Below are 55,984 nucleotides of genomic sequence, written 5' to 3' on the forward strand. Positions count from 1 at the left end.
CCTCCACACGCCCGGCCCCGGCCCACGGCTACCGTCGGCGCGGGCTCGACCGGTGCCCGCTGTGCGAGCAGCCGGTGGAGGTCTTCCCGCTGGCCCTCGGCTCCGGCTTCGACGCGGTCGTGCCGGGCGAGTACCCGACCGCACGGGTGCCGGAGGACGCGGCCAGGCACATCGTGCGCGGGCGGCTGTGGCCCGGGCGCGACCCCGGCGGCTGGAGCCGGATCTGGCACCGGGCCGTGTGCCCCGAGGAGGCGACGCCGGAGGACACCGAACTGCTCGCGATGTGGCGGGCGCTGCGGGTGCGGCGGCGGGCCAGGGCCGAGGCCGCCCGCCCACCGGCGCCGCGGCCACCGGTGCCCTAGCCAAGCCGGTCGGGACGGCGACCGCCGGAACAGGACCTCGGCCCGCATCCGCGCGATCTCTGCATGTGAGATCCACGGCGCCCGCGTTGGCGCCGACGTGCGCGCCCGTGCCAGGCTCGGCCCATGCCCACGGGTAAGCCCGGCAACGCCGATTCGGACCTGGCATCGGAACTCCGCCGCGTCTCTGACCCGACCGCCGCCTCCGCCGAGACGCCGCCGCTCGGGCGGCCGACGGTGCTGTTGCTGGCCGCCGCCGTCGGGTCGAGTGCGGCGAGCCTGTACTACGCCCAACCGCTGCTCGCCTCGATCCGGCACGACCTCTCGCTCGGATCCGCCGCGGCGGGGCTGACGGTGACGGTCACCCAGCTCGGCTACGCGCTCGGGCTGATGTTGGCGGTGCCGCTCGGCGACCTGCTCGAGCGGCGGCGGCTGGTCATGGTCATGTGCTGCGTCAACGCGGCCGCGCTGGCACTGTGCGGCGCGAGTCCGGACGCCGCGGTCTTCTTCGTCTCCAGCGCGCTGATCGGGGTGTTCGCGGCGACCGCGCAGATCCTGGTGGCGTTCTCGGCGAACCTGGCGGCGCCGCAGGAACGCGGCCGGGTCGTGGGCACCGTGATGAGCGGGCTGCTGCTCGGCATCCTGGCCGCTCGCACCGTCGCCGGATATCTCGCGCAGGCGGGCGGATGGCGCACGGTGTATGCGTGCGCGGCCGGCCTGATGCTGCTGTTCGCCCTCGCGCTCCGGCTGAGACTGCCTCAGGCGCCGCGGATGACCGAGCTGCGTTACGGCGCACTGCTGCGTTCGACGCTCGCGCTGATGGCCGAGGAGCCGGTGCTGCGCATCAGGGCCCTGTACGGCGCGCTCGCGTTCGCCGGCTTCAGCGCGCTGTGGGCGCCGCTCGGGCTGATGCTCGCCGGGCCGCCGCACTACCTGTCCACCGGGCTGATCGGCCTGTTCGGACTGGCCGGTCTGGCCGGGGCACTCGGCGCGCCGCTGGCCGGGCGGATCGCGGACCGCGGCGGCGCCGCGCGCACCACGCTGCTGGCGGCCGTGCTGCTCACGCTCTCCTGGCTGCCGACCGCGTTCGGCCGCAGCTCGGTGCCGCTGCTGGTGCTCGGCATCGTCGTGTTCGACTTCGCCTGCCAGTCGCTGCACATCACCAACCAGTCCGAGGTCTACCGGCTGCGGCCGGATGCCCGCAGCAGGCTGACCTCGGCGTACATGACCTGCTACTTCATCGGCGGCGTGGTCGGCTCGGCACTGGCCAGCGTGATCTACGCCGAGCACGGCTGGGCCGGCTCCAGCCTGCTCGGCGCCGGATTCGGCGCCTGCACGGTGCTGGTCTGGGCCGGGCAGACGCTGCGCCGCCGCCGAGCCGCCACCGCCGACAGCCAAATCGACGGCAGCAGCGGCAGCGGCGACGGCTTGGCCGCGCGGTCCTAATATCTAGACCTGCGGCATGACCTCTTCGGCCACCAGAGCCATGTGCTCGAGGTCGGTCAAGTCGAGCACCTGCAGGTAGGCGCGCTCGGCGCCGACCTCGGCGAAGCGGCCGAGCTGGTCCACGATCTCGGCCGGGCTGCCGGTCAGGCCGTTCTCGCGCAGGTCCTCGAGCCCGCGGCCCATCGCCTCGGCCCGGCGGGCCACCTCGGCGTCGGTGCGGCCGCAGCACACCGGCTGGGCGATCGAGTGCGTCAGGGTCTTGGGATCGCGGCCGATCTTGGCGCAGGCGGCGTCGACGATCGCGAACTTCTCCCCGGTCTCCTTCACGTGGGTGAAGCCGACGTTGAAGTCCGCGGCGTAGGTGGCGGCCAGGCGCGGGGTGCGCTTGAGGCCGCCGCCGCCGACGACGATCGGCAGCGCGCCGCCCTGGGCCGGCTTGGGCAGCGCCGGGCTGTCGGTGAGCGTGTAGTGCTTGCCGGTGAAGGAGAAGGTGTCGCCGAGCTCGGTCGACCACAGGCCGGTGACGATCTGCAGCTGCTCCTCGAGGTGCGACATCCGGTCGGCCGGGAACGGGATGCCGTAGGCGGTGTGCTCGGCCTCGAACCAGCCGGCGCCCAGGCCCAGCTCGACCCGGCCACCCGACATCGCGTCCACCTGCGCGACCTGGATGGCCAGCACCCCGGGCAGCCGGAAGGTGACCGGGGACACCAGCGTGCCCAGGCGGATCCGCTTGGTCTCGCGGGCCAGGCCGGCCAGGGTGATCCACGCGTCGCTCGGACCGGGCAGGCCGTCGACCTCACCCATCTTCAGGTAGTGGTCCGAGCGGAAGAACCCGTCGAAGCCCAGGTCCTCGGCCGCCTTGGCCACCGCGAGCAGCGTCTCGTAGTCGGCGCCCTGCTGCGGTTCGGTGAAAATTCGAAGATCCATGGCCCCTATCCTCGCACCGTCCCCGGACCCGGCGGGACCAGGCCGCCGGTCGCGACGGACCTGGGCCGCGGCCACGGCCGAGGGCTCAGCGGGCGGGGGTGGCGAACTCGGGGTCGATCTGCGCCGTGACGTCGGTGCCCGCGGCGCGGTTGGCCCAGGCCAGCGCGTTCTTGGTGTGGAAGAGGTGGGCCAGCGAGGTCATCCGGGCGTCGTCGCGCACGGTGGCGTCGACCTCGGCCAGCATCCGGCCGAGCAGGGCCCGGCCGGCCGGTTCGAAGCCCTCGAAGCCGGGGCGGCGGCCGCGGTCCAGGGCCCTGATATAGCGCGAGTCGCCCATCCAGCCGACCAGCGCGTCCCCGATCTCGGCGCGCAGGAACGCCTCGTCGTCGGCGTCCGCGACCTTGTTGCCCACCACACGCACCGGGATGCCGTATTCGGAGGCGTATTCGGTGTACTGCCGGTAGACGGCGACGGACTTGCAGGTCGGCTCGACCACCAGGAAGGTGACGTCGAACCGGGTGAACAGGCCGGAGGCGAAGGCGTCCGCGCCCGCGGTCATGTCGAGCACGACATACTCGCCGCGGCCGTCGAGCAGGTGGTTGAGGTAGAGCTCGGCCGCGCCGACCTTGGAGTGGTAGCAGGCGACGCCCAGGTCCTGCTCGGCGAAGGCCCCGGTGACCATCAGCCGCACGCCGGCGAGTTCGCCGTGCAGGGCGAGGGTGCACCAGTCCTCGAGCGGCGAGGCTTCGGCGAAGCGGATCAGCCGCGATCCGGCGCCGGGCGGGGTCGTCTTGACCATCTGCGCGGCCGAGGCGATGCGCGGGTTCTCCCCGCGCAGGTACTCCTTGATCTCCGGCAGCACGGCGCTCATCGGGGCGAGGTCGTCGAGCTGATGCGCGGTCAGGCCGAGGGCGTTGCCGAGGTGCTGGTTGATGTCGGCGTCGACGGCCACCACCGGCCGCCCGAGCCGGGCCAGCTCCCGGATGAAGAGCGCGGAGAACGTCGTCTTGCCGCTGCCGCCCTTGCCCACGAACGCGATCCGCACGGTCCTCAGCCTCCTGAATCCACACCATGATTGAATATGGTTGTCGTTTTCACGAGTCTGACACGGCTCCCTGACACCCTGTCAACGAACGCTGGGCCGAACGGGTGTGCGCGTGGGACTCGCGCACCCCGTCGTTCCCTCGTTCAGCCCAGCCACAGCCGACGGGTGCTCAATTCAGCAGCGCGCACACCCGCGCGATGGCGAAGGCGTAGCCCTGCACCCCGCAGCCCGCGATCACGCCGTCCGCGACCGAGGAGACGTAGGAGTGGTGGCGGTAGGCCTCGCGCTTGTGGATGTTCGAGATGTGCACCTCGACCACCGGTTTGCCGTCCAGGGCGGCGAGCGCGTCGTGCAGGGCGACCGAGGTGTGGCTGTAGCCGGCCGGGTTGATCACGATGCCCACGTGCGCTTCGCGGGCCTCCTGGATCCAGTCGATCAGCACGCCCTCGTGGTTGGACTGGCGGAAGTCGACCGCGCGGCCGTACCCGTGGGCCGTCTTCACGCACAGCGCCTCGACGTCGGCGAGGGTGTCGCGGCCGTAGATCTCCGGTTCGCGCACGCCGAGCAGGTTGAGGTTGGGGCCGTTGAGCACCAGGATCGGCGCGGACGGCGTGGGGATTCGGGATGCAGAGGTCACGATTCATCATCTTGCCCCAGCCGCACACCCGTCGGCGCCACTAGACTGCGCCGCCGACGGGAAAACATCCATCGCGGAGGACAGCCGGTATGAGCAGCCTTTACGAGCACATCGCCCACCCCCATGTCTCGGCTCGCAAGGCGGCCGGCCCGGTGAAGGTGGCCGAGCAGCACAAGACCGGAAACGCAGCCGCGCGGTTCAACACCAAGCTGGCCATCTGGATCACCACGGTCGTCGGCAGCATGTGGTGCGCCTACGTCTTCGCCCTGATGGACCTGTTCAGCCTGCCCTCCGCCATCCGCGGCGGCTCCGGCACGCTCATCGCCTGGATCGCGCAGACCTTCCTGCAGCTGGTCCTGCTCTCGATCATCATGGTGGGCCAGAACGTGCAGGCGGACGCGGCGGACAAGCGGGCCGAGGCGACCTATCACGACGTCACCGCCGTGCTGCACGAGAACGCCCAGCTCCAGGCGCACCTCGCGGCCCAGGACCAGCTGCTGACGAAGATAGCGGCGAAGCTCGGCCTCGACCCGGTGCCGGTGATCGACCTGCCCGAGGGCACCGACCCGGTGTCGGCCGACGAGGCGCCCGCCACGGAATAATCCTGCCGCCGCCAGCGAGGGTGAACGGCTAGGGTCTCACTCTATGAACACCCTCAACGAAATCGCCGACGACTACGTCGAGCGTGTTGCCGTCCTCGAACCGATCCTCGCCACCTACACGGGTATCGCCGGGCACGATGACCGTCTGCCCGACCTGACCGTCGAGGGCTACGACGAACGGGCCGAGCTCGACCGGGCGACCCTGGCCGCGGTCACCGCGTACGCCGCCGGATCGGCGGACGAGAAGGTGGCCAGGCTCGCCATGATCGAGCGGCTCGGTCTGGCCGTGGAGGCGCACGACGCGGGTGACGACACCCGCCAGCTCGACGTGATCGCCAGTCAGGTCCAGGGCGTACGCCAGGCTTTCGACCTCATGCCGACCGAGGGCGAGGCGGCGGTGGTGAACATCGCCAAGCGGATGGCCGCGGTGCCCACGGCCTACCGGCAGCTCGGGCAGACGCTGCTGGCCTCGGCCCGGGACGGACGCGCCCCGGCCGAGCGCCAGGTGCTCGAGGTGGCGAAGCAGTGTGAGAACTGGGCGAAGCCGGAGGGCGGCTTCTACCAGTCGCTGATCGCGGGCCTCGAGGCCGCGGGCGGCCTGCGCACCGACCTCGAGCGGGCCGCCGAGGAGGCGTCGCAGGCCACCGCGGAACTCGGCGCGTTCCTCAAGTCCGAACTGCTCCCCCTCGCGGTGCGCGAGGACGCGGTGGGCCGCGAGCGTTACGCGCGCGCGTCGCGGGAGTTCCTCGGCGCGACGGTGGACCTGGACGAGGCGTACGAGTGGGGTTGGGCCGAGGTGGCCCGGCTGGAGGCCGAGCAGCGCCGGGTGGCCGGGCTGATCAAGGCGGACGCCACCGCGCTCGAGGCCATGGAGCTGCTCGACGCCGACCCGGCCCGCCGGATCGCCGGCCGGGAGAACTTCCGGGCCTGGATGCAGGATCTGGCCACCCGCACCATCGACGAGCTGCACGGGGTGCACTTCGACATCCCCGAGCCGGCCCGGCGGATCGAGGCCTGCCTCGCCCCGACCGGTGACGGCGGGGTCTACTACACCGGGCCGAGCGAGGACTGGAGCCGGCCCGGCCGGATGTGGTGGTCGGTGCCGGACGGCGTGGAGGAGTTCTCCACCTGGCAGGAGGTCACCACCGTCTACCACGAGGGCGTGCCGGGCCACCACCTGCAGGTCTCCGCGGCGGTGTACCAGCAGGAGAAGCTCAACCGCTGGCAGCGGCTGCTGTGCTGGGTCTCCGGGCACGGCGAGGGCTGGGCCCTGTACTCGGAGCGGCTGATGGAAGAGCTCGGATACCTCCAGGATCCGGGCGCGCACCTGGGCATGCTGGACATGCAGATGCTGCGGGCCGCGCGCGTCGTGGTCGACCTCGGCGTGCACCTGCGGCTGCCGATCCCGGCGGGCACCGGCTGGCGCGAGGGCGAGGTGTGGAACCCCGAGCTGGCCTGGGAGTTCCTGCGCGCGCACTCGCGGATGGAGGAGCCCAACCTGCGCTTCGAGCTCAACCGCTACCTCGGCTGGCCGGGCCAGGCGCCGTCGTACAAGCTGGGCGAGAAGATCTGGCTGGAGGCCAGGGACCAGGCGAAGGCGCGCAAGGGCGCCGCGTTCAGCCTCAAGGAGTTCCACGACCAGGCTCTGGCCCTCGGCTCACTCGGCCTCGACCCGCTGCAGAAGGTGCTGGCCGAGCTCTGAGACCCGCGGCGGTCCCGCGCGCTCGCCGCCGAAGTCGGGCAGGCCGGCGGCGAGCGCGCGGGCCGCGGGGGTCACAGGACCGAGGCGAGCCAGCGTTCGACGTTCGCGATGTGCACGGTGGACCAGGAGCGCGCGGCCTCGGCGTCGCCGGCCTCGAGCGCGTCGAGGATCGCGGCGTGCTCGGCCAGGGTGCGCTCCATCGCCGAGGGCTCGGTCAGGCCGCGCCAGATGCGGGCGCGCATGGTCGGGGTGGAGAGGGTCTCGAGCAGCGAGCACAGCACCTGGTTGCCGGTGGTGGCGGCGATCCTGCGGTGGAACTCGAGGTCGGCCGCGATGAGCTTGTCGATGCCCTCGGCGGGGCCGGCCGAGCCGAGCAGTTCGCGCAGCGCGGCGACCTCCTCGGCACCGATGCGGTGCGCGGCCAGCGCGGTGGCGGCGGGCTCGAGGATGCGGCGCACGGCCAGGAACTCGAGCACCTGGTCGTCCCGGTGGAAGTCCACGATGAAGTTCAGCGCCTCGAGCAGCAGCGGGGATTCGAGGCTGGTGACGTAGGTGCCGTCGCCCTGGCGCACGTCCAGGATGTTCATCAGGCTCAGAGCCTTGACGGCCTCGCGCAGCGAGTTGCGCGACAGGCCGAGATCGGTGGCCAGATCGGCCTCCTTGGGCAGGCGCTGGCCGGGCCGCAGCGCCCCGGAGACGATCATCTCCTTGATCTTCTCGATCGCCTCGTCGGTGACCGCCATGATTCGTGCCCCCTTCGCCGAGGCTCCCGAAAGCCGAGCTCCGGCGTTGATCGTGCCGTGCGGAGCCTGAGCGCACACAGTAGGCGAAGCCCGACCGGGTGTCCACTCGCGGCCCAGGCCGTCGGACGTGCGGCGTCGGACGTCCGGCGGCCCCGTCAGGACACTTCCGGTTCCGCGCGCAGATCCTCGGGGCGCACCGCGGGCGCGGGCGGGACGGTGGCGGTGAGCGCGACGCGGGCGGCCGCTTCGTCGAGCAGGTCCACGGCCGCGCCGGGCAGCACCCGGGCGCCGTCGGCCGCGGCGCGGAGCCCGCCGAGCTCGATCGCGGCGGCCAGGGTCTCGTCCGCGATCGCGACGCCGTGGTGCCGGTCGAGCTCCGGCCGCAGCACGCGCAGGATCTCGGCGCTCAGCACGGCGTCCGCGGCGGGCACCGGGATGAGCGTGAAACGTTCGGCGAGAGCGGGGGCTTCCTCGGCCAGCCGGGCGTTAGCGTCCGCGGTGCCGGTGAGGATCAGCGGGGTGTCGGAGTCGGCCAGTTCGCTCAGTGTCGCGGCCAGTCCGGCCACACCGACGGCCGCGAACGCGGCGAACAGCGCGTCCAGATCCTCGACCACCACCACCAGGTGCCGGTGCGGCTGGATCAGCCGGCCCGGGCCGAGCCGCAGCGCGGACGGGCGCAGTTCGATCAGCGTGGCGTGGCCGGCGGTGCCGGGCCGCAGGCCGCGGACCTCCACCGTCTGGCGCGCCCAGCGCACGAGGGCGGATTTGCCGGCCCCGCTCGGACCGATCACCAGGGCGTTGTTGCGCTCGCGGCGGCCGAGCGCGGCCAGCAGCGGCCCGGTCAGTTCGGGCCTCGGCACGACCGGGTCGTCCGGCCGGCGCGGCGTTCGGATCAGGCCCCTGAGCTCCTCGGGGACGGACTCGCCGTCCCGGCGCCGGAGGAATCCGCGCAGCCGTGCGGAGGAGCGGGGCGGGAGTGGGGCGCCGCCGGAGCGGGCGTGCGTCATCGAGGTGCTCATCGCCTCCTGCGCCTCCTCGGGGGTGCCGGCGCGCTGCCTGATCAGGGCCATGGTCTCGCCGCGCACCTGGTCGACGCCGCCGGGCACCGTCGCGTCGAGGATGCGCGAGCCGGCGCAGTCCTCCCGCAGCAGGCCGAGCAGCAGCGACTCGGTGGAGATGTAGGCGACGCCGCGGGTGAGTGAGTCCTCGAACGCGTAGGTGAGGACGGTCTTGGCGCCGACGGTGAAGGGTATGTGCCCGGTCGGATCCGTGGAGCCCGGCCCGTCGATCTCGAGGACCTGCCGGCGCACCGCGTCCCTCGTCACCCCGCACCGGCCGAGTGCGAGCGCTGCGATCCCCTCCGACTCGGCGAGCAACCCGAGCAGCAGGTGAGCGGAGTCGATCACCGGATGCCGCAGCAGCCGTGCCTCCTCCTGCGCGAGTACCAGGACTCTGCGGGCGCTATGCGTGAAACGCTCGAACATGATTCCAACGTACTGCGCGGGCGTGGCGCGTGCCCGCGCGGAACCGCAGGGTGCTGCGTCGCCCGGTGTCAGGGCCCGGTGTTCAGGGCCCGGTGTCAGAGACCCGGTGTCAGTGCTCGACGGAACGCAGCTCGCCGAGCGGGCGCACCCAGCGGCGCCACTGGTCCTCGCGGGCGTACCCGGCCGCGGCCCAGGCCAGCTGTCCGGTCTCGTTGCGCTCGAGCACCATGGCGTCGGTGCGGCGCCCACCGAGGGCGGCGAAACGGTCGTGGGCGGCTTCCAGCAGCGCGGAGCCGATGCCCTCGCGGCGGCGGTCCGGGGAGACGGCCAGCCGGTAGAGATGGCAGCGCCAGCCGTCGAATCCGGCGATCACGCTGCCGACGATGCGGGTGTCGTCGAGGGCGAGCAGCAGCGCGCCGGGGTCGCGCTCGATCAGGATGCGTACACCGTCCACGTCGTCCGTGATGGACGTGCCCTCGGCCGCGTCACGCCAGAACTCGAGCACCTCGGCCGCCTGTCCGGACTCGGCCGGACGGATCGCGATCTTGTCCATGCCGCCATCCCAGCACATCGCGCGCAGCGCGAGAACCCCGTGCCCACCAGGCGAGACGGCCGGGGCACGGGGTTCGGGCGGCGCGGGCCGCGGAGACTACAGTCCGAGCGACTTCGCGATGATCGTGCGCATGATCTCGCTGGTGCCGCCGTAGAGCCGGGAGACCCGGGTGTCGGCGTACAGGCGGGCGATCGGGTACTCGTTGATGTAGCCGTAGCCGCCGTGCAGCTGCAGGCACTTGTCGATGATGCGCCCGGCCGCCTCGGTGGTGAACAGCTTGCAGGCCGCGGCGTCGGCCGCGGTGAGCTTGCCCTGGTCGAACAGCTCCACCGCGCGGTCGGTCATCGCCTGCGCGGCCTGGTACTCCGCCTCGCAGTCGGCGAGCACGAACTTCGTGTTCTGGAACGCGGCGACCGGCTGGCCGAAGGCCTTGCGCTCCTTGACGTACGCGGTCGCGAAGCCGATCGCAGCCGCGGCCTGGGCGGTGGAGCCGACCACGATGGCCAGCCGCTCCTCGACCAGGTTGTGCGTCAGGTACTTGAAGGCCTGGCCCTCCTCGCCGAGCAGGTCCTCCACCGGGACCCGCACGTCCTGGAACGCGAGCTCGGCGGTGTCCGAGGTCTTCAGGCCGATCTTGTCGAGCTTCTTGCCGACCGAGTAGCCCGGGGACTTGGTGTCCACGAACAGGATGGAAAGGCCGCCGCGGCGGTCCTCCGGGGTGGCCGGGGAGGTGCGCGCGACCACGAGCACGCGGTCGGCCAGCACGCCGCCGGAGATGAAGGTCTTGGCTCCGTTGAGGACGTAGTGCGTGCCGTCCTCGGAGAGCTTGGCCGTGGTGGCAATGCCGGCCAGGTCGGAGCCGGTGCCCGGCTCGGTCATGGCCAGGGCGCCCATCATCTCGCCGGAGACGAACGGGGGCATCCAGCGCTGCTTCTGCTCCTCGGTGGCGAAGGCGAGCAGGTAGGGGCGCACCAGGTTCACGTGGATGCCCTCGGCGCCGAAGGTGACGCCCGCGCGGGCGGTCTCCTCCATGATGACGGCCTCGAACTTGTACGAGGTCTCCCCCGCGCCGCCGTATTCCTCGGGCACGTGTATGCCGTGCACTCCGAGCTCGCCGAGCCGGAGGTAGAACTCGCGCGGCGGGTGGCCCGCCTTCTCCCACTCCGAGTACACCGGCACGACCTCGGACTCGATGAAGTCCCTGATCATGGCACGGAAGGCCTCGTGGTCCTCGTCGTAGATGCTCCGAAGCACCTTCGTACCCCTATCCTGTGTCTCGCCTACTCATCGAACGCTCGTTAAGCTACTCGTGAGTAGCCCATGCTGTCCAGACCGGAGGTCCCCGTGGCCGCACGTCCCGCAGGCCACCAGTCCCTGCTCGCCGCCGCCTCGGCGCAGTTCGCCGAGCGGGGCTTCCACGCGGTCTCCATTCGGGAGATCGCGGCCGCCGCCGGGGTGAGCCTGTCCGCTCTGTACCACTATTACCCGGGCAAGCACGCGCTGCTCGCGGCGTTGCTGCACGAGGGGATGGACGACTACCAGGCCCGCTGCGACGAGGCGGTGGCCGAGGCCGGGCACGACCCGGCCCGGCGGCTCGCGGCCGTGGTGGGCGCGACGGTGCGGTACCGGGCCGAGCGCTCGGAGGCCAGCCTGCTGCTGATGAACGAGGCCAGGGCGCTGGAACCGGCCGAGCGCGAGCGCTACCGGACCCGGCAGCGTGAGGCGAGCAACCGGTTCCGCGAACCGATCGACGCCGGGGTGGCCGCCGGCATCTTCACCACGCCCTACCCCGACGACGTGCGGCGCACCATCATCGCCGCGTCCAACGCGGTGGCGCAGTGGTACCGCCCGGACGGCCCCGACTCGCTCGACGACCTGGTGGAGCGGCAGGTGTTCCTGGCCTACCGGATGCTCGGGTACGAGCCGCGCAACCCCAACGCGCGCGGCGCACACACGGCGACTGCCGCCGGCCGGAGCCGGCGGCGGTCGCCGTGACGGTGCGGGTGCAGCGGGAGACTCAGACCTTGAAGAACTCGCTGGTGCGCGCGTCCTTCATCGGCCCGCCCTCGCGCCGGACCCGGCGCAGCTCCTCGAGGTTCTCGAGACTCAGCGTACTGCCGGGCTCGGTGGAGACCTCGGTGAGCGTGCGCTCCTCGCCGCTGCGCCCGCCGCGCTCGGCCTCGGCCGGCTCGGCGCGCTTGACCGCGTAGGCGATGGCCGCCGCGCAGCCCGGCAGCCAGCCGATCAGCGCGCCGACCAGGGCCATGGTGGCGGCCTGGAGGGTGAGGATGTCGCCGGGGCGGGTCTGCGCGGTGACCGTGACGAAGGCCTCGCGCAGTTGGGCTCCCGCGCCGACGTGGTGGTCGACGAGGCCCGCGATCAGTCCGGCGAACGCCCCGGTGAGCGTCGCCACGGCCCAGACCCCGACGATCAGGGAGAGCTTGGCGCGACGCAGCGCGAGTCCGCCGGCCAGGGCGCGGGCGCCGGCCAGGATGAGCAGGGGCCAGACGGCGTCGAGCACGAGGGCGGCCGTCCAGGCGGACGAGCCTCCCAGCGCGTTCGCGCCGGTGGTCCAGTGGAACACCTGCAGGGTGCCGGCCAGCAGCGGTACCTTGTTCGCCCCGGCGTCCTTCGGCAGTGCACTGATCGTGGAGTAGCTCCACGGGTTGCCGAGCCCGGCGGTGAGCGCGAGGGCGGTTCCGGCCGCCGCCGAGGCGATGCCCCAGCGGCGGCGCGGGGAGAGCGTGGACAGGTAGGTGCGTGCCATGGCCGGTGAGCCTGGCACGCACCCACCTGCCGGACAAGGCAGCCGGTCTACTCTTTACCAAAGTATTGAGTAGCCTCGCGGTCACCCTGCGGCGCCGGTCAGGACATCGCGGCCAGGTGGGCGCCGACGGTGTTCAGGAAGGCGTAGCCGTTGGACGCGTCCCAGTTGATCGACCAGTCCATCGCTCCGCCGATGCCGGGCCACTTGGCCGTCGGGACGAAGCTGCCGCAGTTGGTGCCCGAGGCCAGGCAGTCGAGCGCGTTGTCCACCACGCTCGGCGCCACGTAGCCGCTGCCCGCCGCGGAGCTCGAGGCCGGCAGGCCGAGGCCCACCTGGGACGGGTTCAGCCCGCCCTGCAGTTCGGTGCAGGCCAGCGCGGTCATGAAGTTCTCGGTGGACTCGCTGTAGACGTTGCCGTCACAGCCGTTCATCGAACCGCTGTTGTAGTACTGGGTGTAGGAGATCGTCAGGATCGACTTGATGTCCAGGGCCAGCTGGAAGTAGTCCCCGGAGGTCGTGTAGACGTCGATGGTCTGCGGCGCCAGGGTGATGATCAGCGAGGAGCCGGCCAGCGCGGAGAGGTCTTGCAGCGCCTGGGCCGTGTACGTCACGTTGACGCCGTTCTCCAGGTCGATGTCCACGCCGTCGAAGCCGTACTGCTTCATCAGGGCATAGACACTGTTGGCGAAGTTGGTCGCCGCGGTGGAGGAGCCGATGGTGATGGTGCCGTTCTGCCCGCCGACCGAGAGGATCACCTTCTGGCCGCGCGAGTGCAGCGTGGCCACGTCGGAGGTGAACTGGGCCGCCGTGTAGCCGCCGAGGGCGGTGGACAGGCCGGAGTCGATGGAGAAGGTGACGCCGCCGTCGTTGGCCGAGTCGGCGCTGGCGAAGGCCACGTCGACCAGGTTGTAGCCCTGCGGCACCTGAGCGAGCGTCAGGGCCTCGGCGCCGTTGGTGAAGTCCTGCCAGTACCCGGCCAGCACGTGCTTGGGCAGGCCGGAGCTGGAGGTGCCGGTGGAGGTGGAGGTGGGCGAGGCCGAGGGGCTGGCCGACTTGGACGCGGAGGCCGACGGGCTGGCCGAGGCGGACGCGGACGCGCTGGCCGAGGCCGAGGGGCTGGCCGAGGCCGTGGTGGGCGAGGCCGAGGCGCTCGAGCCGGCGCCGGCCGGGCCGGTGAGCGCGAGGTTGTCGGCGTAGTACGTGCCCTGCGCGTACCAGCCGTGGGTGTAGACCGTGACAGAGGTCTGGGACGCGCCGGTGGTGAAGCTGGTGGACAGCGCGGTCCAGGTGGAGGCGGACGGGGTCCAGGTGTCGGCGCCGCCGGTGATGCCGAGGTAGACGTAGTTGCCCTCGAACTCGCCGGACAGGGTGTAGGCGGTGTTCGGCTGGACCGAGACGGTCTGGGTGCACTGGGCGTCGTCCGAGTTGTTCGCGGCGCCCGCCAGCGCGTAGGTGTCACCGGTATAGACCGGACTGGTGACCACCGAGCCGGTGCCCGCGTCACAGGTCCAGCCGGACAGGGTGCCGGTACCGAAACTGGGGTTCGCCAGGAGGTTGGTGCTCGCCGCTTGTGCTTGCGCGGCGAAGATCGCACCGCCGACGGCGAGTGCCGCGGCCGTGGTGGCGGCGATGGCGATGCGCATGCGCCGGGGGTGGGAAGCGTGCTGTGGTGCCATGGGTACGGGTGGGTCCCTTCACGCTGTCGGCCCCCCGCCGCCCAGCGCGCCGAGGGATCCGTGGGGAGAATGATTGGACTAGACCAATGCACTCGTCAAGACCCCGAAGCCTAAGAGAAGGTCAAGACCGGCTTGTGCGAAGTGAAACCCTGATCAACGATCAGGCGATAGACTCGGCCTTCGTGGAGATCGAGTCGCTGGGCCAGTTCGACGCGTACGTCGCGGCACACTCCGGAAGCCTGGCCGGCTGCCGGATCCAGGGCGTGGATCTCAGAGATCGTGGTTGGGAGCTGCGGGCGGGCGACGTCGCGGACTCGGCCTTCCTCGGCTGCCTGCTGAGCGACTCGGTGGCCGGCGACCTGCGCCTGCGCGGCGCGCTGGTCTTCCCGCCCAGCCCGCACCTGCCGTTCGACCCGTACCGGATAGCGCTCTACACGGCCGAGGAGCTCTACGACGGGATCGCGGACAAGCCCTACGAGCAGACCACCGACGCGCTCGCCTACCACTGGGACCAGCTGCCGCTCGGGCGCGAGGACGTGCTCGGCCTGGTCCTGCGCTCGCTGCACGACGACTCGATCTCGGACGCGCTGGACGAGTGGGCCGCGGGCCACCGGATCGTCGGGGTGATGGGCGGGCACTCGCTCGAGCGCGGCACGGACGGCTACCGGCAGGCGGCGCTGCTCGGCCGGAGCCTGTCGCGCAACGGATTCACCGTCGCCACCGGCGGCGGCCCCGGCGCGATGGAGGCGGCGAACCTGGGCGCGTACCTGGCGCCGCATCCGGACGCGGCCCTGGCCGAGGCGCTCGACCTGCTCGCCGCCGTCCCCGGGTACGCGGACGTGACCGCGTGGGCCCGGGCCGCCTTCACCGTGCGCGAGCGCTTTCCGGTGGCCGACTCCGGCGTCTCGCTCTCGGTCCCGACCTGGTTCTACGGCCACGAACCGCCGAACCCGTTCGCCACGGCCGTCGCGAAGTACTTCTCCAACGCGCTGCGCGAGGACGTGCTGCTGGCGCACGCGGACTCGGCGCTGGTCTACCTGCCCGGGGCGGCCGGGACGGTGCAGGAGGTCTTCCAGGCCGCGACGCCCGCGTACTACGGCAGCGCGCTCGCCCGCCGGATGATCCTGGTCGGCGTGTCCTACTGGACCAAGGTGATCCCGGCCTGGCCGCTGCTGCGCAAGCTGGCCGAGGGACGGCCGATGGAGTCGGGGCTGCACCTGGTGGACACGGTCGCGGAGGCCGGGATCCTCCTGTCCCGGCCCTGAGGGCGGGCCGGATTCCGCCGCGGCGTCGGCGGTGCGTGGGCGCGGACGGGGCCGCGTCAGCTCGCGGCGCGCACCAGCGCGGCGAACAGGGCCGGGTCGTCGCGGATCTCGGGGTGCCACTGCACGCCGAGCAGAAACCGGCGGTCCGGGTTCCACACCGCCTCCACCGTCTCGTCCAGCGCCCAGCCGGTGGCCTTGAGCCCCTCGCCGAGCGCGTCCACGGCCTGATGGTGGTAGCAGGGCACGTCGATGGTGGGCCCGAGCAGGGATCCGGGCATGGCCGCGGTGTCCAGGCGCACCCGGACCGTGCCGAACACGCCGGGGGCGGGCCGGTGGCGCTGGCCGCCGGCGAGTTCCGGCAGGTGCTGCACGAGCGTGCCGCCGCAGTGCACGTTGATCAGCTGCATGCCGCGGCAGATCCCGAACACCGGCCGGTCCCGGTCCAGCGCCGCGGTCAGCAGCGCGGACTCCCAGGTGTCGCGGTCGGACTGGAAGCGCTCTGCGTACGGGTCGGGCGCGGCGCCGTAGCGCACCGGCTCGATGTCCGGGCCGCCGGTCAGGATCAGCCCGTCGAGCGTGTCCATCACCTGCGGGGCCGCGTCGTCGGAGCTGAGCGGCAGCAGCACCGGCAGGCCGCCGGCCTGGGTGAGTAAGTCCACGTAGTTGTGGGGCAGCAGCGCCGCCTGTGTGTGCCACACGCCCCAGGAAGCGTGCTCGCGGTAGGCGGTCAGGCCTATCAACGGACGCCGAGAGCGAGGCGAAAGTGTGTTCACGGGGTTGGTCTTTCCCTCTCCGGCACCGGTTTAGGCCCCGTATGCGACCAGCGCGAAGAGTGCGGCGGTGAGCGGAGTATCGCAGGGATCGGACAGATTCGGCGCCCGCGCGGGGGCTCCGGCGCCGGGCGCCCCGGACGGCCGCCGCACACAACCGTCGGGCCGCGTACGATACTGCTTTCAGTCGAGTGGGAAAGCGGTCCGGATGCAGCAGCAGGTAGAAGCGAGACGATCGGCCAGTTGGGCGGCGATACTGCTGCCCCTGCTCGCGGTGGGCGCAGCCGCGGCCTGTTTCGCCGACGGGCTGGTGGTCGGCGGTACCGGCCACGCGCCGATCCTGACGTACCTGCTGCCGCTCGTGATCTCCCCCGTGCTCGCCGCGCTCTTCGCGGTGGCCGCCGCCCTGGTGCGCCGGGGCCGGGTCTACTGGCTCTCGACCGGATACCTGCTCGTCGCGGGCAGCCTGGCCACCGGCCTGGTCGCGGCGAACGCGGCCAAGCACGGCAGCGGGCTATAGGTCGCGGGCGCCGGTCGCTCAGTCCGCCCGCGCCCGCTGCGTCACCACGATGCAGCCCAGCACGACGAGCGCGGTCAGCGGCACGGTGGCGCCGACGTGTTCGCCGAGCAGGAGCACCGCCCATGCCAGGGTCAGCAACGGCTGCGCGAGTTGCAGTTGGCTGGCCCGAGCCACCCCGATCTCGCCCATACCGCGATACCAGAGCACGAATCCGCCGAACTGGGAGACCGCGGCCAGATAGGCCAGTCCGGCCACGGCCTTCGCAGTGACGTGCACCGGTTCGACGGCCAGCGCCACGGCGGTCACGGCCAGGTTGACCGGTGCGGCGAACACGACGCCCCAGGCGATCACGCGCCAGCCGGGCATGCGGGCGGAGAGCCGGCCGCCCTCGGCGTATCCGGCGGCGCACAGCAGCAGGGCCAGGAACAGGTAGAGGTCCGCGACCGTCGGCCGACCGCGGTTCTGGGCGAGGGTGAACGCGATGACGGCGGCCGCGCCGGTCCCGGCCGCCGCCCAGAAGACCCGGGACGGATGGCGTCCGGTGCGCAGCGCGGCGATCGCGGCCGTGGCCATGGGAAGCGCGCCGATGACCACCGCCGAGTGCGCGGTGGAGGCCGTCTGCAACGCGAAGGTCGTGAGCAGCGGGAACCCGATCGCGCAGCCCGCTGCGACGACGAGGAGCGCGCCCACGTCGCGGCGGGCGGGAAACGTCAGACGCGAGTACACGGCCGTGCGCGCGTCCGCCGGATGCGGCCCCGGTGTGGGAATCCGGAGCAGGGCGACAAGCGCGAGTATCGCGGCCAGACTCCCGCGTGCCCCGGCGACGAGCCAGGGGCCGAAGCCCTCGAGCGCCCACTGCGTGGCCGGGAAGCTCAGCGAGAAGGCCAGTACCCCGAGCGCGGCGAACAGCGTCCCGTTCGGCAGTGGCGATACTCGCCGGATGACAATAGCGCTATCCTGTATCTCCATGAACAAGGATAGCAGTCGGGTCGAGATCGCGGACACGCTCGCGCGCGAGATCGAGCCGCTGGCAGCGGGATCGCGAATCGCGACGCACCGTGAGCTGGTCCGCCGCTTCACGGCGAGCGGTACTACGATCTCGCAAGCGCTATCCGTGCTGACGCAACGTGGGCTCATCGCGTCCCGGCCGGGCGCGGGCACGTTCCGTACCGAGGCGCGGTCCGTGGCGCCGGCCGGGGACACCTCCTGGCAGGAGTCGGTACTCGACCGGGCGGATCAGGACCTCGCGGGCGGGCTGCTGCCCCGCAGCTTCCGGGCACCCGCGCTGCTCGGCACTCTCGCGACCTCGGGTCCTGACATCGTGGATCTCAACGGCGGCTACCTCCATCCGGATCTGCAGCCGCTGGCCGCCCTGACCGCCGCGTCGGCGCGGGCGGCGAAGCGGTCAGGGGCCTGGGACCGGCCGCCGGTGAGCGGAATCCCGGAGCTGCGCGACTGGTTCGCCGCGGACATCGGCGGCGGACTCGGCCGCCAGGACATCCTGGTGTGCGGCGCCGGGCAGAGCGCCCTGTCGACCGCACTGCGCGCGCTGTGCCAGCCCGGGGACGCGGTGGCCATCGAGTCGCCGACGTATCCGGGCACGATCGCGGCCGCGCACGCGGCGGGCCTGCGCACGGTGCCGGTCCCACTCGACCACGAGGGCATGCGCCCGGACGAGCTCGAGCAGGCGCTCGGCCGTACCCGAGCCCGCCTCGTCGTGCTCCAGCCGCTGTTCCAGAACCCGACCGGCACGAGCCTGACGGCGGACCGGGCGCGGCGGATCCTGGAGATCGCGCGCAGCCACGGGGCGTTCGTGATCGAGGACGACTTCGCCCGATACATGACCCACGCCGACGCCGGCCCCGTTCCGCCGCCGATGATCGCGGACGACCCGCACGGCACCGTGATCCACATGAGATCCCTGACGAAGGTGACCTCGCCGAACCTGCGCGTCGGCGCGCTCGCGGCGCGCGGCCCGGTGCTCGCGCGGCTGCGCGCGGCGCTGGTGATCGACTCGATGTTCGTCCCGGCTCCGCTGCAGCTGACCGCGCTCGAGGTGGTGACGGCTGCGAGCTGGAAGCGGGGCCTGCGCACGCTCGCCACCGCCCTGCTGCGCCGCCGCGAGGTGGCCGTGGCGGCGGTGGACTCGACCTTCGGCGCGCACGCACTGGCCCTGCGCCCCCGCGGCGGCTACCACCTGTGGGTATCGCTGCCCGCACACCTCGACGACGCCGGTTTCGTCGCCGTCGCACTCGCCCACGACGTCTCGCTCACGCCCGGCGCGTACTACCACGCCGCCGAGACGAGCGCGCTGCACGTGCGGATCACCTACGTCGCGGCGCCCTCGACCGCGGACGTGGACGAGGGAATCCGCAGACTGGCACCGCTCCTGGCGCAGCCGTAGCGGGCCGGGTTGGCGCCAGGCCTGGCACGCGGGACAGCGTTCAGCAGGCCTTTGACAGCGCGCACGGGCCGGCGGAGAGCGCCGCGAGCACCGTGCCGGACGAGGCCCCGTTCCACGCCGCGCTGGGCTTGTCCCCGGCGTAGGGCGCGACCCAGACCGACAGCTCCACCAGATAGCCGTAGGGCGCGGCGAGGTATTCGTGCACGGTCAGCGTCGTGCCGGTGGAGGTCGGGATGGTGAGGGTCGCGGCGTACCCGGCCGAGGAGGACGAGACGTTCGTCAGCTTCGCGCCGGAGGCGGACGCCGCGCACTTGCCCACCGAGGCGACCAGATCGCCGTAGAGCATGTAAATGCCCTGGATATCGCCGCTGCTGGTGTCGCCGGTGGCCAGGACCGTCTCCTGTGCGCTCCAGTCGTCCCGTCCACCGGTGCCGCCGGAGGTCGGGGTCAGGTCGGCCTGCGCGGCCGGGAATGCGGCGAGTTCGGACCGGTCGCCGGTGCTGAGGGCGAGTTGGCAGTCCTGTACCGCGGTGAGGATCGGCGCGCTCGCCTTCTTGTCCACGGCGGCCGGGGAACGCCAGTGGTAGGCGGCGTCGAGCGGGATCGCGGAGGGGTTCGTCCAGACCGACGCGGGCAACGCCGAGGAGGCGTAGCCGCCGCCCACCGAGACGCTCGTGGTGCGCCCGGCCGCCGTGCTCGAGGCGAGTGCGGTCGGACTCGCCTCGACCGACGCGGCCGAGGCGCCGGCATCCGCGCCGGATCCCGTGGCGGACGCGGTGGATGGTGTGGACGGGGTGGTGGTGGCGCCCGCGCCGCCGGCCTCGGTCGGCCCGAAACTCAGCAGCGAGGACGGGTGGCCGCTACCGCCGGAGCAGCCCGCGACGGCGAGCGCCATCGCCGCGACCGCGCCGAGGAACAGGGAACGGCCGACGTGCTCAGTACCCAATGTACGATCCTCCGTGATCGACGCTCTTGACTCCCGGCACGTTCTGAATCGAGCCGTAGCGGCTGAGCGCGTATCTGACTCCTGCGATGATGTTGTCGACCGGATTGTAGATGTCGTCGTGTCCCGGGAGTTTGTAGGCGTCGAAGGTGGTTCCGATCGTCTGCATGAGCCCGCGGGAGGGATCTCCGGCCTGTGCGTTGCTGTCCCAGTTGTTGACGGCGTTGGGATTTCCGCTGGATTCATGTTCGATGATGAGCAGTACCCCGGCCTTGTCGAGCTCGCTCGCCGGCACCCCGTTCGCCTCGAGCAGCGCGAAGGCCTGATCGATCCACTGGCCCACCTGCTCCTGGTTGGCGTAGTGCGCCGGCCCGGGCGGCTGGACCGAGCCGCCGCCGGAACCCCCGGACCCGCCGGAGCCGGAGTGACCGCCGCCGGAGCTGCCCGAACTCCCCGAACTACCCGAACCGCCGCCCGAGCCCGCGTGCCGACCCCTGCCGCCGGAGGTGGCGGTGGAGCCGCCGTGCGGGCTGTGCGCCTTCTTGGCCTTCGCCTGCTGCTCCTGCTCGGCCTTGAGCCTGGCCGTGACCTCGGCCTCGGCCTTCTCGTAGTTGGCCCGGTTCTGCGCGAGCGAGGCGACGTCCTGGGCCAGGCCCTGGGCGAGCGCGCTCGCGTCCTTGGTCGCGGCGGCCAGGGCGGCGAACGCGGCGAGCAGCGGCACCTCGCCGAGCAGGCCGTCGATCAGGCTGCCGGGTATGGCCTGCTCGAGCCGCTCGTGCACGGTGGCGAGCTGCCGGCTGATCGCGGTCACGCTCTGCGCCGCGGACTCCCAGGTCTTCGTCAGGGCGCTGACGGAATCGAGGTCGACCCGGTACTGGTCGCTGGGCATCGTCGCACCCCGCCTAGGCGATCCCGGCGACGGCGTACGCGGCCTCGACGGTCGCGTGCGCCGTGTCGATCGCGCCGACCAGGGCACTGATCTGCCCGGCGCGCTGGCGCGCCCGCTGGGTGAAGGCGTCCGCGGCGGCCCCGGCCCAGTGGGTCGAGTCCGCCGCGGCGGCCAACCGCCCGCGCAGCGCGTTCGCCTCCTCGGCGAGCTGCGCCAGTTCCTGCACGGCCGAGCCCAGGCCCGCGCCGGTGATCGCCTCGCGCAGCGTGCCCAACATCGCGGTGATCTCGTCCAGCGCCGATTCCCCGGCGTGTACGACATCGTCGAATCCCTGTTCCACGCCCTGTCCGATATCCCCGAACATTCCCATGCCGATACCCCCTTGGTCGGTGGAAACCGAGCCTAGTGCACCGGTCCCGAGGCGAGCCAGCATTCGCGGGGGTGGAGGTACCGAATACGCAGGAATATGCGTGGATCTCAGAGAAGCAGAAGATTGACGTCACCGAATTCGTGCCACAGATAGCGTCCGGAGATCGCTTCGGCGTAGCACAGGTCGAGCAGCGGGCGCCCGGCCACAGCCTGGAGCATGAGCAGGTGCGAGGCACGCGGTTCGTGCCACCCGGTGAGCAGTCCGTCCACCACGCGCACGCCGCGCTCCGGGGTGATGACCAGGTCGGTCCAGCCGTCCGCGGCCCGCATCCGGCCGTCGCGCCCGACCGCGGACTCCAGCGCGCGCACCACGGTGGTGCCCACGGCCACGACCCGGCCGCCCGCCGCGCGGGTGCGCTCGACCAGGCGCGCGGTCGCCTCGGGCACGGTGAACCGCTCGGCGTACGGGGCCTCGTGCGCCTCCGGGGAGGCGACGCCGGTGTGCAGCGTGATCGGCGCGATCGCGGTGCCGCGCCGCTCGATCGCGGCCACCACCTCGGCGGTGAACGGCCGGGCCGCGCTGGGCATCTCGCTGCTGCCCGGCTCGGTGGCGAACACGGTCTGATACGCCTCGATCGGCCACTGCCGGTCCACGTAGCCGTAGCGGATCGCCGTGCCGTGCCAGGCCAGGTACGCCACCAGCGAGAGCCCGCGCGGCAGGGTCAGCCGGGCGAACCAGAGCCGTGCGGTGAACGACGCGGTCAGCCGGGCGTGGGCGTGGCCGGGCAGAGTGACCGTCAGGCCGGGCGCGGCGGGCGAGTCGGCCGGTGCGTAGTACCGCGCGGCGCCGCCGTCGGGGGCGGGTTCGCGCAACTCGACCAGGTACGCGCCGCGCTCGTCCGGCTCGGCCGAGGAGATGTGCAGCGCGACCCTGCGGCCGTCGGCGAGCCGGCCGGTCAGCGCGGCCGGCAGGGTGCCGGAGTTGTTGGCCACGAGCAGGTCACGCGGCGTCAGAAGCGAGGGCAGGTCGGTGAAGGCGTGGTGCTCGGTGGCCATCCGGCCGCGATAGCCGACCACCATCCGCACCCCGTCCCTGGCCAGCCCGCGGGCCTCGGCCGGCGCGTGCGCGGCGAGTTCCTGCGGGACGTCGAAGTCGAAGCCGGTCTCCAGAACGATGGTCATCTCAGTCCTCCTCCTTGAGCAGGTCCGCGGCGCGGTAGCGGCCGGACGCGGGCGATTCGTCGAGCAGGCGGGTGAAGGCGGGCACGACCGCGGCGGGACGGCGCAGGGAGCTGAGATCCACCCCCGGCTCGGCCTCGGCGTGCATCCGGGTGTTCATGTCGCCCGGGTCCACGGCCCATACGGTGACGTTCGGCTCCTCCTGGGCCAGGATCGCCGAGGCGTGGTCCAGCGCCGCCTTGCTCGCGCCGTACCCGCCCCAGCCCGGGTACGCCTCGACGGCGGCGTCGGAGGAGACGTTGATGATCCGCCCGCGCTTGCGCCGCAGCTGAGGCAGCACCAGCTGGGTCAGCGCGAGCGGCCCGAGCACGTTGACCTCGAAGGTCTCGAGCAGCCCGACCAGCGGGAACTGCGCCAGGCTCGGCATCGGCGCGCCCTCGAGGTCGAAGCCGGCCAGCGTGGAGGCGTTGTTGACCAGCAGGTCGGCGCCGCCGAACTCGGCCGCGGCGTGGGCGAGTTCGGCCCGGTGGTCGTCGTCCACGACACTCCCGGGCCGGGAGGCGACCTCGGTCAGTTCGCCGAGCTCGGCGGCGGCGCGGGCCAGCCGGTCCGGGCCGCGTGCGGTCAGCACCAGCCGCCAGCCGCGCCGGGCGAGTTCGCGGGAGAGTTCGAGGCCGAGTCCGGCCGAGGCGCCGGTGATCACGGCCACCGGCTTGGTCGTGGCGGGCGGGTTGACGCGGTGAAGGCTCTGGTTCGTCATGCCCCGAGACTCCCGCCGCGCCGGGCGGGCGGTGATCGGGCCGGGGGCGGGTACGGCCAGGGACCTTGGACCTAGGACCAACGCCCGTATACGGTCCGATGCCCTCCTACCTGCCCGGGCGGTACGGTGAACACATGCCTCCCAACCAAGGTCGAGCAGCCGGGCTGGCCGCGATGAGCGAACTGAGCGAGGCCGTGCTCGCGGTGGCCAGGCACCTGGACACCTCGACGGTGCTGCGCACCATCCTGCGCAGCGCCCGGGAGCTCGTCGGGGCCGAGTACGCGGCGCTCGGCGTGCCGGACGGCGCCGGGTCCTTCGCCCGGTTCCTGGTGGAGGGCGTCTCGGACGAGCAGTGGCGCCGGATCGGGCCGCTGCCGCGCCAGCACGGCATGCTCGGCGTGATGATGCAGGACCCTCATCCGCAGCGGCTCGCGGACATCACCGCGGATCCCCGGTTCAACTGGTGGCCGGCCGCGCATCCGCAGCTGCGCGGATTCCTCGGCGTGCCGATCCGGGACGGCCAGGAGATCCTCGGCGCGCTGTTCCTCGGCAACACCGACCCGGACGGCGTGGGCGAGGGCGAGTGCTTCACGCAGGAGGACGAGGCCGTCCTCGAGATCCTGGCCGCGCACGCCGCGATCGCGCTCACCCACGCCCGCCTCTACGAACGCGAACGCGAGCTGGCGATCACCACCGAGCGGGCCAGGCTGGCCCGGGAGCTGCACGACGCGGTGGCGCAGAAGCTGTTCGCGCTGCGGCTGACGGTGCAGGCGGCGCAGTCGCTGATCGAGACCGAGCCGACCCGGGCGCGCGAGCAGCTGGCGCAGGTGGGCGCGCTGGCCACCGAGGCCGCGACCGAGCTGTCCACGGCGGTGGGCGAGCTGCGCGCGCCGGATCTGGCCGGGGACGGGCTGGCCGAGACGCTGCGCAAGCAGGTCGCGGTCGTCGACCGGGCGCACGCCGCGCACGGTGGCCCGAGGGTGGCGTTTCGCTGCTGTCCGCCGCCGCACCTGCCGCCGACGCATGATCAGGTCGTGCTGCGGGTAGCGCAAGAGGCACTGCACAACGCGCTGCGGCACGCCCACGCACAGCGGATCGACCTGTCGTTGTGCGCGATCTCCGAGCAGGATGCCGAGGCCGAGCACTTCCCGGGCGGCGCGCGGCTGGTCGTGCGCGACGACGGGGTCGGCTTCGACGCGGGCACGAGCGGCCGGGGTCTGGGCCTGGTGTCGATGCGCGAACGGGCGGATTCGGTGGGCGGACGGCTGACGGTGCGCGCGAAGCCGGGCGAGGGCACCGTGATCGAGTTGGAGGTGCCGGGTGGCCGGGGATGACGGCGTGGGCAGGCGTATCCGTGTGCTGATCGCGGACGACCACCCGATGGTGCGTCAGGGCCTGCGCGTCTTCCTGGAACTGGAACCGGACATCGAGGTGGTCGGCGAGGCGGCGGACGGCGCGCAGGCGGTGCGCCTGGCCGGGGAGCTGGACCCGGACGTGGTGCTGCTGGACCTGGTCATGCCGGTGCTCGACGGCCTCGCAGCGCTCGAGCAGCTGGCCGAGCGGGGGCTGGCCGAACGGGTGCTGATGGTCACCAGCTTCGGCGAGTATCGCAGCGCCCTACCGGCGCTGCGGGCCGGGGCGCGCGGCTACATCTCGAAGGAGGTGGACCCGGCGGCGCTGGCCACGGCGGTGCGGGCGGTGGCGGCCGGGCACGTGCTGCTCGGTCCGCAGGTCGCCCAGCAGCTGCTGGCGCAGGCCGGTGCGGCCGGGTCGGGTCCCGGCGCGTCGGCGGGCCGGGACCGGATGGCTCCGCAGCTGACCGCGCGCGAGCACGAGGTGCTCGACCTGATCGCGGCGGGGCGCTCGAACCGGGAGATCGCGCGGGCGCTGACCCTGGCCGAGAAGACGGTCAAGACGCACGTGTCCAACATCCTGATGAAGCTGGGCGTCGCGGACCGGACCCAGGCCGCGCTGTGGGCCGTGCGGCACGAGGAGTGATCCGCCGCGCGGGTTCCTACTGCGCGTCGGTCAGGTCCAGGTAGCGGTCGGGGCCGAGGCTGAGGAAGATCCAGGTGAAGTGCTCGTCCTGGGTGTCCTGCGGGCACTGGAACCCGCTCGGCACGAACATCTGCCACTGGCCGAACAGGCCCGTGCCGCCGCGCGCGACCAGCGACGTGCTGCCGGAGATGGCCAGGGCCTGGGCCTTGGTGACCACCACGCCGTCTCCGTACGTCCCCGCGTTCGGTGTGCTGTGATCGCGGTAGAAGTGCGCGCCGCAGTATTCGAACCGTTCCGGCGCGCTCCACGGATTGACGCCGCCGTACTCGACCCGGTTGAACAGCGTCGTACCCGCCGCCACCGCGAGCACGACCGCCACGGCTATGCCCGCCCACAGCGGCTTGGAACGCACCCAGGTGCCCACGACAGCCCTCCCCCGTCCCCCGACCTGCTTCTCAGTGCCCGAGTGTACTCCGGATGTGCTGGAGTAAGCCGGTTCCCGCGTCGGTGGCGAACCAGGCCGTATGATCCACCAGGTAGCGGTAGGCGAGTTCCGCGTTCGGCGCGGAGCGGGTGACGCCGGCGAAGTAGTCCAGCTCGCTGAGCGCGAAGTCGACGTGGCACAGCGGCAGCAGTTCGGGCAGCGCGGCACGCTCGGCGTCGGTCAGCTTCCTGATCTCCTCGTAGCCCTCGATCAGCGCCTGGGCCGCGTCCGCGTGCACGGCCGCCTCGCCGGTCTCGCTCAGCCGCACCCACTCGATCGCGTTGCGCTCGATGGCGAGGGCGAGATCGTGCACGGCGAACGCGCGGTCCGCCAGGTTGAAGTCGATCACGGTCGCGGCTTCGTCGCCGTGCCAGAGCAGGTTCGAGGCGTGCAGATCGTTGTGCGTCCACAGCGGTTCGAGTACGTCGAGCTGCGGACGCAGACGCTGCCAGTAGGGCAGGTGCAGACGCTCGAGCTGCTCGGTCCAGTCCGGCCAGCGACGCATCTCCGCTTCGAGGGCCGGGCGGCACGCGACATACCGGCGGGCCGCGGCGATCGGGTCGGTACGGCCGCCGAAGATCGAGAGGCCGCCGACCAGTGGGGCCGGGCGGCGTTCCGGCGCGTCGTATCCGGCGGCGGCTTCGTGCAGCGTCGCGAGTGTGCGGCCGGCCGAACGGGCGTGGGCCAGGGACAGGAACGGGGACCACGAGATCGCGTCGCGGTAGAGATCTTCGCCGTCGCCGACCGAGTGCACCTCGTAGATCCACTCGCCGCGGTCGCCGCCGACCCCCACCGTCCGGCCGTGCACGTCCGCGAGCACGCGCACGACCGGGGCGCCGTTCGCGACGAGGTGCTCCAGGAACCGGTGCTCCTCTCCCAGGCTCGCGGGAGTCCGCACGCTGATGTGGTGCCGCTTGACGAACACCTGCGTGCCGAGGCCGGTACGCACGAGCGCGGCCGCCGAGAGCGGACGCGGTGAGTGCCACTCCACCCGGCTCGCGCCGGCGGCCTCGGGATAACCCCGCAGCAGCAGATCGAGTTCGACCGGGTTGAGCGGCGGCCAGTCCGTCTCGGCCGGCTCCGAGCCCATGCCGTGCACCAGGTGCGGCGTGCTCATATCAGGAGGCTAACCCGCCCGGCCCGCCGCCGGCCGTGAGCGCGCCGAGCAGGTCGCGCTCGAGCCGGGCGAAGGCCGGCAGGCCGAAGGTGTCCGCGGTACGCGGCCGCGGCAGGTCCACCTCGACCCGGCGGGCCACCCGCGCGGGCCGCGAGGTGAGCACGTGGACGCTGTCGGCGAGGAACACCGCCTCCCGGATGTCGTGCGTGACCAGCACGATCGTCCAGCCGTGCCGCTGCCAGGTCTCGGCCAGCCACAGCTGCATCTGGGTACGGGTGAGCGAGTCGAGGGCGCCGAAGGGCTCGTCGAGCAGCAGCACCGGCCGCTCCATCGCGACCGTGCGCAGCAGGGCCGCGCGCTGGCGCATGCCGCCGGACAGCTGCGCCGGGTAGGCGTATTCGAACCCGGACAGGCCGAACTCGGCGAACAGCGGCGCGACCCGCTCGCGGGCCTGCTTCTTCTTCAGCCCGCCGACCTCGAGCCCGAGGATCGTGTTGTCCTCGACGGTGCGCCAGGGGAAGAGCAGGTCCTTCTGCGGCATGTAGCCGACCCCGCCCCCGCCGCCGACGTGCACGCGCCCGCCGGTCGGCCGGTCGAGCCCGGCCAGGATGTTGAGCAGGGTGGACTTGCCGCTGCCGCTGGGCCCGATCACCGCGGCGATCTCGCCGGCGCGCACCTGCAGGGACAGCCCGTCGAGCACCTGAAGCGGCTCCTGGCCGTGCCGGGCGAAGGAGTGGCTCAGGTCGGTGGCGTCGAGCAGGTAATCGGACTGGGCGTTCGGCCCGGTCGGCCCGCTCGGCTCGGCGGGCTCGGTGGGCTCGGCGGGTTCGGCGGGCTCGGCGGGTTCGATCGGCGTCATCGCTGCGCCTCCTGTGCGCGCTCGTGCTTGCGCCACGGGGTGAGCCAGGCCTGGAGCACGTACGTCAGCGCGAACAGGATCACGCTGAACAGCGCGATCACCGCGACCGTGGCGAAGACCAGGTCCGTGCGGAAGACCTGCTGCATCTGCTGCAGGTAGATGCCGAGGCCGCTCTCCGCGCCCTGATACTCGGCGAAGACCGCGCCGCCGATGGCGTAGGTGATGGCCACCCGCAGGCCGGAGAAGAAGAACGGCAGCGCGCCGGGCACCCGGACCGTCCAGAAGATCCGCCACCGGCTCGCGCCCATCGAGCGCAGCAGCCGGTCGGCGTCCCCGTCGGCGGTGGCGAAGCCGGAGGCCAGCGACACGGTCAGCGGGAAGAACGTGGCCAGCGCGACCAGCAGCACCTTCGGCATGATGCCGAACCCGAACATCACCACGAACAGCGGCGCGATGGCCACGATCGGAAGGGTCTGCGAAGCCACCAGTATCGGATAGACCGCGCGGCGCACCGGCGGGGTGAAGTCCATGGCGGTGGCCAGGATCCAGGACAGCGCGAAGGACAGGGCGAAGCCGAGCTCCGTCTCGCGCAGCGTGGGCACGGCGTTGTGCCAGATGGTGGCGCGCTCGTGCCAGCCGGCCGAGACGACCTGGCTGAGCGAGGGCAGCACCTGCGGGTTGCGGATGCCGTGGTCGGCCAGCAGCTGCCAGCCGACCAGCAGCACGAGCGCGAGCAGGACCGGGGGCCACAGCAGGCGCAGGACGCGGCTCGGGCTCATGCGGTCACGCTCGCCGGGAGGTATGCGTTGGTGAACAGCGTGGACACCTTCGGTTCGGTGGTGATCGGCTTGCCCGACGCGTCGGTGAGGATGCCGTTGCGGAACATGAAGTCGGTCAGCGCCTGCCAGCGGTCCTGGCTCTGGTACCCGATCTGGCCGGCCGTGTCCTTGTAGTACTCGCTCGCCTCGAGCTGCGCGCTCTTGAGCACGAGCGCGCGCTGGGTGCCGAGCACCGACTCGTTGGCCTGGATGAGCAGGTTCGCGGCCTCGGTCGGATGGGCGGTCGCGTAGGCGTAGCCCTCCTCGATCGCGGCCAGGAAGCGCCGGGCGAGGTCGCCGTTGCCCACCAGGTAGCGGTTGGACGAGGCGATGATCGCCGAGTAGATGGCCGGGAAGCCGTACGCGGTGACGTCGAAGGTGCGCAGCGGCTTGCCCACCATCGCGGCCTGGATCACCTCCCAGGTCGGCTCGGGCATCGCGAAGTCGGCCTGGCCGGCGTAGAGCGCCTGGTAGGCGTCGGTGTTGAGGGTGACGTTCTTGAACTGCCCGGTGCCGCCCGCGGCCTTGATCACGTACTGCAGCATCGGGACCTCCATCGGACCGCCGTATCCGGCGTAGGTCTTCCCGTCCAGCTGCGCCGGGCTGGTGATGGAGGAGTCCGCCCGCACGCCGATGCACACGTCGGTCTTCTGCGTGATCGCGAAGACCGAGACGATGTCCCCGCCGGAGACCGCGGCCTCGGTGAGCCCGTCCTGGTAGGAGATGCCGAAGTCGGCCTTGTGCGTGGAGACCAGCACCTCGGGCGCGGTCGAGCCGTAGGGCACGATCCGCAGGTCGAGCCCGCGCTGGGCGAAGTAGCCGAGCTGCTGGGCGACGTAGATCCCGGTGTGGTTGGTGTTGGGCGTCCAGTCCAGGGCGAGGCTGACCTGGGTCAGTCCGCTCGCACCGGTGCCCGCGCCGCCCAAGTTCCGGCCGGAACCGCCGCCCCAGGCCGTGAGCGCGGTCACCCCGGCGCCGAGGCCGAGGGCGACCAGCGAGCGCCGGGTGAGGTTGGGCGGGCGTACGCCCTTGTCCGGAGGTGGAATCACGGATGATGATCCTACCTGCCCGACCTGTCCGCCCCGTCCGGCCGACTGCGCGCCCGGTCCGTCCCGCCGTCCGCCCCGTCCGGCGCCGCTGCCCTAAGATCGCCGGTATGTCCAGGGTCAGGGACGTGGCCGGTCTGGAACCCGACCTGCGCGCCGCGGTGCGCGGGGACGTGGAGTTCGACTCGGGCACGCGCGCGGCGTATGCGACCGATTCGTCCAACTATCGCCAGATTCCGATCGGGGTCGTGTTCCCCGCGTCCGCCGAGGACGTGGCGGCGGCGCTGCGGGTCTGCGCGCGCCACGACGTGCCGGTGCTCGGCCGCGGCGCGGGCACCTCGCTGGCCGGGCAGACCTGCAACGAGGCGGTGGTCTTCGACTTCAGCCGGCACATGAACCGCATCCTGGAGATCGACCCGCTGGCCCGCACCGCCCGGGTGCAGCCGGGCGTCGTGCTCGACGACCTGCGGGCGGCCGCCGGACAGTACGGGCTGACCTTCGGCCCCGACCCGGCCACGCACGCCTGGTGCACGCTCGGCGGCATGATCGGCAACAACTCCTGCGGCACGCACGCGCTCTACGCCGGCAAGACCGTGGACAACGTGCTGCGGCTGCGGGTGGCGTGCTACGGCGGCGCGGAGTTCGAGTTCGGCGCGTACGACGAGGCCGCGTACGCCGCGCTGGTGCGCTCGGGTGCGCCGGAGGCCGGGCCGCTCGGCTCGCTGCGGGAGATCGGGCGCCGCCACGCCGACCTCATCCGGGAGCGCTACCCGGACATCCCGCGCCGCGTGTCCGGCTACAACCTCGACCAACTGCTGCCGGAGCAGCCGACGCACGTCGCCCGGCTGCTCGTGGGCACCGAGTCGACGTGCGCGCTGGTGACCGAGGCCGTGCTCGTCCTCGCGCCGAGTCCGGCCGCGCGCCGGCTCGTGCTGCTGGCCTACCCGAGCGTGTTCGATGCCGCCGACGCGGTGCCCTCGATCCTCGCGACCGAGCTGCCGCATCCGCTGCTCGGCTTGGAAGGGTTCGATGTCACGCTGGTGCGCCAGATGCGGGCGCGCGAGCTGAACGCGGCGCACCTGCCGCTGCTGCCGGGTCTCGAGCAGGCGCTGGAGGCGGATTCCGGCGGCTGGCTGCTGGCCGAGGTCGGCGGCGCGGACGAGGGCGAGGCGGACGCGGCGGCGCACGCGCTGATCGACGCGCTGCCGCCGGAGGTCGGACGTCGGCTGCTCACCGCCCCCGAAGAGCAGCGCGGGGCCTGGGCGATCCGCGAATCCGGGCTCGGCGCCACCGCGTTGCGCGAGGACGGCGGGCACAACGTGGAGGGCTGGGAGGACGGGGCCGTTCCCCCCGAGCGCCTCGGCGCGTACCTGCGCGCGATCACCGAGCTCTGGCACGAGTACGGCTATTCCGGCGCCTGGTACGGACACTTCGGCCAGGGCTGCGTGCACACGCGCAACAACTTCGACCTGCACACGCCCGAGGGCCTGCGCGCGTACCGGGCGTACGTGGAACGGGCGGCCGACCTCGTGGTCTCGCTCGGCGGCTCGCTCTCCGGCGAACACGGCGACGGCCAGGCCCGCGGCGAGCTGCTCGAGCGTATGTACGGACCCGAACTCGTCGACGCGTTCCGACAGGTCAAGGCGGTGTTCGACCCGCGCGGCCGGATGAACCCGGGCAAGGTGGTGGACCCGTACCGGCTGGACCGGAACCTGCGCTACGGCCCCGGCTACCGGCCGTCGCGGCTGGGCGAGAGCCTGTTCGCCCTCGCCGAGGACGGGGGCTCGCTCCAGCACGCGGCGGAACGCTGCGTCGGCGTCGGGCGCTGCCGCCGGGACGACACCGGCGTCATGTGCCCCTCGTACCGCGCCACCAGGGACGAACGCCACTCCACCCGCGGCCGGGCGAAGCTGCTGGTCGAGCTCTTCCAGGGCGAGGCGACGTCCGCGACGTGGCGCAACCAGGACGTGCGCGAGGCGCTGGACCTGTGCCTGGCCTGCAAGGGCTGCGCCGTCGACTGCCCCACGCACGTGGACATGGCGACGTACAAGGCCGAGTTCCTGGCGCACTTCTACCGCAGACGCCTGCGACCGCGCGCCATGTACGTCCTCGCACTCACCCCGTGGCTGCTCCGGCTCGGCGCGCGCGTGCCCCGGCTGGCGAACGCAGCGACCGGGGGCGGGCCCCTCGGCGTACTGGGGCGCAGGGCGGTGGGAGTCACCACGCGGCGCGAGGCACCGGTGATCGCCGCCCGGACGTGGCGGCGGCGACGCTCGGGTGCGGCCACCGCCGCGCCGACCGTCGTGCTCTGGCCCGACACGTTCACCGACGCCTACCGGCCGGAACTCGGCGAGGCCTGGCAGCACATCTTCGAGTCCGTGGGCGAGCGCGTCGCCGTCCCCACCGACTGGGCGTGCTGCGGGCGGCCGCTCTACGACGCGGGCATGCTCACCCTCGCCCGGCGCACGCTGCGCGGGCTGCTGGACGTGCTGCAGCCGTTCATCGATCAGCGCATTCCCGTCGTCGTACCTGAACCGAGCTGCCTCGCGGCGTTCCGGGACGAGCTGCCGGGCCTGCTCGCCGACGACCCGCGCGCAAAGATCCTGGCCGAGCTCGCCCGCTCCCCCGCCGAGCACCTGCTCACGCTCGCCCCCGACGCGCTCGACGCGCTCGCGGCACGCAGCGGTGCGGCGGTTCGGCCGCAGGTTCTGCTACACCCGCACTGCCACGCGCGGGCGGTGGGCGCCACCGACGCCGACAGGCTGCTGCTGGAACGGCTCGGCTACCGCGTGGAGATCCTCGACGCGGGCTGCTGCGGGCTGGCCGGCTCGTTCGGGTTCGACGCAGGGCACGAGGAACTCTCGCGCACGATCGGCACCGAACACTGGCTGGCCGGGATCGTGGCGCGCACGGACGCGCACGATGATGACTGTAGGCTGATGATCGACGGATTCTCCTGCGCGACGCAGTACCGGCAGCTCGCGCGACCGTCATCGACCGCCCCCCGGCCGCAGACCCTGGCCGAGCTCATTGGGAGGACTTGAACCACCGTGGCACGTTTCAAGGTAGGCATCCAGCTGCGCCCGCAGCACTGCACCATGGACCAGCTGCTCCAGGCCTGGCGCACCGCCGACGAACTCGGCGCGGACACCATCTGGACCTGGGACCACTTCTACCCGCTGTCCGGCGAGGCCGACGGCCCGCACTACGAGTGCTGGACCGTGCTCGGCGCCGCGGCCGCGATCACCCGCAACGCGAAGATCGGCGCGCTGGTCACCTGCAACTCGTACCGCAACCCCGAGCTGCTCGCGGACATGGCCCGCACCACCGACGAGATCAGCGGCGGCCGGGCGATCCTGGGCATCGGCTCCGGCTGGTTCGAGCGGGACTACACCGAGTACGGCTACGAGTTCGGCACCGCGCCCGAGCGGCTGCGCGCGCTCGGCACCGCGCTGCCGCGGATCAAGGAGCGCCTCGGCAAGCTCAACCCGGCCGCGCCCGACCTGCCGATCATGATCGGCGGCTCCGGCGAGAAGGTGACGCTGCGTCTGGTCGCCGAGTTCGCCGACCTGTGGAACGCGTTCGGCCCGGTGGACAACTTCCGGCACAAGAACGACGTGCTCAACGAGTGGTGCGAGAAGCTCGGGCGCGACCCGCACTCCATCGACCGCACCGTGATGATCCGCAACGAGGAGGTCGACGACTTCCAGTCCTACCTGGACGCCGGCGCCACCCACATCATCCTCGGCGGCGACGCCCCGTTCGAGTTCGCCCCGCTCGAGCGCCTGCTCGCGCACGCCCGCGACTGACGCCTCGTCGGGGCGGCCGCGGCGGGGGCATCGCCGGCTCCCCGCCCGCGGCCGCGGCGCGCATCACGCCGTGCGCCGCGCGCTGCCGTCAGCTCGCCGCGGCCGCCGCGAGCGGGTTCACGACCTCCTTGAGCAGCCTGCGGAACTGGGCGAGCGGCGAGGCCGGCTGAGCCGAGCCGCTGCGCACCGCGACGGCGATGTGGCGGGTCGGCGGGTTCGACCGGATCGGCAGGACCCGCACACTCTCCGGCAGGTGCGGGGGCAGGCCGAGCATCGGGATCACGGTCACGCCGAGGCCGTGGCCGACCATCGAGACCGCGGCGGCGAAGTCGGTGGTGTTGTGCGCGGCGTGCGGCTGGAACCCGGAGACCGCGCACGCGGCCATGACGATCTCGTGGCACGAGGTCCAGTGCCGGGAGAGCACCCAGGGCTCGTAGGCGAGCCGGCTGAGCTGGTCGAGCTCGTCCAGCGCGCCGAGCGGGTGGGCGCGCGGGACCACCGCGCGGTAGGTGTCGGCGATCAGCGGTTCGAGGCTGATGCGCCGGTCGGCCAGCAGCGGCCGGTTCGGCGCGATCATCACGACGGCGAGGTCGAGCTCCCGGTCCAGCAGCAGCGCCATGGCCTCCTCGGACTCGACCTCGTCGATCTGGATGCTCCAGCCCGGGTTGCGCAGCAGCGCGCTGGAGACCGCCTCGGCGACGAAGTTCTGCAGCGAGGTGGAGAAGCCGCCGATCCGCAGGACCGCGGCGTCGCCCTGCTGGTAACCTCGCATGTCGCTCTCCGCCTGTTCGAAGCGTTCGAGGATGGCGTCGGCGTGTTCGAGCAGGATCTTCGCGGGCTGCGTCAGCACCACGCCGCGCCCGCGCTTCTCGAGCAGGGTGCAGCCGGTGGTGCGGGCCAGCGAGGTGAGCTGTTGGGAGACCGCCGACGGGCTCAGGTGCAGTGTCTCGGCGGCGGCCACGACGGTGCCGTGATCAGCGAGGGCGCGCAGGGTGCGCAGGTGCACGGGGTCGATCATGCAGATCACCTTCATGATTACGTGCAGATCTTTTCGATAGACGAGCAGGTTACCTGACCTGTTGGCTTGAGGCCATGCCCGTACGCACCGTTATGCCTCTTCGCGACCGATTGTCGGCCACTTACATCGTGCTCTGCTGGGGACTGAGCTTCCCGGTGACCGAGGGCGCCCTCAGCGCCCTGCCCCCGTTCCTGGTCGGCGGCCTGCGCTTCTGCTGCGTCGCCCTGTGCTGCCTGTTCGTCCCGCGCCCGGCGCTGGCCTGGCGCTGGATCGTACTGATCGGCCTGTTCAGCAGCACCGGCCAGTACGGCCTGCTCTACCTCGGCATGGCGCACGGCATGCCCTCGGGGCTGACCGCCCTGGTGGTCAACGCGCAGGCGCCGATCACGATCGTGGTCGCGGCCCTGGTCCTGCGCGAACGCCCCACCCCGCGCCGCGTCGGAGGCGTGCTGATCAGCACCCTGGGACTGGTCCTGGTCGGGCTCACCCGCGGCCAGTCCGTGCCCTGGTCCGCCCTGCTACTGGTGCTGGGCGCCGGAACGAGCTGGGCGATCGGCAACGTCTGCACCCGCATGGCGCCGTTCACCGAACGCAGGCCGGACAACGCCTTCCGCCTCGTGGCGTGGTCGGCCCTGATCCCCCCGCTCCCCCTGCTCGCGCTCTCCCTGACCCAGAACGTGCCGGGCCGCGGCCGCGGCGTCCACGCCGAACTCGCCGCCATGGCGGCCGCCGGCCCCCGCGCCTGGCTCGCCCTGGCCTACATGGTCGTACTCGGCACCATTCTGGGCATGAGCGCCTGGTCCAGCCTGTTGGCGAAACACCCCGCCGACCGCGTCACCCCGTACGCACTGGGCATCCCGGTGGTGGCGCTGCTCTCCAGCAGGATGCTGATCGGCGAGCCACTCACCCTGGCGACGGTCGGCGCCTGCGCCCTCGTGCTCGCGGGCATCGCGCTGGTGGCCCTGCCAAGCCGCGCCGGTGCGGCAGCGGAGGCAGAGGCGGTACCGACTGCGGCAGTACCGGCACCGCCGTTGCCCGCGGGGGACGAGGACCTCGCCGCGAGCTCGGCCTGACCGTGCGCCGTTGAACGGATCAGACCTCTGGTGCTCGCACCCGTACAGGCTCGCACCCGGGCTCGTGCTCGGGCGCTGCTTCTTGCCGGAGTGGATCAGGCTGCGGCGAAGCGGGCGGCGAGTTCGCGGGCGGAGGCCTCGGCCGCCTGGTGGGCCTGGGCGCGCTGCTCCTTGGCCTGCGGGATGAGGTCGGCCATGGCCGGGTTGCGCTCGGCCAGGGTGAGCTGGGCGGTGACGAAGGTCAGGTCCAGGCCCATGGCCTTGCCCAGCACGGTCTCGAGGTAGGGCTGGACGAAGTCCCAGCCCTCGCGCGGGGTGCCGGGGAAGTAGCCGCCGCCGTAGCTGAGCACGACGGTGGCCGGGCGGCCGGCCAGCGGGGGCTGGTCGCCGCCGGCCGTCTTGCCGACGAGCACGATCTGGTCCAGCCAGACCTTGAAGCTGCCGACCACGCCCCAGTTGTACATCGGTACCGCGATCAGGTAGGCGTCCGCGGCCAGCACCTCGTCGACCAGCTCGGTGCGGGTGCGCAGCGCGGCGACCTGCTCCGGGGTGCGCTCGTCCTCGGGCACCTGGACGGCGAAGAGCGCGGCCTCGGTCAGCGGCGGGACCGGCTCGGCGCCGAGGTCGCGGTAGGTGACGACGCCGTCCGGGTGCTCGGCGGCCCAGGTCTGGCGGAAGGTGCGGGCGATCTCCTTGGACACCGACGCCTCCGAGAACAGCGAGGAGTCGATGTGCAGCAGGTGGGCCATGAGTGTCTCCGAAGATTGTCTGTGGGGCATCTCGTCTTGAAACAAGAATGTCTGTCTCACAGATTATTTGTCAACCCCGCCAAATGCGCTACCCTGGGGACATGCCGGAAGACCCCGCACCCGCCCTGCCCGCCGGACTCGAAGAGAGCCTGTCCTGGCTCCTCGCCGGGTCCTTCCGCGCGCACCTGGCGGCCATGCGCGAGGTCCTCGGCGATCTGCCGCACGGTTCACGCGGCTTCGAGGCGCTGTGCGGCGCCGCCCACGGGAGCGCGCGCAACCAGGCGGAGCTGGCCAAGCAGCTGGGCGTGGACCGCACGGTGATGGTCTACCTGGTCGACGACCTGGAACGGGCCGGCCTGGTCGAGCGCCTGGCCGATCCGCGCGACCGACGCAGCAAGCTGATCCGCGCGACCGAGGCCGGACACGAGCGGCTGCGCGCCCTACAGGAGCGCACCGCCACCGTCGAGGCCGAGCTTCTCTCCGATCTCTCCCCGGCTGAGCAGGAGCTTCTTCGATCCCTGCTGCGCCGCGTGGCCTCCCGGGGCGCTGGGTATGATCTAGCTCATGCCTGTACCAAGGACGAGTGCTGATGAGCTGTTCGCGGTCGCCGCGGACTGCTGGGGATACCTCGAGACCGAACGCATCGACGGCTGGGAACTGCGCGCCGGGGCGGGTTTCACCCACCGCGCCAACTCGGTCTGGCCGGTCGGCTCGCTGACCCGCGAACTGCCCGCGGCCCTGGTCTCCATCAGCACCTGGTACGCCGGGCGCGAGCTGCCCGCACTGGTACAGGCCGTGATCGGCAGCGAGCTCGACGACATGCTGACCGCGCACGGCTGCGAGGACGGCGTGGCCGCGGCACTGCGCCAGACCGCGTCGGTGCCCGAGGCGCGCGCGTTCCTGGCCGGGCTCGAGTACCCCAACGTCCCGATCTCCACCGCGGATCGGCCGCAGGAGCGCTGGGCCCTGCTCTACCGCGCGGGCACGATCCCCCCGCAGGCCAAGCAGATCATGGGCGCAGGCGATCGCTTCTGCTACGCCACCGTGTACGACGAGGCCTCGGGTCGCCCGCTGGCCATCGGCCGCGGCGTGCTGGCCGGCCCGGACCACTCCTGGGTGGGCCTGGCCGCGATCGAGACCGCCCCGCAGGCCCGCCGGCGCGGACTGGCCCGGCTCATCATCAAGACCCTGCTGGACTGGGCGGCGGAGCACGGCGCCACCGACGCGCTGCTGGAAGTGACCTCGGACAACGCACCCGCGCTCGCGCTGTACGCCTCGATGGGCTTCACCACCGGCCACGCGTACCACTACCGGCCGGTCCCCGGCCCGGACGCGGCCCGCGTCGATCCGGTGGCCTGCTGAGCGGCCCGCTGACCGGCCCAGCGCGACGGTGATCCAGTAGCCTGCCGCCATGGCGGAACAGTCCAAGTTCGACTCCGAGTCCACGGCCCGGCACTACGCGGCGGCCCGGCCCTCCTACCCCGACGCGCTCTTCGACGCGCTCGACGAGCTACTGGCCGGCCGGCTGGCCGGGGCGGAGGTGGTCGACGTCGCGGCGGGCACCGGCATCGCCACCCGCGCGCTGGCCGGACGCGGTGCGCGGGTGACCGCGGTCGAGTTGTCCGGGGCGATGCTCGGCGAGCTGGTCGCGGCGAGCCCCGGCGTCCGGGCGGTGCAGGGCAGCGGGAACGCGCTGCCGCTCGCGGACTCCTGCGCCGACCTGATCACCTATGCCCAGGCCTGGCACTGGATGGACGCCCCGCGCGCCCTGGCCGAGGCCCGGCGGGTGCTGCGGCCGGGCGGCGTGCTGGCGCTGTGGTGGAACCAGACCTCGCGCGGGAGCGGCTGGGAGTGGGAGCAGGGCGAGCGGATCACCGCGGCCAACATGCAGTGGCACAAGCACTCGACGGACTACATCTGGGAGCACCTCGAGCTCGAGCCGGAGCTGCCCAGGCACGCGTTCGAGTTCGAATGGGAGCGCACGATCCCGCTCGAGACGCACCTGTCGAATCTGGCCTCGAAATCGTACATCGCAGAGCTCGGCGACGCGATGCCGGCGTTCCTGGACCGGGAGCGCGCCATCCTCACCGAACTGTTCCCGGATGGTCGGATCACCGAGCGGTTCAGCACGCTGCTCGCGGTCGTGCTGTTCGGCACCGACCTCTCGCTGGCCGCCCGGTCCTGACCGCATCGGCGGACGCGTCGCCGCCGCGCCCACCTACGGCAGCCGCCAGACCTCGGGCAGCCCGGCCTCGGCGCCGTCGGTCGAGTAGTCGTGCGCCACGTCGAGCAACTCGGCCATCCGCGCCTGCCAGGTCACGTTGACCGGCAGCTGCTCCAACTCGGCCAGCAGCCGCCCGTAGTCCTCGCACTCGATCAGGTGGAACAGCTCGCAGCCGCTGCGCCAGATCGACCAGCTGCTCGCCCCGGCCGCGCGGATGGCCGCCGTCAGCTCCGGCGGCACCTCCCGGTGCGCGGCCTCGTACTCCTCGATCCGGTCGGCCCTGACCCTGGTGTGCAGCGCGATTCGCATGCGGCCGTTTCTATCACAGACCTCCGAGGTCTCGACAGGCCGGGCCGCGCGGGGAGCGGAGGGCCCCGGACCGCGGGCGCGGGGCCGCGTTAATTGCGTTGCCCCGGTGGGCGGGGTGTGGCTCAATGGACTGCGGCGCGGCTGAGAGTCCGATCGGTGCGGACCGGCCCACACATCGACCTGAGAAGGAGGACTCCAGTGCTGCAGCGACGATCCTCGCTCCACTGTCGCAGGCTCCTGATCAGGGTGGGTGAGTAGTCCCCGGTCGGACCTCGCCGCGCCCGTCTCGCCCCGCCCGACCGCCGTCACTCGACGCGCGGTGCGAGCGGGAGCGATCTAGTCTTGAACCCACACACATAGCTAGGACTTGTCATGCCCATGCATGAGCTGCCGGGCCGTCACGTACCCATCCGCCTGTGGGCGGATCCGGACACGGTCGAGCCGCAGGCACTGCAGCAGCTCTACAACGTCACCACGATTCCGCAGGTCGCGGGCGTGGCCGTGATGCCGGACGTGCACCTCGGCATCGGCGCCACCGTCGGCAGCGTGATCGCGCTGCGCGGGGCCGTGTGCCCGGCCGCGGTCGGCGTCGACATCGGCTGCGGAATGACCGCCGTGCGCACCTCGCTCACGGCCAAGGACCTGCCGGACGACCTCTCCCACCTGCGCCACCGGATCGAGCGGGCCATCCCGGTCGGCCGCGGCGCGCACGAGAACCCGGTGGACCCGGCGAAGCTGCACGGCTTCGACCAGCACCGTTGGAAGGCCTTCTGGCGCGAGTTCGACGACCTGGCCCCCGCGGTCAAGGCCCGTCGGGGCCGGGCCCTGGGCCAGATGGGCACGCTCGGCTCAGGCAACCACTTCATCGAGTTCTGCCTGGACGGCGAGGACCGGGTCTGGCTGATGCTGCACTCCGGTTCCCGCAACATCGGCAAGGAGCTGGCGGACCACCACATCGGGGTGGCCCGCGGCCTCGCGCACAACCAGGGCCTGGTGGACCGGGATCTCGCGGTCTTCCTCGCGCACACCCCGCAGATGGCGGACTACCGGGCCGACCTGTTCTGGGCCCAGGAGTACGCGCGCTACAACCGCGCCGTGATGATGGCGCTGTTCCAGAGCGTGGTCGGGCGCGAGTTCAAGGGCGCGCGCCCGGCCTTCGAGCAGACCATCTCCTGCCACCACAACTACGTGGCGGAGGAGACCTACGGGGGCGAGGAGCTCCTGGTCACCCGCAAGGGCGCGATCCGGGCCGGGGCCGGGGAGTTCGGGATCATCCCGGGCTCGATGGGCACCCGTTCCTACATCGTCAAGGGCCTGGGCAACACCGCCGCGTTCAACTCCGCCTCGCACGGGGCGGGGCGGCGGATGAGCCGGAGCCAGGCCAAGCGCACGTATACGAGGACTGATCTGGAGCGGCAGACGGCCGGAGTGGAGTGCCGCAAGGACGCCGGGGTGATCGACGAGATCCCGGGCGCCTACAAGCCGATCGAGAAGGTCATGGCGGCTCAGACCGACCTCGTCGAGGTGGTGGCGGAACTGCGCCAGCTCGTCTGCGTCAAGGGCTGAGGCCGACCGGGTCCGCTCGGGCGGACGCACCGATACGCACGCGCCCGGTGGTAGGGGACGGGGGTCCCGACCACCGGGCGCCTGCGCGCCCCGACGAACTCTCCCTCGATCGGTGTCCGCGCACTGCCGGCTCCCCTGTGTGCCGACAGAACGCCGCTCGTGACCGTGCGCGTCCGTCGCGCCGGATCACATTCTGCGCGGCGCCGCTCCCGTTCGGCTCCCGTCCGCCTCACGCGGCGTCGTCGGCCCCCGTGACCGGCCCGGCCGGCCCGGCCGCGGCGGATTTGGCCCGGCGGTAGGGGCTGACGGTCGGGTCGCCGTGGACGTGGAAGCGCCAGGGCAGGTCGGCGGCGCGGCTGATCCCGGTGCGCGGCCCGGTGCGGATGAGCTCCGGCTTGAGCGGCTTGCCGCGTTCCAGGGTGAGCGCTCCGCCCGCCTCGCACAGGTCGGCGCCGTCGAGCGTGCGGTCGAGCGCCAGCGCCGAGGCCAGCCGCCCGGGTCCGCGGGCGAGGTCCACGTCCCCGCGGCTGGAGGTGCGCCGGGCGCGGGCGAGCGCGAGTCCGTCGACGACCTCTCCCGCGCGCACGAGCACCGCCTCGGCCACGCCGTCCTGCGCGCAGACCACGTTCATCGCGAAGTGCATGCCGTAGATGAAGTAGATGTAGGCGTATCCCGGCGGGCCGAACATCACCGCGTTGCGCGCCGTGCGGCCGCGGTAGGCGTGCGAGGCGGGATCGAGCGAGCCCGCGTAGGCCTCGACCTCGGTGATCCGCACCGTCACCGCGCCGCGCGGCGAGCGCGTGGTCAGCAGGCATCCGAGCAGGTCGGGCGCCACCTCCAGTGAAGTTCTGGCGAAGAAGTCCCGGCTCGACACGCGCTCCACTCTACGGGAGGGCGCCCGGGCGAATCGGGAGTCAACTTCGGGTTGACGGCCCTCAATCGTCAACTTATGGTTGACTCATGACTCCTCAACCCGCGCTCCCGGACCTCATCGAGACCGTCCGCGCCGCCGTCCCCGACGGGGATCCGGCCGCCCAGCTGGCCCGGGCCGCCGAGGTGGCGGCCGGACTCAACCAGCTCGGCGACCGGCTGCTCGACCACTACGTGTTCCAGTGCCGGCAGGCCGGGATGTCGTGGGCCGAGCTCAGCGCCTCGCTCGGAGTGAGCAAGCAGGCCGTGCACAAGCGCTTCACCGGGGTCACCCCCGCGTTCCAGCGCCTCACGCCCAAGGCACAGCAGGTCGTGCAGGGCGCGATCGAGCGGGCGCGCGGGCTCGGGCACGGGTCGGTGGGCACCGAGCACGTCCTGCTGGCCTTGTTCGAACCCTCAGACAGCCTCGCCGCGATCACGCTCTCCCGGGTCGAGGTCCGCCACGAGGATGTGCGCGCCCGGGTGGTGGCCGCGGCGCCGCCGACCGGCGAGACGATCGACGGGGCGATCCCGTTCTCCGCGCAGACGAAGGCTGTACTGCGCGGCGCCCTCGACGAGGCGCTCGACCTCAACCACAACTACATCGGCACCGAGCACCTGCTGCTCGCCCTCCAGCGCGACGAGGCGTACCCGGCCGCGCGGATCCTGGCCGAGCTCGGCGCGGACCGGGACCGCCTACGCGAGACCGTCAAAGCAGAGATCGCCCGGATCGTTCAGGCCCGCGCGGACCTCGCCAAGACGGCAGAGTGATCAGAATCTGAGACAGTGTTGACCGGATAGTGGACTCGCCTGTTAGTGTCTCCATACCCAGACAAGCTCTCGAAGGAGACAGCTGAGATGTCCGAGACGGCCACCTACACGCACGGCCACCACGCCTCGGTGATGCGCTCGCACACCTGGCGCACGGCCGCCAACTCCTGCGGCTACCTGCTCCCCCACCTGCGCTCCGGCCTGACGGTGCTGGACGTGGGCTGCGGTCCGGGCACCATCACGGCGGATCTCGCGCAGCTGGTGGCGCCGGGCCGGGTGGTCGGCCTCGAGCGGGCCGAGAGCGTACTGAGTCAGGCCACGTACTACGCCGGCGAGAAGGGCGTCGCCGACCGTGCCCAGTTCGTGGTCGGCGATGTCCACTCCCTGGACTTCCCCGACGACAGCTTCGACGTGGTGCACGCGCACCAGGTGCTGCAGCACGTCGGCGACCCGGTCGGCGCGCTGCGCGAGATGCGCCGGGTCACCCGCCCGGGCGGGGTGGTGGCGGCGCGCGACAGCGACTACAGCGCCTTCTTCTGGAACCCGCGGCTGCCCGTCCTGGACGAGTGGCTGGAGCTGTACTGCGCGGTCGCCCGCGCCAACGGCGGCGAGCCGGACGCCGGCCGGTACCTGAAGTCCTGGGCCCGGCAGGCCGGATTCGCCGAGGAGCAGATCACCGCGAGCGCCTCGATGTGGTGCTACAACACCCCGGCCGAGCGCGAGTGGTGGGGCGGGATGTGGGCCGAGCGCGTGACCAAGTCGGACTTCGCCCGCATGGCGGTGGACGGCGGCCTGGCCACCCCGGAGCAGCTGCAGCGGCTGGCCGACGGCTGGCTGCAGTGGGCCGCGGACGAGGACGGCTGGGTGGGCATCCCGCACGGGGAGATCCTCTGCCGCGTCTGACGCGGCAGGACATCCCGCACCGGCCCCGTCTCGGTCCGGCGCGGGACCTGAGTCGGCCCGGATCGCGCGGTGAGCGGTGTCCTCCTCACACCGCACGATCCGGGTCACGGCACGACACGGCGGGCCGACCCACGAGGTCGGCCCGCCGTCGCGCGCCGCGGCCCCACGCCGCGGCGCTCGAGTAGGGCTATTCGACGGCCGCGTTCGAGATCCGCGTCTCGCCGGCGATCCGGTGCGGGGCACGGGGATCGACGTCGCGGACCTCGCCGACGAGCCGGACCGGTAGCCGGTGGCGCACGGCCTCGTCCGCGCTGGAGGCGGCGACCCACAGTTCGATGTCGCCGGGCTCGACGATGCGCCGCCCGGCCCGGCCGGTGAACGAGGTCAGGTCGGTGTGGCAGCTGAAACGCACCCGGCGCGCCTCGCCCGCCGGGACGGCCACCTTGGCGAAGCCGATCAGGCGCGCCCGCGGCCTGGTGGTCTGCGCCACCGGGTCGTGCAGGTAGAGCTGGACCACGTCGCTCCCGTCCCGGCCGCCGGTGTTGCGCACGGTGAGTTCGACCTCGAATTCGCCGTCCACCGGGACCTGCGCGGCCGAGACCGTGCACTGCTCCCAGGCGAACTCGGTGTAGCTCAGGCCGTGCCCGAACGGGTAGAGCGGCGTCGGGTCGACGCTGCTGATCGTGCTCGCCAGGCCCAGCGGCGGCTGCAGGTACGTCCACGGCTGGCCGCCCTCGCCGCGCGGGACGCTCACCGGAAGCCGGCCCGAGGGGTTGACCCGGCCGCCGAGCACGGAGGCGACCGCGGGGCCGCCCTCCTCGCCGGGGAAGAACGCCTGCACGATCGCGGCGAGCCGGCCGGCGTAGCGGCCGAGGGCGTAGGGCCGACCCGTCATCAGCACCAGCACAATCGGGGTGCCGGTCTCGATCAGGGCGTCGAGGAACGCGCCCTGCTCCCCCGGCAGCGAGAGGTCCGCGGCGTCGCAGCCCTCGCCGGAGGTGCCGCGGCCGAACAGGCCGGCCCGGTCACCGAGCACGGCGATACACAGGTCCGCCTCGCGCGCGGCGGTGAGCGCGCGCTGGACCTCGTCCGGATCGAGCGGGCCGAGGACCTCGCAGCCGGCAGCCGTGCGCAGTTCGACGCCGGGCCACTGGCCGCGCAGCGACTCGAGCACGGTGGGGATCCGCACGCCGACGGGGGTCTCCGGGTGGTTCGGGCCGACGTGCGCCGGGAACGAATAGCAGCCGAGCATCGCCGAGGCCTGATCGGCCAGCGGGCCCACGACGGCGATGCCGCGCGAGCCCGGCCGGCCCGGCGAGGCCGGGTCCAGTGGAAGCAGGCCGGCCCGGTTCTCGAGCAGCACGATCGACTCCTCGGCCACCCGGCGCGCCAGCGCCCGGTTCGCCGCGCTGTCGAGGTCCACGGTGCCCGGGGTGACCTGCGGCAGCTCGAGTTCGGCCGGCTCGGCCCGGCCGTCCACGCCCGCGCCGGACGCCTCCGCCCGCGCCGTCGCCGCCACCGCCGCCGCCCCGCCGAGCGCCGGAGGCACCGGCGACCAGTCCGGGTCGAGCAGGCCGAGTTCGCACTTCTGCATCAGCACTCTCCACAACGCCCGGTCCACGAAGGATTCCGCGATCTCGCCCTGTTCCACCGCCGCCACCAGCCGCGCCCCGTAGCCGCGCACCGTCGGCAGTTCCACGTCCACGCCGGCGGCCAGGGCCTGGCGCGCCGCGTCGGTGTCGTCGGCCGCCACCCCGTGCTCCGAGTGCAGGAAGCCGATACCGAAGTAGTCCGACACGACCGTGCCGTCGAAGCCCCAGGCGTCGCGCAGCAGCCCGGTCAGCAGTCCGGAGTCCGCGGCCGCGGGCAGCCCGTCGATCTCGCAGTAGGACTGCATCACCGAACGGGCGCCGGCCACGCGCACCGCGTGCTCGAACGGGGGCAGGATGACGTCGGCGAGCTCGCGTCCGCCGGCCCGCACCGGGGCGTGGTTGCGCGCGCCGACCGAGCCGGAGTAGCCGGCGAAGTGCTTGAGCGTGGCCACCACTCCGCCGGACTGCAGGCCCCTGACGTACGCGGCGCCGATGGTGGCGACCAGGCACGGGTCCTCGCCGATGGTCTCCTCCACCCGGCCCCAGCGCGGGTCGCGCACCACGTCGACCACCGGCGCGAGGCCCTGGTAGACGCCCACCATGCGCAGGTCCGCGCCGATGCGCGCGCCCATCTCGCCGACCAGCTCCGGGCTGAACGCGGCGCCCCAGGCCAGCGGCACCGGGTAGATCGTGGCCCCCCAGGCCGCGAATCCGGCCAGGCACTCCTCGTGCGGGAGCGCGGGGATGGCGAAGCGGCCGGCCGCCATGATCGAACGCTGCGTCCGGGCGAGCGAGAGCGCGCCGAGCGCCGGGTCCACCGGGGCGGTGCCGAAGGGCCGGGTGAGCTGGCCGAGGCCCAGCTTGGCCTGTTCCTCCAGGTCCACCTGCTCGGCCAGGTTCTCGTGCATGTGCGGGGCGACCTCGCCGCCCTCGGCGTCGGCCCCGACCCAGACCCCGTAGAGCTGGGCGCACTTCTCCGCCAGCGTCATCCGGGCGACGAGGTCGGCGACCCGTTGCCGGGCCGGGAGCTCGACCCGGCGCCAGTCCGGTGGCGTGCTCGGGTCCTGCGGGTCGTCGCCCGCGGCGTCCGGGCTGGACGCGGCGCGGGCGGGGCGGGCGGATTCGGGCGCGGTGGTCATCGGGCCGCGGTTCCTCTCAGTGTGCGGGGCGGGGACGTAGGGGTGGCCGGTCGCCGCGTCATCTGCCGCCGAAGCCCACGACGCTGCTGATCAGGGCGCGTCGTGCGGCGAGGTAGAGCACGAGCATGGGGATCCCGGCCAGGGTCAGCGCCGCGAGCATGGCCGGGATGTCCACCCCGTACTCGCTGCTCAGGCTCCACAGGCCGGTGGTGAGCACCTCGTTCTGCGGCGACTGGGTCAGGATCAGCGGGAACAGCAGCCCGTTCCAGGCCGACAGGCCGCTGAAGACCGCCACGGTGCTGATCCCGCCCCGGGAGAGCGGGATCACCAGCTTGAACAGCATCCGGGCCGGGGTGGCGCCCTCGAGCGCCATCGCCTCGTAGAGCTCCTCCGAGATGTCGCGCATCGTGCCGACCAGCACCAGCAGCGTCACCGGCATCGCGAACGCCACGGTGGGCAGGATGATCGCCCACAGCGTGTCGTACAGGCCCATCTTCGAGACCATGACGTAGAGCGGGACCAGGATGACCGGGGCCGGGATGGCCAGGCCCAGCAGGAAGATCCGGAACACCAGCAGGGAGCTGTGCCGGCCGCGGGCGCGCACGATGGCGAAGGCGAGCGGCACGCTGAGCCCGAGCACCAGCACGATCGTGGCCACGGTGACCACGACCGTGTTGAACAGCAGGTGCATGAAGCCGTTCTGGAAGGCCAGCTTGTAGTTCTGCAGCGTCGGGTGCGTGGTGGGCACCAGCAGGTCGCCGCCCAGGGCAGAGCTCTGCGACTGGAACGAGGCGTTGATCATGACGTAGATCGGCACGATCACGATCGCCAGCCAGAGCAGGGCGGCCAGTGCGGCCGCGGGGTTGTCGCGGCGCAGCCGGTCGGCCAGGCCCGGGCGGTTGCGCCGCCCGGGACCGGCGGCGCAGGAGGCACGCGCGCCGGTGCGCGGTGTGGTCTCGACGGCCAAGCGGATCACGCCCCTTCCCGGGTACTGCGCATGGAGCCGAAGCCGGAGAGCCGGACCATCAGCAGCGAGAGCACGGTGGAGACCACGACCAGGCCGGCGCCCAGGGCGCAGGCGTAGCCGAAGTTGAAGTCGTCGAAGGCGTTCTGGTACATCACCCAGGAGAGCGTGGAGGTGGCCGCGCCCGGGCCGCCCTGGGTGAGCAGGAAGACGGTCTCGAACGAGGTCAGCGAGCCCACCACGATCAGCACCGAGGAGGTGGTGATGGTGTTGCGCAGCTGCGGCAGGGTGATGTGCACGAACTGCGCCACTCGCCCGGCCCCGTCGATCGCGGCCGCGTCGTAGAAGGACTTCGGGATCGCCCGCGCCCCGCCCTGGTAGATCAGGGTGTGGAAGGGCATGAACTGCCAGCCGCCGACGAACACCAGGGCGATGAGCGCGCCGTTCGTGGAGCCGAGGATGTTGCCGTCGGGAAAGCCGATCCACGGCCCGATCGAGGGCGCGAGGCCGAAGTTCGGGTCGAGCAGCGCCTTGAACAGCAGCGAGATGGCCGTGCTTGACAGTACAAGGGGGATGAAGAACAGGGCCGCGAGCACGGCTCTGTTGCGCTGCTTCCCGGCCGCCCACACCCCGATCAGCATGGCCACCGGGGTCTGGAACACCCAGCTGAGCACGGTCAGCTCGACCGTCAGCCGGGTGGCCTGGCGGATGCTCGAGTCCTGAAACAGGCGGGTCCAGTTGCCGGCGCCGCTCAGCTGCGGGGAGCCGATGCCGCTCCAGTTGCCGCAGAAGGAGAGGTAGACCGCGTAGAGCATCGGCACGACGGCGAAGAGCGCGAAGAACAGAAAGCCGGGCAGCGCCCAGGCCAGGCGCGGGCGACCCACTCGAGCGGGTGCGCCCGCGCCGTGGCGCTGGGGCCGCGGCTTGCCGCTGGTGGCAGCGAGGGTCATGAGCCTGCGTTCTTCTGGGTGGTCTGCATGTCGGACTCGAACTGGCTCACCGAGACCTGGCCGGCGAAGAACTTGCCGACCTCGGTGTCCAGCGGGGTGCCGACGGCGGTGGGCAGCGCCTGGTCCCAGGAGAGCTGGAAGGACGGGGCCTGCTGCACCATCTGGTACTGGAACTGGCCGAAGGCGGGGTTCGGGTAGCTCGAGAGCAGGCTGGAGGTGGTGGTGGCGGTCGGGATCCAGCCGCCGGCGAGCAGCGCCTTGGTGTAGGTGTCGGAGGCCATGTACTGCACGAAGGCGACCGCGGTGCTCAGGTACTTGGTCTTGGCGTTGATCGACCAGAAGTTGGTCGGGTTGCCGACCACGTCCGCCGGGTTGCCGGTGCCGCCGGCCACGTCCGGGAAGGTGGTGAAGCCCTCTTCGCTCTTGGCGAAGTTCGGGTAGTTGCTCAGCTGGTTCGCGTAGTCCCAGGAGCCCATCAGCTGCATCGCGGCCTTGCCGCTGCCCAGCAGGGCGGGCGCCGCGTTGTTGGTGTAGCTGGTGGAGGTGAACTTGGTGCCGAACGCGCCTTCCTGGATCAGCTGCTGGATGTCGGTGAGCGAGGTGGTCATGGCCTGGTCGGTCCAGCCGGAGGAGTCGCCGTTCTGGATCTTGGTGAACTCGCCCGAGCCGCCGACGCGGTCGAGCATGTACTCGAGCCACATCAGGTCGGGCCAGTTGTCGGCGCCGCCGAGGGCGAAGGGGATGACGCCGTGTGCCTTGAACGTCGTGATCGCGGCCTGCATGGCGGCCCAGGTGTTCGGGGGCTGCAGGTTGTACTGGGCGAACAGGGTCTTGTTGTAGAACAGGATCACCGGCTGCATGCCGCGCATGGGCACGCCGTAGTCCTTGCCGTCGACCGCGCCGGCCGCGACCACGGAGGGCAGGAAGGCGCCCTTGAGCGGAGCCTGGTTGAAGTACGGGGTGAGGTCGACGAGCTCGTTCGCCTTCACGTACGGCGCGATGCTGCCGCCGCCCCAGTTGAAGAACACGTCGGGCGCACTGGAGGAGGTCATCACGGTGCGCAGCTTGGGCGAGTAGTCGTTGCCCGGCACCTGGACGAGCTTGACCTTGACCGTCGAGGTCTTGTTGAACGCGTCGACGGCCGCCTGCTGGATGTTGGTCGAGTTGTCGCCGTAGGTGTACACGACGATCTGGCCGCCCCCGGCGCCGGTGGAGGAGGAACTGCAGCCGGACGCGCCGAGGGACAGTGCCGCACCCAGGCCGAGCGCCAGGGCCGCGCGCAACCCGCGCTTACGGAGGATCGGGTTGCGCTTCGACTTCGTTGTCACAAAGCACCTCGCAAATCGCCGATAATTTCGAGTTCATTCCCGAATGTTGCTGGCAAATTAGCGAGGGGAGGTTTCGACGTCAAGGGCAGGGCCCTGATGGATCAGACACGATTAGATCTCAGCACCGATCCTTCCGGACGGGGCGCACACGAGCGGAACACAAGCTACGATCCAAGCTGTGACCTCACCTGTGACTCCCATTCGGCCGCAAGCGGGCGCCGCCGACGGCGCGCCGGGCGAGACGGCCACGCTGGCCGACATCGCCCGGGCCGCCGGTGTCTCGGCCCCGACTGTTTCGAAGGTGCTCAACGGCCGGGCCGACGTCGCCCCGGCGACCCGGGAACGGGTCGAGGAGCTGCTGCGGGAGTACGGCTACCGGCGCCGCGCGGTGCAGGCCGCGCCGCTGCTCGACCTGGTGTTCCACGAGCTCGAGAGCGCCTGGGCGATGGAGGTGATCCGCGGCGCCGAGCAGGTGGCGCACGACGAGGGCCTGAGCCTGGTGCTCTCGCAGACCGCGGGCCGGATGATCCCGGGCCAGTCCTGGCTCGACGGCGTGCTCGCCCGCAGGCCCACCGGCGTGCTGCTGGTGCTGGCGAAGCTGGATCCGGCCCAGCGCGAACAGCTGGCCACCCGGGACATCCCGTTCGCGGTGATCGACCCGGCGGGCGACCTCGAGGCCGAGGTGCCGGCCGTGGGCGCGACCAACTGGCAGGGCGGCCTGGCCGCCACCCGCCACCTGCTCGAACTCGGCCACCGCCGGATCGGGGTGCTGGCCGGGCCGGAGACGATGCTGTGCAGCCGGGCCCGGGTGGACGGGTACCGGGCCGGGCTCGAGACCGCCGGGATCCGGTTCGATCCGAGCCTGGTGCGGGCCGGCGACTTCCACCACGAGGCCGGATACGCCTGCGGGCGCGAGCTGCTGCGGCTGCCGGACCGGCCCACCGCGGTGTTCGCGGGCAACGACCTGCAGGCCCTCGGCCTGTACGAGGCGGCCCGCGAGCTCGGCCTGCGCATCCCGCAGGACCTGAGCGTGGTCGGGTTCGACGACCTGCCCGCGGCCCGCTGGGTCGGACCGCCGCTGACCACGGTGCGCCAGCCGCTGGCCGAGATGGCCGCGGCCGCCGCCCGGATCGTGATCGACCTCGCCCGCGGCCGGCGCCCCTCCGCGCTGCGCATCGAACTGGCCACCGAACTGGTCGAACGCGCGAGCACGGCCGCGCCGCGCAAGCCCTGAGCGCGCCCGCGCCCACCGCAGGACCCGCACCGCCCGGCCCGCGCCGGGCGCACCCGCCGAGAATCTCAGGGTGCGCACAGCGCGGGCTTTATCCACGGGCTGCGGGCGCACACCTGCGCATTTCCGAGATCATTCGCCGCGCCGATCTCCGCATTCCCTCGACGGGATCAGGGAATTCGCCGCGCCGCGCGGTTGACGTTCGCCCGAGCGCGGCGTAATTTCCAAGCGGCCGACTCGAAACTCGTACCGAAACATTCGGAGGTCTCGGTGCAAGACTCGGACCCGCCGCTGTCCGCCCTGGCCACACCGACGCGGCCGGCGGCCCGGGTGGCGCTCGTGGGCACCGGCTCGATCGCGGAACTTGCGCACCTGCCCGCGCTGCGCGCGCTGGGGCCGCGGGTGGACCTCGTGTCGGTGGTGGACACCGATGCCGGGCGGCTCGCCGACTTCGCCGCGCGGCACGCGATCCCGGCCGCGCGTGCCTCGGTGGACGAGATGCTCGCGCTCGACCGGCCCGACCTGGTCCACCTGTGCACCCCGCCGGCCGCGCACGCGCCGGACGCCGTGCGGTGCCTCGCCGCCGGTGCCTGGGTGCTGATCGAGAAGCCCCCGGCGCGTTCGCTGGCCGAGTACGACCGGATCGCCGCGGCCGAGGGACCTTCGGGCCCTTACGCCTCCGTGGTCTTCCAGCACCGCTTCGGCGCGGCCGGGCTGCGCCTGGCCCGGCTGGCCCGCGCCGGAACCCTGGGCCGGGCGCTGGTCGCGCAGTGCGTCACGGCCTGGTACCGCGGTCCGGCGTACTACGAGGTGCCGTGGCGCGGCCGCTGGGAGACCGAGGGCGGCGGTCCCACCATGGGACACGGCATCCACCAGATGGACTTGATGCTCGCCGTGCTCGGCGAGTGGGACGAGGTGCGGGCGGTCACCGCGACGCTGGATCGGCCGGTGGAGACCGAGGACGTCTCGGCGGCGGTCGTGCGCTTCGCCTCCGGGGCCGTGGCGACCGTGCTCAACAGCGTGCTCTCGCCGCGCGAGGAGAGCTACCTGCGCTTCGACTTCACCCGGGCCAGCGTGGAGGTGCGCCACCTCTACGGCTACCGGGACGCCGACTGGACCTTCACCCCCGCGCCCGACGCCGCGCCGACCGGGGCCGCCGCGGCCTGGGCAGATCAGGGCACGGACATACCGAGCTCGCACACGGCGCAGCTGGCGCATCTGGTGGGCGCGTGGGAACGCGGTGAGCGGCCGCCGTTGAGCGGAGCCGAGGGCCGGGCGGCACTGGAGCTGATCACCGCGATCTACCGGTCCGCGGCCACCGGGCTGCCGGTGCGGCGCGCGGATCTGGGCCCGCACGACCCGTTCTACCACCGGCTGGACGGGGGCGGCGCGAGCGGCGGCGACGGTTCCGGCGTCGACCTCGGCGCCGCCAAGCACGCCCCGCGGCTGAGCCACGACGCCGCGGCGGCCCGGATCTGCGTGCACGCGGCCGGAACCGAGCTGCTGCGCTACCACTACCGGCCCGCGATCGACCCGTTCGAGTGCCCGGCGCCGTACTTCCACCCGCTGCGCACGCTCTCGGGCGGCGTGGTCACCACGCACCGGCCGCACGACCACCGCTGGCACAAGGGTCTGGCGATGACGGCCTCGCACCTGTCCGGCCAGAACTTCTGGGGCGGCGTCAGTTACGTGCACGGCGCGCCGAACGGCGGCTACGTGGTGCTGCCGAACGTCGGCCGACTCGAGCACGACGGCTTCGCCGAGCCGGATGGCACAGGGCTCGGATTCACCGAGTCAGTGGACTGGGTCACCGCGGCCGGCGAGCGGGTGCTGCGCGAGGAACGCCGGGTGCGCGTGGTCGACGTCGATCCGGACGAGGGGCACTGGACGCTCGAGTTCGACACCGCGCTGCGCAACGTCAGCGGGCGCACGCTGGAGTTCGGCAGCCCGACCGTGGCCGGGCGCGAACTGGCCGGCTACACCGGGTTCTTCTGGCGCGGCCCGCGCTCGTTCGCCGGCGGGCGGATCCTGGCCGGGGGCGGGCTCGAGGGGCCCGCGGTGATGGGCAGGACCGCGCCCTGGCTCGGCTACACCGGCAGCTTCGACGACCGCGACGGCCAGGCCACGCTGCTGTTCCGGGCCGCCCCCGACACCCCGGGCGGCGACCCGCACTGGTTCGTGCGGGCCGAGCCGTTCGCCGCGGTCAACCCGTCGCTCGCGTTCTTCGAGGCGCTGGAGCTGCCCGCGGACGAGACGCTGGCCCGCCGCTACCGGCTGACCGTGGCCGACGGCGCCTGGGACCGGGCCGCGATCGAGGCGCACCTGTCCGGGCGGCCCTGGTGAACGCGGCGGGGCCGGCCTCGCGGCGGCCCGGATTCCCCGGCGGCACGGCGGTATCAGGGCTCTCGGTCTACCGGCAGGCCGCGCCGGACGGGCTGTGCGGCGGCTCCCCGCACGTGCACCTCGCCTGCACCGAGTCCTACCTCGTGGTCGGCGGCGAGGGCGAGCTGCACACGCTCACCGCCACCGGTGCCCTCCGCACGCCGCTGCGTGCCGGAACGGTGGCCTGGTTCGGCCCCGGCACCATCCACCGCGCGGTGAACCGGGACGGGGCGCTGCGTGCCGTCGTGCTGATGGACAACAGCGGGCTGCCCGAGGCGGGCGACGCCGTGCTGACCTTCCCGCCGGAGATCCTGGCCGACCCCGAGGCGTATCAGGACGCGGCGACGGCCCGGGACGAGGCGCAGGCGCTGCGGCGGCGGGATCTGGCCGTGACCGGGTACCTTCGGCTGGCCGAGGCGGTGGCCGCGGGCGAGCACGCGGTCCTCGAGGAGTTCTACCGGGCCGCGACGGCCCTGCGCGCGGACCGGTTCGAGGCCTGGGAAGCGGTCTGGCGCGACGGCGCCCTGGCCGCCGCGCAGCGCACCGCCGGGCACCTCGCGGCGCTGCGCGAAGGCCGGATCGAGCACCTGCTCGGCGCCGGGCTCGGCGTCGAGGCCTCGGGCGCGCCCGAGGCGCGCGCCTTCGGGATGTGCGGCCGCCTCGACCGCTACACGCTGGAAGTACCCTGACGCACCCGGTGCGGCCGGGCCGGGGCGGGCCGAGGCAGGGCGTGAAAGTTTCCAGGAGCTCATCAGGCACTTCACGGGGTTTCGTCAGGATTTGTTGGCATTCGCGGGCGTTCGCCCTAGCGTCCCGGGCTAACGAAAGGAGAACCCCATGCTTGACAGCAGCCTGGCCGAACCACGGCCGGTCCGAGCACCGGCGGTGCAGCGGGCCCGCGCCTTCCGGGCCACGGCCGCCACCACCGCGGTGGCCGTCATCGCCGGCTTGGTCGTGTTCGGCGGCGCGCACAAGGCCTTCGCGGCCGACTCCGCCACCATCAACGGCGCCACCACATACCAGACCATCACCGGGTTCGGCGCCTCCGAGGCCTTCGGTGAGGCCCAGACGGTGATGAACTCCTCCAGCGCCGTGCAGCAGGCGGTGCTGGCTGACCTCTACAGCCCGACCACCGGCGCCGGCCTCAACATGCTGCGCAACGAGGTCAGCGCCGACTCGGGCGCCACCATCGAGCCGACCGCCCCGTCCAGCCCGACCGCGACTCCCGCCTACGCCTCGCTCGCCTCGATCAGCCAGGACGCCGGCCAGCTCTGGTTCGCCCAGCAGATCAAGGCGGACTACGGCGTGACCAACGTGTTCGCCGACGCGTGGAGCGCCCCGGCGTTCATGAAGACCAACGACTCCGCCGACAACGGCGGCGCCGTGTGCGGTCTGACCGGCGCGACCTGCAGCAGCGGCAACTGGGTGCAGGCGTACTCCAACTACCTCGAGCAGTACGCGGCGGACTACGCGGCCGCCGGGGACCCGCTCACCTACATCGGCCCGGAGAACGAGGCCAACCTCTCCACCAGCTACGACAGCATGCAGCTGAGCGCGTCCCAGACGGCCCAGCTGCTCGACACCCTCGGCCCGACGATCGCGAACTCCGGCCTGTCCACCCAGGTCGAGTGCTGCGCGACCGAGGGCTGGGACTACGCGCAGACCTACGCCGCCGCGATCGAGGCCGACTCGACCGCGAACCAGTACACGAAGGTGTTCACCAGCCACGGCTACACCCAGGCGCCCGCCTCGGCCCTGAGCGGCTGGAGCAAGCCCGCGTGGGAGACCGAGTGGTCCACCTTCGAGACCTGGGACCCGGCCTGGGACGACAACACCGACGCCTCCGGACTGACCTGGGCGACGAACATCTACAAGGGCCTGACCTCGGCCAACCTCAGCGCCTTCCTCTACTGGTGGGGCAGCACGACCCCGTCGGAGAACGGTGACAACGAGGGCCTGCTGGAGATCAACGGCAGCACGGTCACCCCGGCCGGGCGGCTGTGGGCCTTCGCCAACTACAGCCGCTACATCAAGCCGGGCGCGGTGCGCATCGCCACCACGACCAGCAACAGCGCGCTGGACCTGAGCGCGTTCAAGAACCCGGACGGCACCATCGCCGTGGTCGCGCTCAACACCGGCACCGCCGCCGACACCGTCGGCTACACCCTCAGCGGCACCGGGATCACCAACGGCACCGCGGTTCCGGTGCTGACCAACGGCTCCAACAACGCGGCGACGCAGTCCTCGATCGCGGTCAGCGGCGGCGCTTTCACCGCCAGCGTCCCGGCCCGTTCGCTCGAGACCTTCGTGATCAGCAACGGCGGCAGCTCCAGCGCCTCGGCGTCGGCCTCCGCCTCGGCGTCCGCTTCGCCGTCCGCGTCCGCCTCGGCCTCCGCGTCCCCGTCCGCCTCGGCGTCGGCCTCGGCCTCGCCGTCCGCGAGCGCGAGCGCCAGCGCGACCAGCGGCGCCTCGTGCACCGTGCAGTACTCCACCACCTCGCAGTGGGCCGGCGGCTTCACCGCGAACGTGGTGATCACCGACAACGGCTCGTCCGCGATCAATGGCTGGACACTGAAGTACACGTTCCCCGGGGATCAGAAGATCACCAATGCCTGGAACGCGGTGACCAGTCAGAGCGGCGAGGCGATAACCGCGACCAACGAGAGTTACAACGCCTCGATCAGTCCAGGGGGCAATACCAGCTTCGGCTTCCAGGGCACCTGGACGAACAGTGACGCCGTACCCACGGCGTTCTCGCTCAACGGCGTGACCTGCGCCACCTAGCACCCGGCCCGCTCCCGCACCACGACAATGACAGTGCCCTGCCAGACCACCGGTCCGGCAGGGCACTGTCGTGTGCGCGTCAGTGTCCGAGCAGCGGCGGGTTCGCCTCCTGCGCCAGCTGCAGCGCCTGCTGCGGGAACCAGGCGCCCGCGGCCGGGTCGGTCAGGCCCCACAGCGGGTCGAACAGGCTCTGGTCCGCGGTGTCGGTCGGCCAGCCGGTCTGGGTGTAGGCGGAGTAGTCCCAGGCGCGCACGCCGCCCGCGGCGTCGCACTGGCCGTCGGACTGCCCCGGGGTCTTGACCCACAGGTACGCGTCGAGCAGCGGCACGCCGGTCTGCGCGGTCGGGCGCAGGCCGAGGCCGGAGGCCGGCGGGTTGCACCAGTTGCCCGACACCAGCGTGGAGATCACCGAGGCCGACTGGTTGTAGGGCGCGGCGGCGTAGGCGGCCATGGCGTTCGGGCCCTGGCCGTTGCGGCTGGTGTCGATCACGTAGTGGGTGGCGGCCACGGCGCCGTCCATGTTGGCCGCGTACCACTGCGTGGTCAGGTCCCAGGTGCTGAAGTCGCTCTGCGTCGCCGGGTAGTACTGGCTGGCGCAGTCGCCGGGGTTGCCGTAGGCCCAGTGCGAGGGGTCGGTGGTGATGGCGATGCAGTCGGAGATCCACTGGCCGTAGTCGGTCAGCTCGTTGTCCGGCTGGTAGTTCGAGACGTTCAGGTAGAAGCCCTGCGCCTGCTGCACGTCGCCGAGCAGGAGCCGCTGGGTCATGGTGCCGACCGACTGCCAGCCGCTGTGCGTGCCGTCGAGGTAGACGTCGGTGTTCGGCTTGGCCTCGAGCGCGCCGACGGCGTCGTCGACCTCGGCGTAGCGGTCGGCGTCGGTGAACGGGTACGTGCCGGTGCCGAAGCCGCCGCAGTTGGACG

The 55,984-nt window shown here is 72.3% G+C and carries 53 protein-coding genes (1 of these 53 cut by a window edge); 23 read left to right on the forward strand and 30 right to left on the reverse strand.

Annotated elements, in window-relative coordinates; genetic code table 11:
* Positions 1-362 (forward strand): DUF6083 domain-containing protein (locus tag KDL01_RS05980; RefSeq protein ID WP_212527325.1); only part of this gene is annotated, 362 nt, incomplete at its 5' end.
* 123 nt (positions 363-485) lie between these two features.
* On the forward strand, positions 486-1,805 hold the full coding sequence (locus tag KDL01_RS05985) for an MFS transporter (RefSeq protein WP_212527326.1): 1,320 nt from the start codon (positions 486-488) through the stop codon (positions 1,803-1,805).
* 3 nt (positions 1,806-1,808) lie between these two features.
* Here KDL01_RS05985 and KDL01_RS05990 read toward each other — a convergent pair whose 3' ends face one another.
* The 3 genes from KDL01_RS05990 to aroQ form a co-directional block, all read right to left on the reverse strand.
* On the reverse strand, positions 1,809-2,732 hold the full coding sequence (locus KDL01_RS05990) for an LLM class F420-dependent oxidoreductase (protein ID WP_212527327.1): 924 nt from the start codon (positions 2,730-2,732) through the stop codon (positions 1,809-1,811).
* A gap of 85 nt (positions 2,733-2,817) precedes the next feature.
* A complete protein-coding gene (locus KDL01_RS05995) occupies positions 2,818-3,777 on the reverse strand; it encodes an ATP-binding protein (protein WP_212527328.1) in 960 nt (319 codons plus the stop codon).
* A 169-nt stretch (positions 3,778-3,946) separates the two neighbouring features.
* Positions 3,947-4,414, reverse strand: a complete 468-nt coding sequence (gene aroQ / locus KDL01_RS06000; protein WP_212527329.1) for a type II 3-dehydroquinate dehydratase — start codon at positions 4,412-4,414, stop codon at positions 3,947-3,949.
* Between the two features lie 89 nt (positions 4,415-4,503).
* Between aroQ and KDL01_RS06005 the strand changes: the two genes are divergently transcribed.
* Both KDL01_RS06005 and KDL01_RS06010 read left to right on the forward strand, forming a co-directional pair.
* Complete coding sequence (locus tag KDL01_RS06005) at positions 4,504-5,016, forward strand: DUF1003 domain-containing protein (protein WP_212527330.1); 513 nt, start codon at positions 4,504-4,506, stop codon at positions 5,014-5,016.
* A gap of 43 nt (positions 5,017-5,059) precedes the next feature.
* Positions 5,060-6,718, forward strand: coding sequence for a DUF885 domain-containing protein (locus KDL01_RS06010; protein WP_212527331.1), 1,659 nt, complete (start codon positions 5,060-5,062; stop codon positions 6,716-6,718).
* Positions 6,719-6,789: 71 nt separating this feature from the next.
* Here the strand turns inward: KDL01_RS06010 and KDL01_RS06015 are convergent, their stop codons facing one another.
* The 4 genes from KDL01_RS06015 to KDL01_RS06030 all read right to left on the reverse strand — a co-directional run bounded on the left by KDL01_RS06015 (position 6,790) and on the right by KDL01_RS06030 (position 10,752).
* A complete protein-coding gene (locus KDL01_RS06015; protein ID WP_212527332.1) occupies positions 6,790-7,461 on the reverse strand; it encodes a FadR/GntR family transcriptional regulator in 672 nt (223 codons plus the stop codon).
* 155 nt (positions 7,462-7,616) lie between these two features.
* Positions 7,617-8,945 carry a Clp protease N-terminal domain-containing protein gene (locus KDL01_RS06020; RefSeq protein ID WP_212527333.1) on the reverse strand — a complete coding sequence of 443 codons (1,329 nt, stop codon included), beginning with the start codon at positions 8,943-8,945 and terminating at the stop codon, positions 7,617-7,619.
* Positions 8,946-9,054: 109 nt separating this feature from the next.
* Positions 9,055-9,498 carry a GNAT family N-acetyltransferase gene (locus KDL01_RS06025; RefSeq protein WP_212527334.1) on the reverse strand — a complete coding sequence of 148 codons (444 nt, stop codon included), beginning with the start codon at positions 9,496-9,498 and terminating at the stop codon, positions 9,055-9,057.
* A 96-nt stretch (positions 9,499-9,594) separates the two neighbouring features.
* Positions 9,595-10,752, reverse strand: coding sequence for an acyl-CoA dehydrogenase family protein (locus KDL01_RS06030; RefSeq protein WP_212527335.1), 1,158 nt, complete (start codon positions 10,750-10,752; stop codon positions 9,595-9,597).
* A gap of 66 nt (positions 10,753-10,818) precedes the next feature.
* Between KDL01_RS06030 and KDL01_RS06035 the strand changes: the two genes are divergently transcribed.
* Positions 10,819-11,493: a TetR/AcrR family transcriptional regulator gene (locus KDL01_RS06035; RefSeq protein WP_212527336.1), complete on the forward strand. Its 675-nt coding sequence runs from the start codon at positions 10,819-10,821 to the stop codon at positions 11,491-11,493.
* A 22-nt stretch (positions 11,494-11,515) separates the two neighbouring features.
* On the opposite strand, the gene KDL01_RS06040 is transcribed toward KDL01_RS06035, so the two are convergent.
* Together KDL01_RS06040 and KDL01_RS06045 are read right to left on the reverse strand one after the other, a co-directional pair.
* Positions 11,516-12,265 carry a hypothetical protein gene (locus KDL01_RS06040; RefSeq protein WP_212527337.1) on the reverse strand — a complete coding sequence of 250 codons (750 nt, stop codon included), beginning with the start codon at positions 12,263-12,265 and terminating at the stop codon, positions 11,516-11,518.
* 98 nt (positions 12,266-12,363) lie between these two features.
* Entirely contained in the window at positions 12,364-13,908 is a 1,545-nt protein-coding gene (locus KDL01_RS06045; RefSeq protein WP_212527338.1) for a chitinase, read from the reverse strand.
* Positions 13,909-14,075: 167 nt separating this feature from the next.
* Between KDL01_RS06045 and KDL01_RS44410 the strand changes: the two genes are divergently transcribed.
* Positions 14,076-15,206, forward strand: coding sequence for an LOG family protein (locus KDL01_RS44410; protein WP_212527339.1), 1,131 nt, complete (start codon positions 14,076-14,078; stop codon positions 15,204-15,206).
* A 56-nt stretch (positions 15,207-15,262) separates the two neighbouring features.
* On the opposite strand, the gene KDL01_RS06055 is transcribed toward KDL01_RS44410, so the two are convergent.
* The gene (locus KDL01_RS06055) at positions 15,263-15,979 is read right to left on the reverse strand and encodes a gamma-glutamyl-gamma-aminobutyrate hydrolase family protein (protein WP_307846130.1); all 717 of its coding nucleotides are present in this window, start codon (positions 15,977-15,979) and stop codon (positions 15,263-15,265) included.
* 205 nt (positions 15,980-16,184) lie between these two features.
* On the opposite strand from KDL01_RS06055, the gene KDL01_RS06060 reads away from it, so the two are divergent.
* Positions 16,185-16,496 (forward strand): hypothetical protein, encoded by a 312-nt coding sequence (locus KDL01_RS06060; RefSeq protein WP_212527341.1) that lies wholly within the window; start codon positions 16,185-16,187, stop codon positions 16,494-16,496.
* Positions 16,497-16,514: 18 nt separating this feature from the next.
* On the opposite strand, the gene KDL01_RS06065 is transcribed toward KDL01_RS06060, so the two are convergent.
* Complete coding sequence (locus KDL01_RS06065; RefSeq protein WP_212527342.1) at positions 16,515-17,465, reverse strand: DMT family transporter; 951 nt, start codon at positions 17,463-17,465, stop codon at positions 16,515-16,517.
* Here KDL01_RS06065 and KDL01_RS06070 point away from each other — a divergent pair.
* Positions 17,464-18,900, forward strand: coding sequence for an aminotransferase-like domain-containing protein (locus KDL01_RS06070; RefSeq protein WP_212527343.1), 1,437 nt, complete (start codon positions 17,464-17,466; stop codon positions 18,898-18,900). The two genes, KDL01_RS06065 and KDL01_RS06070, sit on opposite strands and share 2 nt — an antisense overlap.
* A gap of 40 nt (positions 18,901-18,940) precedes the next feature.
* Here KDL01_RS06070 and KDL01_RS06075 read toward each other — a convergent pair whose 3' ends face one another.
* The 5 genes from KDL01_RS06075 to KDL01_RS06095 form a co-directional block, all read right to left on the reverse strand.
* Complete coding sequence (locus KDL01_RS06075) at positions 18,941-19,846, reverse strand: hypothetical protein (RefSeq protein WP_212527344.1); 906 nt, start codon at positions 19,844-19,846, stop codon at positions 18,941-18,943.
* The gene (locus KDL01_RS06080) at positions 19,836-20,732 is read right to left on the reverse strand and encodes a transglycosylase SLT domain-containing protein (protein WP_212527345.1); all 897 of its coding nucleotides are present in this window, start codon (positions 20,730-20,732) and stop codon (positions 19,836-19,838) included. Before KDL01_RS06080 ends, KDL01_RS06075 begins: the two co-directional genes overlap by 11 nt.
* A gap of 13 nt (positions 20,733-20,745) precedes the next feature.
* Positions 20,746-21,102 (reverse strand): hypothetical protein, encoded by a 357-nt coding sequence (locus KDL01_RS06085; RefSeq protein ID WP_212527346.1) that lies wholly within the window; start codon positions 21,100-21,102, stop codon positions 20,746-20,748.
* 107 nt (positions 21,103-21,209) lie between these two features.
* Positions 21,210-22,283, reverse strand: coding sequence for an S-adenosylmethionine:tRNA ribosyltransferase-isomerase (locus KDL01_RS06090; protein WP_212527347.1), 1,074 nt, complete (start codon positions 22,281-22,283; stop codon positions 21,210-21,212).
* Between the two features lies 1 nt (position 22,284).
* Positions 22,285-23,040 (reverse strand): SDR family NAD(P)-dependent oxidoreductase, encoded by a 756-nt coding sequence (locus tag KDL01_RS06095; protein WP_212527348.1) that lies wholly within the window; start codon positions 23,038-23,040, stop codon positions 22,285-22,287.
* A gap of 134 nt (positions 23,041-23,174) precedes the next feature.
* Between KDL01_RS06095 and KDL01_RS06100 the strand changes: the two genes are divergently transcribed.
* Positions 23,175-24,374, forward strand: a complete 1,200-nt coding sequence (locus KDL01_RS06100; protein WP_212527349.1) for a GAF domain-containing sensor histidine kinase — start codon at positions 23,175-23,177, stop codon at positions 24,372-24,374.
* Positions 24,375-24,378: 4 nt separating this feature from the next.
* Positions 24,379-25,038: a response regulator gene (locus KDL01_RS06105; RefSeq protein WP_307846133.1), complete on the forward strand. Its 660-nt coding sequence runs from the start codon at positions 24,379-24,381 to the stop codon at positions 25,036-25,038.
* Positions 25,039-25,054: 16 nt separating this feature from the next.
* On the opposite strand, the gene KDL01_RS06110 is transcribed toward KDL01_RS06105, so the two are convergent.
* Genes KDL01_RS06110 through KDL01_RS06130 form a run of 5 tightly spaced genes read right to left on the reverse strand, consistent with a single transcriptional unit; the run spans position 25,055 to position 29,365 of the window.
* A complete protein-coding gene (locus KDL01_RS06110) occupies positions 25,055-25,462 on the reverse strand; it encodes a hypothetical protein (RefSeq protein ID WP_212527350.1) in 408 nt (135 codons plus the stop codon).
* Between the two features lie 31 nt (positions 25,463-25,493).
* Entirely contained in the window at positions 25,494-26,639 is a 1,146-nt protein-coding gene (locus KDL01_RS06115; protein ID WP_212527351.1) for a phosphotransferase enzyme family protein, read from the reverse strand.
* A 1-nt stretch (position 26,640) separates the two neighbouring features.
* Positions 26,641-27,498: an ABC transporter ATP-binding protein gene (locus KDL01_RS06120; protein WP_212527352.1), complete on the reverse strand. Its 858-nt coding sequence runs from the start codon at positions 27,496-27,498 to the stop codon at positions 26,641-26,643.
* Positions 27,495-28,277 carry an ABC transporter permease gene (locus KDL01_RS06125; RefSeq protein ID WP_212527353.1) on the reverse strand — a complete coding sequence of 261 codons (783 nt, stop codon included), beginning with the start codon at positions 28,275-28,277 and terminating at the stop codon, positions 27,495-27,497. Before KDL01_RS06125 ends, KDL01_RS06120 begins: the two co-directional genes overlap by 4 nt.
* Positions 28,274-29,365: an ABC transporter substrate-binding protein gene (locus KDL01_RS06130; RefSeq protein ID WP_212527354.1), complete on the reverse strand. Its 1,092-nt coding sequence runs from the start codon at positions 29,363-29,365 to the stop codon at positions 28,274-28,276. Before KDL01_RS06130 ends, KDL01_RS06125 begins: the two co-directional genes overlap by 4 nt.
* A 107-nt stretch (positions 29,366-29,472) precedes the next feature.
* Here KDL01_RS06130 and KDL01_RS06135 point away from each other — a divergent pair, with 107 nt between their 5' ends.
* Positions 29,473-32,406 (forward strand): FAD-binding and (Fe-S)-binding domain-containing protein, encoded by a 2,934-nt coding sequence (locus KDL01_RS06135; RefSeq protein ID WP_212527355.1) that lies wholly within the window; start codon positions 29,473-29,475, stop codon positions 32,404-32,406.
* Between the two features lie 6 nt (positions 32,407-32,412).
* Positions 32,413-33,171: an LLM class F420-dependent oxidoreductase gene (locus KDL01_RS06140; protein ID WP_212527356.1), complete on the forward strand. Its 759-nt coding sequence runs from the start codon at positions 32,413-32,415 to the stop codon at positions 33,169-33,171.
* Positions 33,172-33,259: 88 nt separating this feature from the next.
* Here the strand turns inward: KDL01_RS06140 and KDL01_RS06145 are convergent, their stop codons facing one another.
* Positions 33,260-34,189, reverse strand: a complete 930-nt coding sequence (locus KDL01_RS06145) for a LysR family transcriptional regulator (RefSeq protein ID WP_212527357.1) — start codon at positions 34,187-34,189, stop codon at positions 33,260-33,262.
* Between the two features lie 110 nt (positions 34,190-34,299).
* Between KDL01_RS06145 and KDL01_RS06150 the strand changes: the two genes are divergently transcribed.
* Complete coding sequence (locus KDL01_RS06150; RefSeq protein ID WP_212527358.1) at positions 34,300-35,262, forward strand: DMT family transporter; 963 nt, start codon at positions 34,300-34,302, stop codon at positions 35,260-35,262.
* Positions 35,263-35,357: 95 nt separating this feature from the next.
* On the opposite strand, the gene KDL01_RS06155 is transcribed toward KDL01_RS06150, so the two are convergent.
* On the reverse strand, positions 35,358-36,011 hold the full coding sequence (locus tag KDL01_RS06155; RefSeq protein WP_212527359.1) for an FMN-dependent NADH-azoreductase: 654 nt from the start codon (positions 36,009-36,011) through the stop codon (positions 35,358-35,360).
* A 101-nt stretch (positions 36,012-36,112) separates the two neighbouring features.
* On the opposite strand from KDL01_RS06155, the gene KDL01_RS06160 reads away from it, so the two are divergent.
* From KDL01_RS06160 to KDL01_RS06170, 3 genes are read left to right on the forward strand one after another with little or no spacing between them, the layout of a single operon-like run.
* Positions 36,113-36,601, forward strand: coding sequence for a MarR family winged helix-turn-helix transcriptional regulator (locus KDL01_RS06160; protein ID WP_212527360.1), 489 nt, complete (start codon positions 36,113-36,115; stop codon positions 36,599-36,601).
* Complete coding sequence (locus KDL01_RS06165) at positions 36,576-37,373, forward strand: GNAT family N-acetyltransferase (protein WP_212527361.1); 798 nt, start codon at positions 36,576-36,578, stop codon at positions 37,371-37,373. Before KDL01_RS06160 ends, KDL01_RS06165 begins: the two co-directional genes overlap by 26 nt.
* A 49-nt stretch (positions 37,374-37,422) precedes the next feature.
* Complete coding sequence (locus KDL01_RS06170) at positions 37,423-38,196, forward strand: class I SAM-dependent methyltransferase (RefSeq protein ID WP_212527362.1); 774 nt, start codon at positions 37,423-37,425, stop codon at positions 38,194-38,196.
* A 33-nt stretch (positions 38,197-38,229) separates the two neighbouring features.
* On the opposite strand, the gene KDL01_RS06175 is transcribed toward KDL01_RS06170, so the two are convergent.
* Positions 38,230-38,544, reverse strand: a complete 315-nt coding sequence (locus tag KDL01_RS06175; protein WP_212527363.1) for an L-rhamnose mutarotase — start codon at positions 38,542-38,544, stop codon at positions 38,230-38,232.
* 372 nt (positions 38,545-38,916) lie between these two features.
* Here KDL01_RS06175 and KDL01_RS06180 point away from each other — a divergent pair, with 372 nt between their 5' ends.
* Positions 38,917-40,110, forward strand: coding sequence for an RtcB family protein (locus KDL01_RS06180; RefSeq protein ID WP_212527364.1), 1,194 nt, complete (start codon positions 38,917-38,919; stop codon positions 40,108-40,110).
* Between the two features lie 229 nt (positions 40,111-40,339).
* Here KDL01_RS06180 and KDL01_RS06185 read toward each other — a convergent pair whose 3' ends face one another.
* Positions 40,340-40,984, reverse strand: coding sequence for a DNA-3-methyladenine glycosylase (locus tag KDL01_RS06185; protein WP_212527365.1), 645 nt, complete (start codon positions 40,982-40,984; stop codon positions 40,340-40,342).
* 86 nt (positions 40,985-41,070) lie between these two features.
* On the opposite strand from KDL01_RS06185, the gene KDL01_RS06190 reads away from it, so the two are divergent.
* Both KDL01_RS06190 and KDL01_RS06195 read left to right on the forward strand, forming a co-directional pair.
* On the forward strand, positions 41,071-41,790 hold the full coding sequence (locus KDL01_RS06190) for a Clp protease N-terminal domain-containing protein (RefSeq protein ID WP_212527366.1): 720 nt from the start codon (positions 41,071-41,073) through the stop codon (positions 41,788-41,790).
* A gap of 87 nt (positions 41,791-41,877) precedes the next feature.
* Positions 41,878-42,693, forward strand: coding sequence for a methyltransferase domain-containing protein (locus tag KDL01_RS06195; RefSeq protein WP_212527367.1), 816 nt, complete (start codon positions 41,878-41,880; stop codon positions 42,691-42,693).
* Between the two features lie 187 nt (positions 42,694-42,880).
* Here KDL01_RS06195 and KDL01_RS06200 read toward each other — a convergent pair whose 3' ends face one another.
* The 4 genes from KDL01_RS06200 to KDL01_RS06215 are packed head-to-tail and all read right to left on the reverse strand — an operon-like array spanning position 42,881 to position 48,666.
* A complete protein-coding gene (locus KDL01_RS06200) occupies positions 42,881-45,424 on the reverse strand; it encodes a beta-xylosidase/alpha-l-arabinosidase (protein WP_212527368.1) in 2,544 nt (847 codons plus the stop codon).
* 58 nt (positions 45,425-45,482) lie between these two features.
* Positions 45,483-46,391: a carbohydrate ABC transporter permease gene (locus KDL01_RS06205; protein ID WP_246576028.1), complete on the reverse strand. Its 909-nt coding sequence runs from the start codon at positions 46,389-46,391 to the stop codon at positions 45,483-45,485.
* Positions 46,392-46,396: 5 nt separating this feature from the next.
* Positions 46,397-47,338, reverse strand: a complete 942-nt coding sequence (locus tag KDL01_RS06210) for a carbohydrate ABC transporter permease (RefSeq protein ID WP_212527370.1) — start codon at positions 47,336-47,338, stop codon at positions 46,397-46,399.
* On the reverse strand, positions 47,335-48,666 hold the full coding sequence (locus KDL01_RS06215; protein WP_307846135.1) for an extracellular solute-binding protein: 1,332 nt from the start codon (positions 48,664-48,666) through the stop codon (positions 47,335-47,337). Before KDL01_RS06215 ends, KDL01_RS06210 begins: the two co-directional genes overlap by 4 nt.
* Before the next feature lie 178 nt (positions 48,667-48,844).
* Here KDL01_RS06215 and KDL01_RS06220 point away from each other — a divergent pair, with 178 nt between their 5' ends.
* The 4 genes from KDL01_RS06220 to KDL01_RS06235 all read left to right on the forward strand — a co-directional run bounded on the left by KDL01_RS06220 (position 48,845) and on the right by KDL01_RS06235 (position 55,063).
* Entirely contained in the window at positions 48,845-49,900 is a 1,056-nt protein-coding gene (locus KDL01_RS06220) for a LacI family DNA-binding transcriptional regulator (protein WP_307846136.1), read from the forward strand.
* 267 nt (positions 49,901-50,167) lie between these two features.
* Positions 50,168-52,240: a DUF6807 family protein gene (locus KDL01_RS06225; protein ID WP_212527371.1), complete on the forward strand. Its 2,073-nt coding sequence runs from the start codon at positions 50,168-50,170 to the stop codon at positions 52,238-52,240.
* Positions 52,237-52,968, forward strand: coding sequence for a cupin domain-containing protein (locus KDL01_RS06230; protein WP_212527372.1), 732 nt, complete (start codon positions 52,237-52,239; stop codon positions 52,966-52,968). Before KDL01_RS06225 ends, KDL01_RS06230 begins: the two co-directional genes overlap by 4 nt.
* A 148-nt stretch (positions 52,969-53,116) precedes the next feature.
* Positions 53,117-55,063: a cellulose binding domain-containing protein gene (locus tag KDL01_RS06235; RefSeq protein ID WP_212527373.1), complete on the forward strand. Its 1,947-nt coding sequence runs from the start codon at positions 53,117-53,119 to the stop codon at positions 55,061-55,063.
* Positions 55,064-55,142: 79 nt separating this feature from the next.
* Here the strand turns inward: KDL01_RS06235 and KDL01_RS06240 are convergent, their stop codons facing one another.
* Positions 55,143-55,984, reverse strand: partial view of a glycoside hydrolase family 6 protein gene (locus KDL01_RS06240; RefSeq protein WP_212527374.1) — the 3' portion only. The gene runs 517 nt beyond the window's last position; only the last 842 of its 1,359 coding nucleotides appear in the window; the start codon falls outside the window, past its right edge; the stop codon is at positions 55,143-55,145.

Source organism: Actinospica durhamensis, from assembly GCF_018139695.1.
Lineage (GTDB): Bacteria > Actinomycetota > Actinomycetes > Streptomycetales > Catenulisporaceae > Actinospica > Actinospica durhamensis.

Coding starts and splice junctions, on each gene's coding strand:
- KDL01_RS05985 (WP_212527326.1), top strand. CDS start 486: ATGCCCACGGGTAAGCCCGGCAACGCCGATTCGGACCTGGCATCGGAA.
- KDL01_RS05990 (WP_212527327.1), bottom strand. CDS start 2,732: ATGGATCTTCGAATTTTCACCGAACCGCAGCAGGGCGCCGACTACGAG.
- KDL01_RS06005 (WP_212527330.1), top strand. CDS start 4,504: ATGAGCAGCCTTTACGAGCACATCGCCCACCCCCATGTCTCGGCTCGC.
- KDL01_RS06010 (WP_212527331.1), top strand. CDS start 5,060: ATGAACACCCTCAACGAAATCGCCGACGACTACGTCGAGCGTGTTGCC.
- KDL01_RS06015 (WP_212527332.1), bottom strand. CDS start 7,461: ATGGCGGTCACCGACGAGGCGATCGAGAAGATCAAGGAGATGATCGTC.
- KDL01_RS06020 (WP_212527333.1), bottom strand. CDS start 8,945: ATGTTCGAGCGTTTCACGCATAGCGCCCGCAGAGTCCTGGTACTCGCG.
- KDL01_RS06025 (WP_212527334.1), bottom strand. CDS start 9,498: ATGGACAAGATCGCGATCCGTCCGGCCGAGTCCGGACAGGCGGCCGAG.
- KDL01_RS06035 (WP_212527336.1), top strand. CDS start 10,819: ATGCTGTCCAGACCGGAGGTCCCCGTGGCCGCACGTCCCGCAGGCCAC.
- KDL01_RS06040 (WP_212527337.1), bottom strand. CDS start 12,265: ATGGCACGCACCTACCTGTCCACGCTCTCCCCGCGCCGCCGCTGGGGC.
- KDL01_RS06045 (WP_212527338.1), bottom strand. CDS start 13,908: ATGCGCATCGCCATCGCCGCCACCACGGCCGCGGCACTCGCCGTCGGC.
- KDL01_RS06060 (WP_212527341.1), top strand. CDS start 16,185: ATGCAGCAGCAGGTAGAAGCGAGACGATCGGCCAGTTGGGCGGCGATA.
- KDL01_RS06070 (WP_212527343.1), top strand. CDS start 17,464: ATGAACAAGGATAGCAGTCGGGTCGAGATCGCGGACACGCTCGCGCGC.
- KDL01_RS06065 (WP_212527342.1), bottom strand. CDS start 17,465: ATGGAGATACAGGATAGCGCTATTGTCATCCGGCGAGTATCGCCACTG.
- KDL01_RS06080 (WP_212527345.1), bottom strand. CDS start 20,732: ATGCCCAGCGACCAGTACCGGGTCGACCTCGATTCCGTCAGCGCCCTG.
- KDL01_RS06085 (WP_212527346.1), bottom strand. CDS start 21,102: ATGGGAATGTTCGGGGATATCGGACAGGGCGTGGAACAGGGATTCGAC.
- KDL01_RS06090 (WP_212527347.1), bottom strand. CDS start 22,283: ATGACCATCGTTCTGGAGACCGGCTTCGACTTCGACGTCCCGCAGGAA.
- KDL01_RS06095 (WP_212527348.1), bottom strand. CDS start 23,040: ATGACGAACCAGAGCCTTCACCGCGTCAACCCGCCCGCCACGACCAAG.
- KDL01_RS06100 (WP_212527349.1), top strand. CDS start 23,175: ATGCCTCCCAACCAAGGTCGAGCAGCCGGGCTGGCCGCGATGAGCGAA.
- KDL01_RS06115 (WP_212527351.1), bottom strand. CDS start 26,639: ATGAGCACGCCGCACCTGGTGCACGGCATGGGCTCGGAGCCGGCCGAG.
- KDL01_RS06120 (WP_212527352.1), bottom strand. CDS start 27,498: ATGACGCCGATCGAACCCGCCGAGCCCGCCGAACCCGCCGAGCCCACC.
- KDL01_RS06125 (WP_212527353.1), bottom strand. CDS start 28,277: ATGAGCCCGAGCCGCGTCCTGCGCCTGCTGTGGCCCCCGGTCCTGCTC.
- KDL01_RS06135 (WP_212527355.1), top strand. CDS start 29,473: ATGTCCAGGGTCAGGGACGTGGCCGGTCTGGAACCCGACCTGCGCGCC.
- KDL01_RS06145 (WP_212527357.1), bottom strand. CDS start 34,189: ATGATCGACCCCGTGCACCTGCGCACCCTGCGCGCCCTCGCTGATCAC.
- KDL01_RS06155 (WP_212527359.1), bottom strand. CDS start 36,011: ATGGCCCACCTGCTGCACATCGACTCCTCGCTGTTCTCGGAGGCGTCG.
- KDL01_RS06160 (WP_212527360.1), top strand. CDS start 36,113: ATGCCGGAAGACCCCGCACCCGCCCTGCCCGCCGGACTCGAAGAGAGC.
- KDL01_RS06165 (WP_212527361.1), top strand. CDS start 36,576: ATGCCTGTACCAAGGACGAGTGCTGATGAGCTGTTCGCGGTCGCCGCG.
- KDL01_RS06170 (WP_212527362.1), top strand. CDS start 37,423: ATGGCGGAACAGTCCAAGTTCGACTCCGAGTCCACGGCCCGGCACTAC.
- KDL01_RS06175 (WP_212527363.1), bottom strand. CDS start 38,544: ATGCGAATCGCGCTGCACACCAGGGTCAGGGCCGACCGGATCGAGGAG.
- KDL01_RS06180 (WP_212527364.1), top strand. CDS start 38,917: ATGCCCATGCATGAGCTGCCGGGCCGTCACGTACCCATCCGCCTGTGG.
- KDL01_RS06190 (WP_212527366.1), top strand. CDS start 41,071: ATGACTCCTCAACCCGCGCTCCCGGACCTCATCGAGACCGTCCGCGCC.
- KDL01_RS06195 (WP_212527367.1), top strand. CDS start 41,878: ATGTCCGAGACGGCCACCTACACGCACGGCCACCACGCCTCGGTGATG.
- KDL01_RS06200 (WP_212527368.1), bottom strand. CDS start 45,424: ATGACCACCGCGCCCGAATCCGCCCGCCCCGCCCGCGCCGCGTCCAGC.
- KDL01_RS06210 (WP_212527370.1), bottom strand. CDS start 47,338: ATGACCCTCGCTGCCACCAGCGGCAAGCCGCGGCCCCAGCGCCACGGC.
- KDL01_RS06235 (WP_212527373.1), top strand. CDS start 53,117: ATGCTTGACAGCAGCCTGGCCGAACCACGGCCGGTCCGAGCACCGGCG.